The sequence below is a fragment of the Paraburkholderia unamae genome (assembly GCF_003268775.1).
Lineage (GTDB): Bacteria > Pseudomonadota > Gammaproteobacteria > Burkholderiales > Burkholderiaceae > Paraburkholderia > Paraburkholderia unamae.
This window is the reverse complement of the sequence record NZ_QLSU01000027.1, coordinates 1-56,780: the sequence shown is the minus strand read 5'-3', so window position 1 is coordinate 56,780 and position 56,780 is coordinate 1. Positions and strand designations below refer to the sequence as shown.

Sequence of the window (56,780 nt, the reverse complement as noted above, 5' to 3'; positions counted from 1 at the left end):
CCACACGCCCGGATAGCACAGCAGGATTTCGGTGATGTGTTGCGCGGCCGGGTCGCCGGTGAACGCCGCCTGAATGTCGCTCACGAGCAGCGCGCGAATGCCGGGCAACTGCCGCCCGAACTCGCGCGCGACTTCGAAGGCGCGCGTGCGCAGCGCGTCATCGCTCAGCTTTGCGCTTTCGGGCAGGAAGCGCAAAGCGCGGCGAATCTGCTCCCCGAGCAATCGCAAGGTGCTGTCGAGGGTATGACCGACGTAGTAGTCGATGCTCTCGTCGGTCAGGTCGGGCGCGCCGTAATGTGTGGGAAAGAGCGCGGCGCGCAGGCCGGCCACGATGTTGACGACCGCGTCGCGCGAAGGCAATTCGCGAATGCCGAGAGGATGGCGGGTGCGGTGCCGCTCTTCACGTGACGCACGCAGATCGGCGACGATCTGTTCGAGACCCCAATCGGGGGAAGCAGCATTGGACATGGTGATGCGGCAGCGGACGCACGGTCCGCGAAGGAATGGTTCGACCCCAGAGATTACCGCGTTTTGGGCGAGTTCGCCGAGGCGCCCGTGGTGCCGGCCCCGGCGTGGGATGCAGTTTTATGCAGGTTTGGGAGGGCGGAAAATCAGGCGGGCCCGGCGGGCCCGTCAAAGCGTGACCGTGCTCGCGTCGATCCATCGCACAGCCCAGTCGCGGGCATGGGCGATGGCGGCCCCTTCGTCGGCAAAGCGCAGATCGGCGGGGAAAAACCGGTTGGCGACGAGTTCACCATCGCTCGATCGCGAAATCACGACATAAGGTTGATACATCCCGTCACCGGCGCGCGCCGGGGCGCAATTCAGCAAGTAGCCGCGATGCGTAAATGCAGCGTCGAAGTGCATGTGTGTCACCCGCCCCTGACTGCCTCGTCCGTTTTTTGTGGCGCGTGCATTCAGGATCGCGCGGCAAAGCCGCAGCGTGGGCCCTCGCCCGGCCCATTAATCGAAAGCGCGCCAACTCGTTGAAAGAGGATCATACTCCTGGGAAAAAGGCCGATCCAAAGAAAAAAATGCAAAATCGCTGGAGGCGTTCTCCTGGCGAACCGGCTTGCTTTTCAACCCGATTCAAGGGTCGCGGCGCCGTACCGGAACGGCGCTTGCTGATTTATCGATACCTGGTCTTCCAAGGAGGAAGCATCATGAATCGTACCGAGGACATGCCCAAAGCCGGCGCAGGCGACGTCAGCGCGCCGCACGCCCGGCCGCGCAGCGCCGAACTCCACAACGACCGCACGCACGACAGTTCGGTCGACACCGATGGCAAGAACCGCGAGGCAGCGCGCCTCGCCGGCGACGGCTACATCAGCCCCGACGAGGTGACGACATCCAACGCGACGCTCGTGAACAGCGTGGCCGAAGCCAATGACGGACTGGCGGGCTTCGACAGCCGCACGAGCGGGCACAGGCTGCCGTTCGCGCTCCAGTCGGGCTTCGAGGCGGTCGACAAAGGCATGACCGCGCCCGAGGAGCCCTACGACTTCGAGAGCCAGTTCGCCGATGCGCGCGAGCCTGGCGTGCGGCGCAGCCCGGGGCGCCTCCACTTTGCGCTCAACCACATGCGCCCCACGCGCGTGATCGAGTTGCAGCGCAAGCCCTGAATCGCGTACGGCGCATCGGTGCGCGCGAAGCGAGGGACGGCATCCGGCGATGGGCGCGCAAGCGCCCTCGCCCTGCGCTCCGGCCGTTTTAGCACGGGTCCGCTTCCGATTATTCCGGCCAAATCATGTCAATCTGTCGGAATCAAACGGTATTCAGTCGAATGCCTATAAAAGCGAAATGAAAAGCCGCGTGGAAAATCGAAAGCCGATAAATCGACGGTCATATTCGCTGGCGTGCCGGGTGTTTTTTCCGCTTTTGAAATAGAGCGCGGCTTTATTACTGCTGGGTGACGCAGAACGAAATTGGCGCTCCCTCGACCTGCACTCCTGTTCAGGGTCTGCTGAACTTCTCTTCACTGTCGGTCAAATCTGACAGAAATAGCCCCAGCCAATCCATCGGATTGCGAACCTGGCGCTATCAAAGCGGGATTTAGTGATAAATTCTTACATCATAAGAAGCGAGGAGCGGATATCACAGGGTTTTGCCCCCGGATCTCGCCCAGCGCTGATGGAGAGTGTTGAACGTGCCTCTACATTTCATAGAGCAGATGTCGCCCGTGCTCGACGCGCCCGAAGAGGCCGCGTGGTTCGACGCGGTGACGAAGCTCGCCAGTTCGTGGGGATTCAGCCAGCTCATGCTGGCTATCCTGCCGCGCCCGGGCATGAGGCTCGAAGACGCGTTCATTCGCACGAACTATTCGGCCGCGTGGCGTCAGACGTACAACGACCACGGCATGGCCTACTTCGACCCAACCGTGACGCACTGCACAACGCGTTCGTCGCCGCTCATCTGGTCGCCGGAGTTGTTCGCGACCGAGCAGCAGCAGTCGATGTATGAGGAGGCCCGCGCGTACGGGTTGCGCGCCGGCATTACGTTGCCGATTCACGGGCCGCGCCAGGAAGTGGGCATGCTGTGCTTCGTCAACGACGCGAGCCCGAGCGACGGGTTCTGGGACGATGTGAACCGCGCGCTGCCGAATCTCGTTCTGCTGCGCGATCTGGTGCTCGACACGAGCCACCGGCATCTGACCGACCACGTCCAGTCGCTGATCCCGAAGCTCACGCCGCGCGAAAAGGAATGCCTCAAGTGGACCGCCCTCGGCAAGTCCACTTGGGAAATTTCTCACATCCTGAATTGCTCGGAAGCCGTCGTGAACTTCCACATGAAGAACATTCGCGGGAAGTTCGGCGTGAATTCACGGCGAGCGGCAGCCGTGATCGCAACCCAGATGGGTCTTATAGACCCGGGCTAAACACCATCGGTGCATCGGGACGGCGCAGCACGCGCTCGGCGCGGCCAAGATCCCCGTCCGAAATCGTCTTGTTGAAATACAGCCCGAGCAGGATCGACACCGGCGGCGGAATCTCCGCGCCCGACTCGAACCGGCTGCCGCGCGACTGCGTTACGCCAAAGCGCGCCCAGAAGCGGCGCTGGCTCTCCTTCTTCTTCTTCCGGTAAGCAATGATCAGGACGCGGTCGATGACCGAAGACAGATCCCCGGAAGACGAAATGGTACTCGCACCCGAGTGCCATTGATTTTCCATAAGTTCCATGATGACTCTCGCTGTCAGATATGCCTGATGAGTGACTGCCGCCGAAGTGATTCTCCTTAAGACACCCTCTCTGCGCACCTACCTATCTAGATAGGTGTTTTTTTATATTCATAACGCATAGCTTTCGAACCGTACTGCCGCGCTTCCACACAAATCGGGAGAGTTGTCATGCAAGCTGCGATACGGATCGGTCTGAGACAGGACTTCGACAACGAGGACATCAACGAGATGTACCGGCTACGCGCGCGGGTGTTCCGCGACCGCCTCGGCTGGGACATCCCCACCATTGCCGGCATGGAAATCGACGGTTACGACGCGCTCGGGCCCCATTACATGCTGATTCAGGACGGCGGCGGCCAGGTACGCGGCTGCTGGCGCCTGATGCCCACCGAAGGCCCGAACATGTTGCGCGACACCTTCCCGCAACTGCTCCAGGGCAAGGCCGCGCCCACGGCCCGCAACATCTGGGAGCTGAGCCGCTTCGCCATTGAGTCGGGCAACGACCAGTCGTTTGGCTTCGCCGACCTGACCTTGAGCGCGATGCGCGCCGTCGTGACGTACGCCGACCGCGCGGGCATCAACAGCTACGTGACGGTGACCACGACGCCGATGGAGCGCCTGCTGCGACGCACGGGCATCGAGATGACGCGCCTGGGTGCGCCGATGCGCATTGGCGTGGAGAACGCCGTCGCGCTGGAAATCGCGATGAGCCAGCAGACCCACACGGCGCTGTTCGGGCCCATGGCGCACGCGGCATGAAGGCGGCATGACGGCAGACTGAGGACGGCCCGAAGGCAGTCGAAGGAAGACAATCGCCGGCCGGGCGAACCATTGCGCGGCAGCCAGCCAGGCCTTAAGTTGTCTAACAAATTCAACCTAAAAAGGTGACTTGCCGGCCGCCGCCCCTTAGTCGGCCTTGGCTTCTTCCGCTTTTGGCTCGTCGCTTTTCGGCGTCGCGGCGCTGCGGCCGAAGCGAATATGGGAAATGCGCCCCACGCACAGCGCCGCCGCGAGCGCCGCGCAACCCGTCAGGCCGATGCCCAGGTGAATCGAGTCGACCAGCACGTGGCGCACCGCATCGATCAGCGCGGCGCCGTCCAGCCCCGCCGCCTTCATCTGCGCGACGAGGCCGTCGCGCAGCGCCGGGTCGATCAGCACGCGGGGGTCGGCGAGTTGGGGACGCCAGCGCTCCTGCAAAGGCGCGCCGAGCACCGCCAGCGCGTCGCCGACACCGGCGGCATAGCGATGGTTGACGATGGTCGCGACGATACTGGTGCCGAGCATGCCGCCCACCATGCGCGTGGATTGCAGCAAGGCGGTCGTGATGCCGAAGCGCTCGCGCCCGGCGATCTCCTGGCCGAATACATTGAGATTGTTCAGGATGAACCCGAGCCCGATGCCCACCGCCGACATCGCCAGTTCGAGCCACAGGTGGTCCGTGTTGCGGGACGCGAAGGCGAGGCCTGTCGAAGCCGCCACCAGCAGGCTAAAGCCCACCGTCAGAATCATCGTGGGCTTGCGCAGCCGGATCACGATACGCGTGTTGATGAGGCTGCCGAGCGCGATGCACGCCGCGATGGGCGTGGCGAGCAGGCCGGCCTCCTGGGGTGACAGCCCGAAGCCGCCCTGTAGCAGGAGCGGCGCGAAGAAGATCAGCGAAAACATCACGAAGCCGGACAGCGTCGAGAGCATAAACAGCGTGACGAGTTGCCGGTCGCGGAACAGATCGAGCGGGATCATCGGGTGCGTCGCGCGCCGCTCGCACACCAGCAGCGCGACGGCACCGACCAGCACGGCCCCGGCGAGCACCAGGTTGCCGGTGGTCAGGCCGTCCTTCGGCACCGCCTCGATGAAGGTCTGGAAGCCGCCCAGCACCAGCGCGACGAGTGCGGCGCCGGTCCAGTCGATGCGAACCTCGCCGGTCCGCGCGGGCTGGTAGCGCGGCAGGTGCGCCCAGATGAAATAAAGTGCAAGCGCGCCGACAGGCAAATTGACGAGAAAGGTCGAGCGCCAGCCGAAATGCTCGCTGAGCCAGCCGCCCAGCGACGGCCCCGCCGCCGTGCCGATGCCGTAGGCGGCGGCCATCACGACCTGCCAGCGCACGCGCGCGCGCGGGTCCGGAAAGAGATCGGGGATCGAGGCAAACGCCGTGCCCACCATCATGCCGCCGCCCACCCCTTGCAGCGCGCGCGCCACCGCGAGAAAGCGCATGTCGGTCGCGAGCCCGCAGAGCACGGAAGCCACCGTGAACACGATGACCGCGGCGATCACGAAGCGCTTGCGCCCGAAGTAGTCGCCAAGCCGGCCGAACACGGGCACCGTCACGACCGAGGCCAGCAGGTAGGCGCTGGCGATCCAGGCGTAAAACTCGAAGCCGTGCAGTTCGGCGACGATCGAAGGCAAGGCGGTGCTGACGACGGTCTGATCGAGCGCGACGAGCATGTTGACGAGGCCGATGCCGAGCATGGCCAGCAGCGCGTCGCGAAACGGCAGATTGGCGGAGGAAGGTTTCACGGGAGGGGGGCGACTGCGAGGGGCGAAAAAGACGCAACGATAGCGGGATGACGGTGTGGGCGCAACCAAACGAAAAAATCGGCGAAAACGCCGGCGAAAGTGCGGCTGAGAAGCCGGGCGCCGGAAAGGACTACGCGATATTCCGACGCAGCCCCTTGATCTTCCCTTCGACTCCTTCCATCTTTCATACAGTCCGACTGCATATTCACTCGCGATCCATTAAGCTTCTCGCCAGTCACATACATGCCGCACGCGGCCCGGCAAGACATAACCAGAGGCCGCGCGAATCTCGATCCCACTTGAAGAGGAGGTCTTATGTACAAACGCATCCTTGTCGCCGTCGACGGCAGTGCAACGTCGCGCCGCGCTTTCGCCGCCGCGCTCGATCTGGCGAAGGCAATGGGCTCGACGCTCCAGCCGTACTACGTGATCGAGAACACGCCCATGTACTTCGACGCGCCGGGCTACGATCCGTCGATCCTGCGCAACCAGATGATCGCGCAGGGCAACGAACTCGCCGAAGAGATGAACAAGGCGATGAGCGAGCGCGGCGTCCAGGGCGCCATGCTCACGGGCGAGGCCTCCTCGCTCGACGACGTCCCGACGCTCGTGCTCAACGCCGCGAAGTCCGAAGGCGCCGACCTGATCGTGATGGGCACGCACGGGCGCCGCGGCTTCCAGCGCCTCATCCTCGGCAGTGTCGCCGAACGCTGCGTACGGCAATCCGCCCTCCCCGTGCTGCTGATCCCCTCCGCAGCCGGCAATGCCGCAGAAAACAGCCCGGAGTAAGGCCTCGACGACACGCCATTTTTGCGTGTTATTGAAAAGTCGCTTGCGCTCCGTCAGACGCCGCGCAAGCGGCTTCTGACAAGGCTCAACACTCTTCATCTCGAAAGCGCGTCACTTTGCCACCAATTCGAGATTCGACCCCGGTAGACAATGCTTAGACACAGATCAAAGGAGCATTGTCGATGCTGAACCCTACTGTCGTTTCCCACTCCACCGTGCGCCGCAGCAGCCGTACGCCCGTGGCGACGCCGCGCACGACCACACGCTGTTCGGTCTGCGCCATGCGTCACCTGTGCATGCCGCAGGGCCTCACGCTCGACGATCTGCCCAAACTCGAAGCGCTGATCTGCTCCGCGCGCAGCGTGCGGCGCGGCGAGGCCGTGTACCGCGCCGGCGACCCGTTCGACAACCTCTACGTCGCGCGCTCGGGCTCGCTCAAGACCGTCATGGCGCACCGTGACGGCCGCGAGCAGGTCACCGGCCTGCGGCTCGCGGGCGACCCGCTCGGCCTCGACGGCATCAGCACCGGCGCTCACACGTGCAGCGCCATCGCGCTCGAAGACAGCTCGGTCTGCATCATTCCCTACTCGGCGCTCAAGCACATGTGCCGCGAAACCGGCGCCATGCAGGACCGGCTGCACCGCCTCATGAGCGAACAGCTCATTCGCGAGTCGTCGCAAATGATGGTGCTCGGTTCGCTCTCCGCCGACGAGCGCGTGGCCGCCTTCCTGCTCGACGTTTCCGAACGCAACGGCCAGCGCGGCTATTCACACGCGGAATTCAACCTGCGCATGACGCGTGAGGACATGGGCAGCTATCTTGGCATGACGCTCGAAACGGTAAGCCGTACCCTGTCAAGATTTCAAAAGCGCGGCCTGATCGACGCACAGGGCAAGCTGATCCGTATCATCGACCTCGAAGGTCTGCGCCACCTGTAATCCGGGCGCCCCCCGGCTGGCCGCCGGGTCCGCCCGCAGCAGCGCCCCCAGGCCCCACACAAGCCGCGCCTCGCCAGCGCGGCTTTTCCGTTGGCACAACTCCTGCGCAGGGATAGAGTTTCGTATTACGCCCTGGCAAGGAGAATCGCCGAAATGCCTCTCCCGCAACAACCCACGCTCGCCGCTCGCCTCGCCCAGGCGCGCGCCGCGAGCGACGCGCTTTTCGACGTCGTCAAGCCCGAGTTCCTGTACGAGCGGCCGATTCGCGAGCGTCACCGCATCGTGTTCTATATCGGCCATCTGGAGGCGTTCGACCGTAACCTCTTCGACAAGCGCCTGTTCGATCTGCCCTCGCCCGATCAGCGCCTCGACCAGTTGTTCGCATTCGGCATCGATCCCGTGGATGGCGGGTTGCCGACCGACATGCCCGCCGACTGGCCCGCGCTCGCGGAAGTCCACGGGTACGGACGCGAGGTGCGCGACCACATCGACGAGCGGCTCGCGGCCCTCGACCTGCCGCCCGACACGCCGAATCACGACACGGCGGGCCAATTGCTGAACGTCGCCATCGAGCATCGCCTGATGCACGTCGAGACGCTCGCCTACATGCTCCATCAGCTGCCGTTCGCGCAGAAGCGCGCGCCCGACGCGCCACGCATGCACGCCGATCACCTTTACGCCGTCGAGCCCGGCATGGTGCCGGTGCCCGCGGGCCGCACGGAACTCGGCATGACCGCCGAGCGCGGCGTGTTCGGCTGGGACAACGAATTCGGCGAGCAGCAGGTGGACGTGCCCGCGTTCGAGATTGACCGCTACATGGTCACGAACGGCGCGTTTCTCGAGTTCGTGGAGGACGGCGGCTACCGCAGGCGCGACCTCTGGAACGACGCCGACTGGGCATGGAAGGACAGCACACAGGTCGCGCACCCCGTTTTCTGGTCGCGCGACGCCGTGGGCTGGCGACTGCGCACGATGTTCGACGACATCCCGCTGCCGCTTGCCTGGCCCGTGTATGTGAGCCATGCCGAAGCGAGCGCCTTTGCGCGCTGGCGCGGCGCGAAACTGCCGAGCGAGGCGCAATGGCAGCGCGCGGCACACGGCGCGCTGCCGGGCCTGACCGACAACTTCGACTTCCGCGACTGGAACCCGGTGGCCGTGGACGCGACGCCGGACAGCGCCAGCACCTGGGGTGTCGAGGGACTGTACGGCAACGGCTGGGAATGGACTTCGACGCTTTTCGCACCGCTGCCGGGGTTCAAGGCCTTCCCGTTCTACGAAGGCTATTCGGCCAACTTTTTCGACGGCCAGCACTACGCAATGAAAGGCGGCTCGCCGCGCACGGCGCAATGCATGTTGCGGCCGACGTTTCGCAACTGGTTTCAACCGCGCTACCAGTATGTTTATGCGGGCTTTCGCTGCGTTCGGGATTGAGCGGATCAGGCGCGCGCCGGGCGGAGAACCCGGCGCGCGCGAGGCATCTCACGCCTCCAGCGTGGCGCGGGTAAACATTTCGACGTTGTCGATCAGGTTGTCCAGCCCGTCTCTCGCCGCTTCGACGTTGCCCGCGGCGATCGCGGTCGCGATGTCGGCGTGAAGCGACGCCGTTTGGGCGAGATTGGCGAAGCGCTGATAGTGCGCGTACCAGAAGCGGCGCGACAACCCGTACATCAGCTTCATGGTGGACGTGCCGTACTCGTTGTTGGCGCTATCGAGCAGGAGCTTGTTGAATTGCCGGTCGTAGGCGAGGAACTCCACGCCTTCGTTCGCCTTCCCGGCCGTCGTCATGAGGTCGGCCAGCAATCCGAACTGCGTTCGCTGGGCGGGCGTGGCATTCTTCGCCGCCGCGCCCACCAGCAAGCGCTCGACCTCGCGGCGCACTTCGAGCAGGCGCAACTGCTTGCGCACGTCGATTTCCGAGACCATGATGCCGAGCTTCGGCATGATGACGACGAGACCTTCGCGCGAAAGCTGCTGCAATGCTTCGCGCACCGGCGTGCGGCCGAGTCCGAGCAGCTTCGACAAGCCGTTCTCGGACACGATCTGCCCCGGACGCAGGCTCAACGTGGCAATCCGCTCCTCGATCTGCGAGTAAGCCTGATCGGCAAGCGTCTGCTCTGCCGAAGCATCGGGAGAAGGAAGCGGATTGGGTCCATTCATAGCTACATCCAGTCAATTACATTCGGCAGTGCTTGCTCATTCAAGCACGCTCAGCCTCGTTCGCCCAGCACGGCGCCCTTCGAAAGCGGCTGCACCAGTTGCCGGTACATCGCGAGCCAGCCCTTCTCGTGCGTGGGCGGGAGCGCAGGCAATCGGGCGATCCGTTCCTCAAGCTGCGCCTGCGGCAACTCCAGATCGATCGTTTTGCGGTTCAGGTCGATCACGATCGTGTCGCCGGCCTCGATCGCCGCGAGCGGGCCGCCTTCGGCCGCTTCGGGCATGACCTGACCGATCGTGATGCCGCTGTTCAACCCGGACAGTTCGCCGTCGGTCACGACCGCGACGTACTCGCCAAGCCCCGCACCCACCAGCGCCGCCATGAAGCTCGCGGCGAACACCGTGCCGGGGCCGCCCTTCGGACCGAGCATGCGCAGCACGACGACCGAGCCTCGTGCGATTTTACCTTGCTCGATCGCGTTGATCGCGTCGTTTTCGTTTTCGAACACGATTGCCGGGCCGATGAAGCGCCGCACGCTGGCCGGCACCGCCGAGAGCTTGACGACCGCGCCGTCGGGCGCGACGTTGCCGCGAATGACGACGAGGCCCGGCTCCGCGCGCATGGGTTGCGTGAGCGGCGCAATCACGCGCTCGTCCGGCGCGGGCCGGCCGGCAAGATTGTCGGCGAGCGTCTTGCCCGTGACGGTCAGCACCGACGTGTCGAGCACGCTGGCGAGTTGCGTCATCGCCCCCGCGCAACCGCCCGCCGCCGCGAAGTCCTCGATGCGGTCCGGGCCGTTCGGGCGCACCTGCGTGATCTGCGGAACGATATCGGCGGCAAGTTCGAATTCGCGGATGATGTCAACGTCGCATTCGCTCTCGATCGCCGCCGCGATCAGGTGGCGCATCACGTTGACCGATGCGCCGATCGCAACCGCCGTGCGCACGGCGTTGCGAAACGCGGCGGCCGTCATGATCTGGCGGGGCCGCAGATCCTGTTCGACGAGCGCCATGATCGCCTCGCCCGCGCGCGCCGCGTAGCCGTTGAGTTCGTCGCTGCCGGCGCGGATCGGCGCGTTGCCCGTGAGCGCCATGCCAAGCGCTTCGGCCATGCAATGCATGGAGTTGGCCGTGGCCAGGCCCGCGCACACGCCGGGGCCCTTGATCGCGTGGCACGTCATGTCGGTGAGCGTTTCGAGCGTGATCATGCGCGCCTTGTACGCGCCCACCGACTTGTAGACCTCCTCGATGTCCACGTGATGGTCGCCGCATTGCGAGCCGAGCTGAAAGCCGCACGTCACGATGAGCGAGGGCACGTTCAGGCGTCCCGCCGCCATCAACTGCGCGGGCGTGGTCTTGTCGCACGACGCGAGCAGCACCATGCCGTCGAGCTCGGCGCCTTCGACCTGCACTTCGACGTCGTTGACGAGCAGATCGCGCGTGGGCATCAGATAGCGGCCCTGCTTGCCCGCGCTCGTCACGAAGTCCGAGGGTGCTACCGTGCGGATTTCGAGCGGCACGCCGCCTGCGGCGCGCACGGCGTCCTGCACGACCTGCGAGACGCCGTCGAGATGCTGGTAGCAGACCGAAAGTTTGCTCGACGAATTGACGATCGCGATCTTCGGCTTGTCGAAGTCCTCTTCGGAGAGGCCCATGGCGAGCCACTGCGCGCGGCGCACGGCCCAGCGCGTGGTGCCCGGCGTGAATTGGCTGCGAAGTTTCGGCTTGTTCATCTGGAATCCTTAGTTATGACTCAAGTATCACTTAATTATCGAGTCGGGCGCCGTCGCGATTCAGTTGCAGGCGGACATCGGCGCCGTCGATACGGCGCACGTCGATACGTTCCTTCACCGCGAGCGTCGCGGCATGGCCAATGGCGTGGCCGTACGAAAAGCACTGGGCGGTCACGCGCGCCGAAGCCACCGCCTCGTGCTCGGCGGACAGGCAGCGTCCGGCCACGAGCAGGTTCTCGCCCGCCTCCGGCACGAAGCAGCCGAACGGAACCTCGTAGTAGTCGTTGAGCAGCCACTCCACGCGCGGCTTGCTGCCGCTATGCAGTTCGATGGGCCACGGCGATCGCGCGATGCCGTCGCGAAACTTGCTGCCCGCGAGAATATCCGCATTGCGCAGCGTGCTCACGCCCGCCGCCTGACGCGTTTGCCGCACGCCCACCTGCATGCCGGTATCGATCACGAAGCTCGCTTCGCAGCCGCTCAGATGTTCGCGGAAAAAGCGCGCATAGTCGCGCACCTGGCGGCGGCCTTCGAATTCCGCCTCGGTGAAATCGCGGTGAATCACGGGATTGAGCTCGCGGCCGTCGGCGCCCGTCACGCGCGTGCAGTTGCACAACAACTCGTTGGGCTGCGGCGTCGGGAACATCCAGATCTTGGCGCGCGGCAAGCGGTAGCCCGCTTCGTTCGCCTGCGCGATCTGCGCGGAAACGGCGGGCGGCATGATGGTGTCCTCGCCATGCGCGGCGAGAAATCTTGCGACGTCCACACCCCCGAGCCGGAAGATCATCGTCGGGTTCTGCACGCGGCCGTGGTCGCCGACAACGGTGCGCCACCCCGCCATCGTCACGAGATCGGCGTCGCCGCTCGCGTCGATCGTCACGGGCGCGAGCACGCGCACCTTGCCCTGCTTCGTATAGAGCTGCGCGCCGCGAATCGCTTCGCCCTCCTTGAGCACCTCCGTGACGAGCGCGTGGTAGATGACGGTGACGCCCGCCTCCCGCAGCATGCCGTCGGCGACTTCGCGCCATACCAGCGGGTCGTGCACGAGCGTCCACGTCTTGCCGTATTTGACCGGCGCGCCCAGGCCGTTGCGCGCATTCATCCGCGCGATGAAGTCATCGACGAAACCATGCACGACCTGATTCGGCCCCACCCCGGAATCGGTCGCCTCGTAAAGCCCGCAAACCGTGCCCGACAGTCCGGCCACGGCGCCGCCGCCGCAGAACCCGTAGCGCTCGGCAAGCACCACGCGCAAGCCCTGCCTCGCGGCGGTCACGGCCGCCGCGAGGCCCGCCGCACCGCCGCCCGCCACGAACACGTCGGCCTCCAGCGTTTCCATTGCGCGGTCGTCCACGACCGCGATTCCACCCTGATTCATGTCCCCTCCACGTCGAAATCCGTGGTTGACACTTTATATATACGGACGATACTCTGTCAACATACCGCTGACATACTAGAAAGATACAACGCCGGTTCAACCAGGAGACTCAGATGAAGCAACGCGTGGCCTACCGCTGGATCATCGCGATCGTTCTATTCGTCGCGTACAGCATCCAGTACCTCGATCGCGTGAAAAGCAGCGTGCTCAACCCCGCCATCGCCCACGACCTCGGGCTCAGCACGGCCGACATCGGTACGGGCGCATTCCTGATGCTGCTGTTCTACGGACCTTCGCAATACGTGTCGGGGCTGCTCACCGACCGCTTCGGCGCGAAGAAAATGCTGATCTTTTCGGTGATCGCATGGTCGGTCATGACGATGTTCATGGGCCTGATCCAGACGCGAGAGGAATACTTGTGGCGAATGGCCATCTTCGGCGTACTGGTCGGCACCGAATACGTGCCGTCCGCGCGCGTGCTGATGCGCTGGTTCAACAAGGAAGGCCGCGCCCGCGCGCAATCGCTGCTCGCATGGGCCTGGATTCTCACGCCCGCATGGGCGAGCGTGCTGGCCACGCAATTCGCCGCTCACGCCAATAGCTGGCGCATTGTGTTCTTCGTGACTGGAGCGCTGGGCGTCGTGCCGCTGCTCATGATCGTGCTGCTCGTGTTCGATCGCCCCGAGCAATACCGGCATGCGACCGAGGCCGATCTGGAGTACGCGTATCGCGACGAAATCGAGGCGGGCACCCTGAAACGCGGTCAATACGCGCAGGCGCAAAGCGTGATCCTCAAGAACGGCGGCGTTCGCTTTCTCGATCTGTTCAAGAACCAGACGTATGTGGCGGTGGTGTTCGTCGATATCGTCATGCAGATCACGCTTTATGGCGCGCTGACCTGGATTCCGCTTTATCTCTCCGACGCTTTCGGATTCAAGCTGCAAACCATGGGCTGGTGGAGCGGCCTTTATTTCGCGGCGGGCGCGATCGGCAGTTTCATTTCGTCGTATATGTCGGACAAGGTATTCAACGGCAACCGCAAGATCATGATTCTCGTGTGCTTTATCGGTCTTGCGCCGTTCGTCGTGATGCTCGGCACGCTCCAGCATGCGAGCCACGCGCTGCTCGCCGTTGCGCTCTGCGGCATGGGCTTCTTCGGCAATATGGCATGGGGGCCGTTCCTTGCGCTTCCCGCCGAGATTTTCTCGCCCGAGGTGTACGGCAAGGCAATGGGATTCGTGAACGGCGCCGGTTATTTCGTGGCGGCGTTCTCGGCCAAGATTTTCGCCGCGCTGGTTACCGTGGATGCACTCGGCCACAAGAACTACACGAACGGCTGGTACTTCATCGCGTTCTGCGTGGTTGCCGGCATTTTCGCGGCGAGCAGAATCAGGAGTCCGAATAACCCGGAATCCGGAGCGATCCGGCAGGCGACGCCTGGCTAGCCGAGCCATGGAAGGCGCCGTGCGCAAAGAGCACGGTGCCGGTTTCACGTGCCATGCCGGTATCCTCGAGTATACCTACGCACTTCGCGGTGCGTAATTGACCGTGGATAGCCAGCGTATACCATTCGTTTCAGGCCAATGGCTTCGAGCCCGAACTCGCAGCGAAACAGATCGACGGGCTCGATCATCACGGAGAATACCGAATGGCAGCAGGCACGAAAACGACACAGCCCAACCTGGACGTTCTATTTCGTCCTTATCGTCTGAATACACTCGATTTGCCGAACCGCGTGGTCATGGCGCCGATGACACGGTCCTTGTCGCCGGCCGGCGTGCCCACCGCCGAAACGGCCGCCTATTACCGCCGCCGCGCCGAGCACGGCGTGGGTCTCATCATCACGGAGGCCGCGGGCATCGGCCGCCCTGCCGCGCGCAACGAGCCGGACATGCCGCAGCTTCATGGTGAGGCGGCGCTGGCAAGCTGGAAAACGATCGTCGACGAGGTCCACGCGGCGGGCGGACGTATCGCGCCGCAACTGATACACGTGGGGCAGAAACGCTCGATGCTGGGTGCCGACTGGACGCCACCCGCGCCCTACGAGAGTCCTTCGGGTCTTGCCTTGACGGGCCAGCCGGCAGGCCGCCCGATGAGCGATGCCGAGGTGGCGGCGACCATCGACGCCTTCGCGCGCGCGGCGGCCGACGCCGAAAGAATCGGTTTCGACGGTATTGAATTGCACGGTGCGCACAACTACCTGATCAACCAGTTTTTCTCCGAAGATTTGAATCAGCGCAGCGACCACTATGGCGGTTCGACACTGCTCGATCGCTCGCGCTTTGCGATCGAGATCCTGCAAGCGATTCGCGCCGTGGTGAGCCCCGGCTTCCCCGTCATGCTTCGCCTGTCGCAATGGAAGCCCAAGGATTTCAATGCGCGCCTCGCGCCCACGCCTCAAGTGCTCGAAACGTGGCTCGGCGCGCTCGTCGATGCCGGTGCGGATGCGTTCCATCTCTCCCAACAGCGATTCTCGCAAGCGGCCTTCCCCGAGTTCGATGCGCAATTGAATCTGGCGGGCTGGGCGAAGAAGCTCACCGGCGTCACCGCCATCACGGTGGGCTCCGTTGGCCTGATCGGTGACGTCTACGAGTCGATGGCGGGCAAGAACGCGCAAGCGACTTCGCTGGACGACATGCTGGCGCGACTGGAACGCGACGAATTCGACCTGGTCGCAGTCGGCCGTCCGTTGCTTCAGGACCCTGCGTGGCTGGACAAGATTCGCAATAATCGCGTGGATACGATTGCCGATTTCACGCCCGCGGCCTTCGCCACGCTGAGCTAGTCGATCCCCCCCGAGCGGCGGCCCGACCCTCACCACAGGGTCGAACACGGCCGCCCTCGCGTCTGCCGGCCGTCGATCCCCCATCGACACGCGCCCATCCCTGCCTCTGAGAGGCCGCCCCCTGCCTTGCCCCCGTTTCTGGTAATGTCACGCACATGCAAACGATCCTATCCGTCGAGAATCTCTCGAAAGTCTATGCATCGGGATTCCGCGCGCTCACGCGCATCAACCTGGACATCCAGCGCGGCGAGATTTTCGCGCTGCTGGGCCCGAATGGCGCCGGCAAGACCACGCTGATCAGCATCATCTGCGGCATCGTCAACGCGAGCGAAGGCAGTGTGCGCGTGGCCGGTCACGATATCGTCACCGACTATCGCGCCGCGCGCTCGCTGATCGGCCTCGTGCCTCAGGAACTGACAACGGACGCGTTCGAAACGGTCTGGGCCACCGTCTCGTTCAGCCGCGGCCTGTTCGGGAAGCCCACCAACCCCGCCTATGTCGAACGCGTGCTGCGCGACCTCTCGCTGTGGGAGAAGCGCAACAACAAGATCATCACCTTGTCCGGCGGCATGAAGCGCCGCGTGCTGATCGCGAAGGCGCTCGCGCACGAACCGCAGGTCCTGTTTCTGGACGAGCCGACCGCGGGCGTGGACGTAGAGTTGCGCCGCGACATGTGGGAACTCGTGCGCGGGCTCAAGGCAAACGGGGTGACGATCATCCTGACGACGCACTACATCGACGAAGCGGAAGAAATGGCCGACCGCATCGGCGTCATCAACGCGGGCGAAATCATGCTCGTCGAGCACAAGGACGCGCTCATGCGCAAGCTCGGCCGCAAGCAGTTGACGTTGCAACTCGAAACGCCGTTGAGCGCGATTCCGGCGGCGCTCGACAACTGGCGCCTGGAACTGGCCGACGGCGGCGCCGAGCTGACCTACACCTACGACGCCGAAAACGAACGCAACGACATCATCGCGCTGCTCAAGAGCCTGAGCGAGGCCGGCATTGGCTTCAGCGACCTGCAAACGAAGCAGAGTTCGCTTGAGGACATCTTCGTGAGTCTCGTCAGCAAAGACCCGGCAGCCGCTGCGCGATCAGCCGCGCCGTCGGTCGCGGAAAACGGAAAGGACAGGTGAGCAACCGATGAACGTCTACGCAATTCGCGCCATCTACCGCTTCGAAATGGCGCGCACGCGGCGCACGCTGATGCAGAGCATCGTCGCGCCGGTGATCTCGACTTCGCTCTACTTCATCGTGTTCGGCTCCGCGATCGGTTCGCGCATCCAGGAGGTGAACGGCGTGAGCTACGGCGCGTTCATCGTGCCCGGCCTGATCATGCTGTCGCTGCTCTCGCAAAGCATCTCGAACGCGTCATTCGGCATCTACTTTCCGCGCTTCACGGGCACGATCTACGAACTGCTGTCGGCGCCCGTGTCCTACTTCGAAATCGTCATCAGCTATGTCGGCGCGGCGGCGACCAAGTCGGTGCTGCTCGGGGTCATCATCCTCGCGACGGCGGCGCTGTTCGTGCCGATCCAGATCCAGCATCCGTTATGGATGGTGCTGTTCCTGCTGCTCACGGCCATCACGTTCAGCCTGCTCGGCTTCATCATCGGCATCTGGGCGGACAACTTCGAGAAGCTGCAAATCGTGCCGCTCCTCATCATCACGCCGCTCACGTTCCTTGGCGGCAGCTTCTACTCGATCGACATGCTGCCGCCTGCGTGGCGCGTGATCACGCTGTTCAACCCGATCGTCTACCTCATCAGCGGTTTTCGCTGGAGCTTCTACGGGCTCGCAGACGTAAACGTCGGCGTGAGCCTCGGCATGACGGCCGCCTTTCTCGCCCTGTTCCTCGGCATCACCGCCTGGATCTTCAAGACCGGTTACCGCCTGAAGACCTGAAGCGGGCCTGAAGCGGGTCATAAGCCGCATGCCAGTCACTCGCGTCAGGCCTGCGGCTGCCCCAACGCACCGCCCTGGGTGCGCTCCAGGATCTGAAGCTTCTCGGCCATATCGGGCGCGCTGTGGCCTGCCGCGCGAAGCTCGCTCACGAGCCGATGAGCGGCAGCCCGGCAGTGCGCCAGCATCTCGTGCAAGCGCGGTTCCGCCTGCAAGCCGGCCACCGCCTTCTCCAGCTCGGCCGGCGATTCGCTCAGCAAGGCGGGAACGACTTCCTCCGGCGGTATCAGGGAGCCATGACTGAGCAGTTGAGCGGTCCAGTCGCATCCGTACAGCAGCGTGCGACGTTCGGCCCTTCGCGTTTCGTCCTGGTCGAGCGTGGCGAGGCTCTGCCGGCTGTTCTGGATCTCGCCGCGCCACGTCGCCAGGATATCGGCGCGCAGCGCCGCCATGGCGTCTCCGAGCGCGGCGTTCTGCCCGCCTGCCGCGAGTCGGCGTTCATCGAGCCTGTCCAGATGATCCCGATAGCCTTCGAGGTACGGCAGCCAGTTCAACGGCAGCTCCGGCTTTTCGAAGAACGCGCGGCTCACCTCGTTGAGTTCGTTGCGCACATCCTGAAGCGCCTGATTGTCGGCAAGGCGCGCTTCATGAACGTCGTGCGCCGTCACCATCTGCCGATGCAGCGGGAACAGCGGATTGTTGTAACGCCGCTGGAGATGGCGTTCGGCCGCGCCCGGCCGCACGCTCCATTTCCAGTTGGGCAGCGATTTCGCGTTGAATTCGACCGCCTCTATCATCGGCCGGAAAAGAGACAACGCCTCGTCCGTGGCGTGGCGAAAGCAGTCCGCCAGCTTGTAGTCATTGCCTTGCAGGGAGGCGTCTGCGCTGCCCGCGTAAGGTGAGTCGGGCCTGAACCTGAGCGTGCCTGTGGCCAGAAAGAATTCCATGGGCAGCTCCACCAGCAGGCCCTCCTGCCTGAAGGTGCGCTGTTCGGCCGAAATCGCCTCGACCGAGCGCGCCAGGCGGTTTTCCGTGTCGAGAAGCGCGTCGATGGCGTCGCCCGACGCGGGCTGGGCCGCATCGGCAAGCAGGCAGAATGTTTCGCGCGCCATGCGCGCGGCGATGGTGCCGTGCTTCTCGGCGAACAGCCAGAACCAGAGCGCGAGCTGGTAGCCCTTGACCCCGTTTTGGGCGATCGCTTCGACCTCGGGCGTGAAAGCAATGCCGGGTGCGGCCCAGTTTGCAAACGGCGCGGCTCCCACATTCTGATACATGGCGAGGAGTTGCCGTATCGATTCATGCGTATCGGTGGGCCAGTTGCGCGCCTCCTCGGGGCGCTTTTCCGTCTTCCAGAACCTCCAGTCCATTCTGTCCCTCGCAAGAGAGCAAGCGTAACGGCGCTACGCGCTGCGAGGGATACTTGCACACTCCGCCGAGGGCGTAAACCGGTGATCTCCACCCTTGCCCGCCGTGCCGCCCGCCGAAAGGCCGCGCGCGCGCCGCCGAAGCGTGCGCCGCGCGCGGCATTCTTGACTTCAAATCAAAACAATTTGACGAATAGACGAGTTTTTAATCAAAAGTAAAGGGCGCACACTCCGTCCCGTCTTCATCGAAGCCAGGACCGCAAACCATGCCCCTCGCCCTCCTCGCGCTCACCATCAGCGCGTTCGCCATCGGCACGACCGAGTTCGTGATCGTCGGCCTGATACCGACGATTTCGTCCGACCTCGGCATCAGCCTGCCCTCGGCAGGCCTCCTCGTGAGCCTTTACGCATTGAGCGTCGCAGTCGGCGCGCCCCTGCTCACCGCCCTGACCGGGCGCATGCCGCGCAAGCTCCTGCTCGCGGGACTGATGGCGCTTTTCACCATCGGCAACCTCGTCGCCTGGCGCGCGCCCAGTTACGAATCGTTGATCGTCGCGCGCATACTCACCGGTCTCGCCCACGGCGTGTTCTTCTCCGTAGGCACGATCATCGCAACGACGCTCGTGCCCAAGGACAAGGCCGCCAGCGCGATCGCCACCATGTTCAGCGGCATGACGGTCGCCTTCGTCGCGGGCATTCCGCTCGGCACCTTTATCGGCCAGCACTTCGGCTGGCGAGCCACGTTCTTCGTCGTCGCCCTGTTTGGCCTGATCGCGTTTCTCGGGGCCGTGGCCTTCGTGCCGCGCCACCTCGCGCATACGCGACCTGCCGGTCTGCTCAAGCAATTTCGCGTGCTCGCGGAGCCGCGTCTCGCGCTGGTCTATGCCATGACCGCGGTGGGCTACGGCGGCTCGCTCATCGCCTTCACGTTCATGGCGCCATTGCTCGAACAGATCACGGGGTTCACGCCTTCCGAGGTCAGCATCGTGCTCGTCGCCTATGGCGTGTCCGTCGCGGCCGGCAATGTGTGGGGCGGCAAGCTCGCCGACCGCGTGGGCCCGGTGAAGGCGCTCAAGCGCATCTTCCTGCTGCTCGCCGCCGTTCTGTTCGCGCTCACGTTCACGATCCACACCCCGTGGCTCGCCGTGATCACCATGCTGTGCTGGGGCGCGGTCGCGTTCGGCAACGTGCCGGGCTTGCAGGTGTATGTCGTCAAGCAGGCGCGTCATTTCGCCCCCGAATCCGCCGATGTCGCATCGGGCTTCAATATCGCCGCGTTCAACCTCGGCGTGGCGGGCGGCTCGTCGCTCGGCGGGCTGATCGTCGCGCATATCGGTCTCGGCCACACGCCCTGGATCGCCGCCGCCGTCACGCTCGGCGCCTTCGCCCTCACCGCGCTGAGCGGCCGTCTCGACCGCCGCGAAGGTCTGCCCGAGCGCACGGCAGAGCCCGTGGAAGCCGCGCACTGAACCGCTTCCTCCTCTTTCACAGAAACCTGTCAGCAGGAACCCATGAGCATGAACGCACCGACCCGACGCCCTCCGTTCGCGGGCAAGACCTTTGAAGTTCGTTACGACGGCCTCACGGCGATCAACGCCTATGCAGAAGACGGCATGCACATGCGCTACGAAATCGTCGAAGGCGATTTCACGGGCGCGAAAGGCGAAGTCGCTTATACCTGGCAGCACATCGCAGGCGAGACCTACGCAATTTCGTGGCAGGAAGCCAGCCGCGCAACCGTCGTGCACATCGACGACTTCGCGGCCGGTACGTCGCGATCGTTCTTTACCGCCCCTTCGCTCGACTTCTACCGTCTCGAAGGCAGCCTGCGCGCGCAACCCTGAACGCGAGCCGATCATGTCCACTTCCCTCGAAAAACTGACCGGCGGCGGCTTCAGCATCGGCATCGAACTGCCGCTCGACCACGACTGGTCGCCGGCCGGCGATGCAAAGCGCCAGCACGACGGACGCCGCCCCGGCGTGCCCGATCTGGCCGTGCACGCGGAGCTCGCGCAACTCGCGGATACGCTCGGCTTTCGCGCGCTCTGGGTCCGCGACGTGCCGCTCTATGATCCTTCGTTCGGCGACGCTGCTCAGGTGTTCGAAGCATTTTCCTATCTCGGCTACCTCACGGGGATCACACGCCACATTCTGCTCGGCACGGCGGCCGTGGTGTTGCCGCTGCGCGAGCCGCTCCTTACGCTGAAGTCGGCCGCCTCGATCCAGGAACTGAGCCGGGGCCGCCTGTTGCTTGGCGTCGCGACCGGCGATCGCCCGGTGGAATACCCGTTGTTCGGCCGCGACTTCGAATCCCGAGGCGCGAACTTTCGTGAGCAGATTGCGCTGCTGCGCAGCGGCGCGCGCGGCTATCTGCCCCCGGGCCTCGAAGTGCTACCGCAGCCGCGCACGCCGCTACCCCTCTTTGCGGCCGGTCTCGCACAACAAACGCCGCAATGGCTCGGCAGCAACATGGACGGATGCCTTGCGTATCCCGGCGCGCCCGCGGACCACCAGCGCCGCGCTGCCGCATGGCGGGCGGTTGCCGGCGCGAAGCCGTATGTCAGCTTCATCCATCTCGACCTCGCCGAAGATCCCGATGAACCGTTGCAGCGTCATCGTTTCGGCGCACGCACCGGGCGCCGCGCGCTCATCGACGAGCTCGATGCGCTGCGCAACGTGGGCGTCGATCACATCGCCCTGCATTTCCGGCGCAACCGCCGGCCGCTCGACGAAACGTTCGCCGAAATCGCGAGCGAGGTGCTTCCGCATTTCCATCAGACCACGACTGAACAATCGCCATAACGCTTCCGGTTGCGTTTCTTTCCATCACCCTCAGAGAGAAAACTCATGAGCACTATTCCCGCATTCGGCCTCGGCACGTTCCGCCTGCAAGGCCAGGTCGTCATCGATTCGGTGCGCAACGGTCTCGAAGTCGGCTACCGCGCCATCGACACCGCGCAGATCTACGACAACGAAGCCGAGGTGGGCGAAGCGATCGCCGCTTCCGGCGTCGCGCGCAAGGATCTCTTCCTCACCACCAAGATCTGGGTGGACAACTACGCCCGCGAAAGGCTGGTGCCGAGCCTCAAGGAGAGCCTCAAAAAGCTGCGCGCCGACGAAGTGGACCTCACGCTCATTCACTGGCCCGCGCCGAATAACGGCGTGTCGCTCGAAGAATTCATGAGCGCGCTCGCGGAGGCGAAGTCGCAAGGCCTCACGAAGCAGATCGGCGTGTCCAACTTCAATATCGAACTGACGAAGCAGGCCATCGCCGTGGTCGGCAAGGAGAATGTCGCGACCAACCAGATCGAACTGAGCCCGTATTTGCAGAGCCGCAAGCTCGTGAGCTACCTTCAGCAGGAAGGCATTCACGTGACGTCGTATATGACGCTTGCCTACGGCAAGGTGCTCGGCGACCCGGTCATTCGCGCCATCGCCGAACGTCGCAACGCCACGCCCGCCCAGGTCACGCTCGCGTGGGCGCTGCGCCTGGGCTATTCCGTCATTCCCTCTTCGACCAAGCGCGAAAATCTCGCCAGCAATCTGCTCGCGCAAACGCTGGAACTGGACGACGAAGAGCTGGCGCAGATCGCCGCGCTCGAACGCAACGGCCGCGAAGTGAGCCCTGAAGGTCTCGCCGCGCAGTGGGACTAAAACAAGTTCTATAAGTAAGCTATCCGAAATACATTTCGGAGCCCCAACTGAAGTCCCTCTCAAACACGGCCTGACATGTCAGGCCGTGTTTCGTCGCTCTCCTTTCACGTACATCGAGTCTCCTCGCTTGCGCGCCGACGCACGGCCGCCATACCGCGAGATTCGTGACTCAGGCGTACATATTCTTATGCCGCCACGCGGCTTTATACGCCGGGCTTCAAAACCGATACTGCGCACCATCCGGCCATTGCCGAACCATTCATCAAGCGCGCATCAACATGAAAGTCCTCCCGGAAAAAATCGTCTTGCCCAAGGCGCTCGCCCTGGCCGCCCTCCCGCTCGCGGCATGTCTGGCGCTGTCCGCCTGCCATCCGGACGAGCAGGCTCCGCCCGCACCGCCAAGCGTCGTGGTCAGCCGTCCCGTCGTTCAGAACGTGAAGGATGTCGATGTCTACGCCGGCCGCTTCGAAGCGATCGACACCGTTGACGTGCGCCCGCGGGTGAGCGGCTACCTGGAGAAAGTCGCGTTCCGCGACGGCGCGCTCGTCAACAAAGGGGATCTGCTGTTCGTGATCGATCCGCGTCCGTATCAGGCGTCGGTCACCGCAGCGCAAGGCGCGCTGGAGCGCGCGCGCTCGCAGCTCGCGCTGAGCCAGCAGGAGTTCGACCGCGCCAGCGTGCTGATCAAGACCGACACCATCGCGCAAAGCCTTTACGACCAGCGCCGGGAAGCGGTACGCAGCGCACAGGCCGAAGTCACGAGCGCACAAGGCGCACTGGAGCGCGCGCAACTCGACCTCTCGTTCACGCGTATCGTCGCGCCGATGTCCGGCCGCATCAGCCGCAAACGGGTAAGCGAGGGCAATCTCGTGAAGGGCGGTGACAGCGACGCCACCGTGCTCACGACCATTGTTTCGCAGGACCCGATCGACTTCTATTTCGACATCGACGAGCAAAGCTACCTGCGTTATACGCGCGAAGCCGCGAAGGGCCAGGGCAATGCCGTGTCCCTCGACGTCGGGATTGCGCTACCCGGCGAGACGCAGCCTTCCCTGCGCGGCCGGCTGGATTTCACCGACAACCGCCTCGACAACTCGACGGGGACGCTGCGCGAACGCGCGCGCATCGCGAACCCGGATAGCCGGCTCAACCCCGGGCAGTTCGGCCGCGTGTACCTATCAAGCAGCGCGGCGCACGCCGCCTTGCTCGTGCCGGACTCGGCCGTCGCAACCGACGCCACGCGGCGAGTTCTCTATCTGGTGGACGGCAACGACAAGGTGGCCGTGCGCCCTGTCGTCCCCGGACGCCTATTCGGCAACCTGCGTGAAGTCACCTCCGGGCTGCAAGCGGGCGACGAGATCATCGTCGACGGCTTCCAGCGCGTGCGTGTCAGCGACAAGGTCAAGCCTATCGCGCATCCCATCGAAGCACGCCAGGCACCCGTGGCCGCGAGCGGCGCGCAGGAGGATTCGCAATGAACCTCGGCCGTCTGTCCGTCCAGCAGCCCGTGCTCGCCATCGTGCTGTCGATCGTCATCACGATCGCGGGCGCGCTCGCGTATTTTTCTCTGGCGGTTTCCGAATATCCGGAGATCGCGCCGCCCACCGTCGTCATCCAGGCGAGCTATCCGGGCGCTTCCGCCGAGACCGTTTCCGATACCGTCTCGACGCCGATCGAACTCGAAGTCAACGGCGTGGAAGACATGCTCTACATGTACAGCCAGGCGACCTCGGATGGCGGCCTGAACATCACGGTGACGTTCAAGCCCGGCACCGACGTCGACAAGGCGCAGGTGCTCGTGCAGAACCGCGTGGCGCTCGCCACGCCGCGCCTGCCCGAAGCCGTGCAGCGCAGCGGCGTATCGGTGCGCAAGTCGTCGCCCACGCAGCTCGGCACCATCTTCATCTATTCGCCCGACAACAGCTACGACCCGCTCTATGTGTCGAACTACGCCATCCGCAACGTGGCGGACGCGCTCAAGCGCATCGACGGCGTAGGCGACATCAATCCGCTGGGCGCACGCGAATACTCCATGCGCATCTGGCTCGACCCGGAGCGCGCCGCGTCGTTCGACCTGAGCCCCGGTGACGTGATCGCGGCCGTGCGCGCGCAAAACACCCAGCTCGCAGGCGGCGTGGTCGCACAGGCGCCGATCACGAATCAGGCGTTCCAGCCCAACCTGATCTTCGAAGGCCGCCTCAAGCGTCCCGAAGATTTCAGCGACATCGTCATCAAGCAGGGGCAGGACGGCCGCCTCGTGCGCCTGAAAGACGTCGCGCGCGTCGAGGTCGGCGCACTCAACTACTCGACAGACAGCTACATGTTGCGTCATCCGACCGTCGCCTTGCAGGTGCTCCAGCAACCCGGCGCCAATGCGGTGGCGACGATGGCCGCCGTCGAAAAGAAAATGGCCGCGCTGGGCAAGGACTTCCCCAAGGGCATCGTCTACAACATCGGCTACAACCCGACTGCGTTCATCGGCGACAGCATTCACGAACTGGTCAAGACCATCTATGAAGCGGTGGTGCTCGTCGTGTTCGTCGTGCTGCTATTTCTCCAAGGCTGGCGTCCGTCGATCATTCCGATTCTGTCGATACCCGTCTCGCTCGTCGGCACATTCGCGGTCATGGCCCTGCTGGGTTATTCCATCAACAACCTCACGCTGTTCGGTCTCGTGCTGGCCGTGGGGATCGTCGTGGACAATGCGATCGTGGTGGTGGAGAACGTCGAGCGCCATCTCGCCTCGGGCTCCGGCCCGCGTGACGCCACGCTCGCCACGATGCGCGAGGTGGGAGGCGCGCTCTTTGCGATCACCCTGGTGCTGTGCGCGGTGTTCATTCCCACCTCGTTTATTCCGGGCATCTCCGGCCAGTTCTTCCGGCAATTCGGCGTCACGATCGCCGTATCGACCGCGATCTCGTTCTTCACGTCGATCACGCTCGCGCCCGCCCTCTCCGCGACGATCCTCAAGGCGCATGGCGGTACGCACGCATCCGCCCAAACCGGCGTACTCGCGCCCGTGACGCGCTATGTCCAGCGTTTCGCACACGGGTTCAACCGCTTGTTTCAGCGTCTTTCCGACGCTTACGGCGCACTCGTGCGGCGTATCGTCAACGTCATTCCCCTGATGTCGGTGCTCTACGTCGTGCTGATCGGCGCGACGGCCTGGCTGCTCGTCTCCAGCCCCAAGGGGTTCATTCCCGCGCAGGATCGCGGCTATCTGGTCGTGCTCGTCCACTTGCCCGATGGCGCGACGCTCGAACGCACGAGCGCGGTGGCCCGCAAGATCGAGGACATTGCGCTCTCCGTGCCCGGCGTGGCGCGCGTGCCGGTTTTCTCGGGCGTCAATGCGGCAACCGGCACGAACTCGGCGAACGACGCCGGCTTGTTTCCGGTGTTCGAGCCGTGGCCGGAGCGCAAGAAGCATGGCCTGACCATCGACAGGATTGCTGACGAAATGCGCAAGCGCCTCGCCTCCGTGACCGAAGCCTCGATCGTGGTCGCCATGCCCCCGCCCGTGCAAGGCCTTGGCAGCACGGGGGGCTTCGCCATGCGGCTGGAAGATCGCAACGGCCTCGGCACAGCGGCGCTCGCGAAGGCAACCGCCGATCTCGTGGCCGCGGCCAACAAGACACCCGGCATGGTGGGCGTCTATACGCCGTACTCGGCAACGAGTCCGCAGGTATTCGCCGCGCTCGACCGCGAGAAAGCGGAAATGCTCGGCGTATCGAGCCAGGAGATCAACGACGCCGTTAATCTGTACTTCGGCTCGGCCTATATCAACGACTTCAATATCGTCGGCCGCACCTATCGTGTCACCGCGCAAGCCGATCTGCCGTTTCGCGTCACCGCCGACGACTTCGCACGCCTGAAGGTTCGCAACCGCGACGGCGAGATGGTGCCGATCGGCAATGTGACGCGCATCAGCAACACGCTCGGCGTGGATCGCGTGCCGCGCTACAACCTCTATCCGGCCACCGAGATCAATGGCGACACGCTGCCGGGCCTCGGCTCGGGCTACGCGATCCAAACGATGGAAACGCTGGCGAAGCAGGTCCTGCCGCCGGGCATCGCCTTCGAATGGACCGATCTGTCGTATCAGCAGACCACCGCGGGCAACGCCGGACTGCTGGTGTTCCCGCTGTGCGTGCTGCTCGTCTATCTCGTGCTGGCTGCGCAGTACGGTAGCTGGAGCCTGCCCGTCTCGATCCTGCTGATCGTGCCGATGTGCCTGCTCGCGGCCTCGCTCGGCGTGAAGGCACTAGGCCAGGACGTGAACATCCTCACGCAGATCGGCTTCATCGTCCTCATCGGACTCGCCGCGAAAAACGCGATCCTGATCGTGGAGGTGGCCAGACAACTCGAAGCCGAAGGCAAGGAACTGATCGAAGCCGTGGTCGAAGCGTGCGTGCAGCGTCTGCGCCCGATTGTGATGACGTCGCTTGCCTTCATTCTTGGTGTGCTGCCGCTTGTCATTTCCGAAGGCGCGGGCGCCGAAATGCGCCAGGCCGTGGGCGCGGCGGTTTTCTTCGGCATGATCGGCGTGACGACGTTTGGCCTGCTCTTTACCCCCGTGTTCTATGTCATGGTCCGCCGCTTCGCGACCCGCAAATCGCGCAGCGCAGAGGTGGCAGTGGAGATTACCCAATGAACGTCCGCCGGCTCCTTGCCGCTCTCATCACCGTCACGGCCGTGGGCAGCCTCGCCGCGTGCTCGAACGCGCCGGTCGCGGCCGTCACGCCGCCACCGCTCGCCACGGCCTATGCAAACGAAGCGCTCGCACCCAGCGGCCCCATTCCCGATCTCACCGACTGGTGGCGCGGTTTTCACGATCCGATCCTCGACCGGCTGGTCGACACCGCGCTCGCCAACAACCTGGATCTGCAAGCGGCCGTCGCACGCATCGACGCTGCGCGCGCGGTCCAGGCCGGCACGGCCTCGCAGTGGTTTCCGTCGCTCGATCTGAACGCGGGCGCATCGCGCCAGCGGTTTTCGGCATCCCAGGCATTCCCGACCGACACGCCGACGACCGGCAATGCATTCGGGCTCAACGCCACCCTTGCCTGGGAGCCCGATCTGTTCGGACGCGTGCGCCAGGGTGTATCGGCGGCAAACGCCGATGTCGTATCGGCCGGCAACGAGGCCCTGGCCGTGCGTATCGCGACCATCGAAGAAACCGTGCTGACCTACGTGAACGTGCGCGGACTCGAACAGCGCATCGACATCGTTCAGGAAAATGCGCTGAGCCAGCGCAATACCGAACAATCCACGCGCCGCATGTTCGATGCGGGCGTGGTTCCGGCCGCCGACGTCGACCGGGCCACGGCGCAGACCGAAACGACGCTCGCCGAGTTGCCCGCACTGGAGCTACAGCGGCAAACAGCGATCCATCGGCTGTCGATCATCACCGCCTCCACGCCGCAGGACATCTACGCGCAACTCGATCCGCCCGCGCCGATGCCCGCGTGGACGCCGCCCGTATCCGGCGTCGGCACACCGGCGGACGTGCTGAGCCGCCGCCCGGACGTGCGCGCCGCCCAGGCGCGCGTCGTTGCCGCTTATGCGCGTATCGGCGTGGCCGAGGCGGATCTGAAGCCGCAACTCCAGTTGCTCGGCGTGATCGGCTTGGCAATCGACGGCTTCTCGGGCGTCACGTTCGCCCGTTCGATTGCCTGGATGGCGGGCGCCAGCGCGAGCGCGCCGATCCTCGACGGCGGGCTGCGCCACAGCGTCGTCGCATTGCGCCGCGCGCAAGCGCAACAGGCGCTCGATGCGTACCGCGCAACCGTGCTTGCTGCCGTGACCGATGTCGAAACGTCGATGGCCGCGACCGACCGGGACCAGAGCCGTGCACAACGCCTGGCGCGCGCGACATCGAGCGCGCGCGCCGCCTATGAGCAGATCAACCGTTCGTGGCGCAGCGGCGAGTCGGCCTTTATCGACACGCTCGACGCACAACGCTCCGTGCTTCTCGCCGAAGACGCCATGGTGCAGGCGCAAACCGAAACGTTGCGCAGCCAGGTGAGGCTGGTCAGCGCGCTCGGTCAGTGATCGGCCCGCAACGCTCGAGCAATTGAAAATACAAACGAAAGCGCCGCATTCGTTGATCGCGAATGCGGCGCTACATAGATTGCGGGTGAATGGTTTCAGCAAATATCGTCCGCTTGTTTCAATTGCGCGCTGACGTAATCGAGGAAACTCAGGATACGCAGCGACAAGGTCGTATTCCGGTAGTACACCGCATGAATCGGCTGAAGAAATTCCACGGTCTCCCCGGCGAGCACCTCCACGAGATCGCCGTTGCGGCGATGCGCACCGGTCATGAAGTCGGCGAGGCAAACGATGCCTGCGCCATTCGTTGCGAGTGCGAGCAAAGTCTCGCCGCTCGAAGCCTGCAACGCAGGCCGAATGCGCAAGGAGTCGCCATGCGCCGAACGCAACGGCCACTGATTCAGGACTTCCGGCTGCGAAAATCCCAACAACGTATGCGATTCGAGGTCGTCAACGGTCTTCGGCGTGCCTTTCTTCGCGAGGTAAGCCGGGCTCGCGAGGATACGCAGGCGACTGCTGCCGAGCCTGCGCGCATGCAGCGTGGAATCGCGCAACTCGCCAATGCGCACCGCGATGTCCGTGCGATGCTCCAGCAAGTCGATAATCTCGTCGCTCGTATGCAGTTCGAGATCGATGTCCGGCCACGTTTCGTGAAAGCCCGGCATGAGCGGCACGATAACGTGCTGCATGAAGGGTGCTGCGGCATTCACCCGCAATTTTCCGGCGAGCGCGTCGCGCTTCAGCACGATCTGCTCTTCGGCAAGCTCCACGGAAGCGATAATGCCTCGGGCGTGTTCGAGAAACACCCGTCCTTCTTCGGTCAATTCGAGCCGGCGAGTCGTCCGCCGGATCAGCGTCGTATCGAGCTTCTCTTCCAGGCGGCGCAGCACACGGCTCATCACCGAGGTCGGTTGAGCGAGCCGGTCCGCAGCGCCGGTGAGCGAGCCCACGTCCGCTATCGTTACGAACGCCATCATCTCGTCAAGGGTAGTCTTCATACGTATCGGCGGTGATTCATGATTGCCGCCTACGATAGAACGGATTCGCCCCGCTGATAAGCTCACGCCGCCGGGAATCATTTTCGATTCAAATTCAAGAATCGGGCCGTTGCGCTAGCCACGCGAGGAAAGATTCCTTTTAGGGCTGATGTGACTCCACTCGGGCCTGGCCCGGCTTTTCAGGAAGTCGACAAGCGCGCGCGTCTTTGCCGGAAGCAGCGTTCGATTGGGGTACAGCAACCACGCTGCGCCATCGAAGTCGCTCGGCGTCGCCGCGTGATCCGGCAACAGGTCGACCAGCCGGCCGGCCGCGAGGTCGATTGCAGCCAGCCAGGCCGGCAGCAGCGCGGGCCCCGTGCCCGCAAGCGCAAGCTCGCGTTGCGCGAGCCCATTGGAAACGCATACGCGGGGTTTGACGTTCACGTGCACGACGTTCCCGGCGCTGTCGCGCAGCAACCAGTCTGCCTGCGGATTGGGTAGTCCGAAAAGCACGCACGGGTGGCGACTCAAATCGGCAGGCGAGCGAATGGGGCCGTGACTGGCGAGGTAATGCGGGCTGGCGCAAACCTTGTACGCCGAGTCGAACCACTTCACGCGCACGAAGTTCCGGTCCATGCGCGGACTCAACCGCAATGCCAGATCGATGCGCTCGGCCACGATGTCGAGGTTCGCATCCGCGAGAATCAGCTCCAGTTGAATATTCGGCCAGGATTCGAGGAATTCGGGCAACAGCGGCACGAGGCAAGCTTGCCCGAACGCGACCGACGCCGTGACTCTCAGCGTGCCGCCCACGTTCGTGCCGAGTTCCTTGATCCGGTCTCCCGCCGCGTCGATGGCATCGAGAAGGTCGGACACCTGGGTCAGATACGCGGCACCCGCTTCGGTGAGCGTGACATGCCGCGTCGTGCGATGAAAGAGGCGCACGCCCAGCTCGCTCTCCACCGTTCGCACCACACGCGAGATCGACGACGGGTCCATGTTGCGCTGTTTGGCGACGCCCGAGAAATTGCCGTGCCGGGCGATCTCAAGAAGGATGCGAAGATGGTCGTGGTTCATTGATGCAGGATTTACACAATGACTGTGATCGCGATGCGATGAATGGCACCGCACTCCGACGTTACGATCCTTCCCAAGCTACTCAGCCCTGGCGGCCACGCGGAACATGAGAAACATACCGTACGCGCGGCCACATGAACGATCGAACTGATGGAGTCTACAATGAATGCAAACGCATCGAGCATCGCGCTCGTCACCGGCGCTTCGCGCGGCATCGGCCGTGCGGCATCGTATGAACTGGCGCGGTTGGGATATTTCGTCGTTGTGCACTACAACGCGAATCATGACGCCGCCGAACACACGCTTGCCGGTATCCGCGAACGCGGTTCGGACGGTTTCGCGGTCGCGGCGGACCTGAGCAGGATGGAGGGCATCGACGCCCTGTTCGACGCCGTGGATAAGGGTCTTGCCCAGCGCGGCAAACCGGTGCGGCTCGATGTGCTGGTGAACAACGCCGGTGTGGCGGACGGCGCCACGCTGGCCGACACCACGCCCGATCTGTTCGACCGGCAGTTCACGCTGAACGTCAAGGCCGCATTCTTCACGGCGCAACAGGCCGTCAAGCGCATGGCGGCCGGCGGCCGCATCGTCAATCTGTCGAGCGTGCTGTCGAGCCGCGTGTTCGAGGCAGGGGGCAACTTCAACGCCTTGTCAGCGTATTCCGCCTCGAAAGGCGCAATCGACACGCTCACGCGCCACTGGGCGGTCGAACTCGGTCCGCGCGGCATTCTGGTCAACGCCGTGGCGCCCGGCGCGGTCGACACCGATATGAACGCCGACTGGCTGCGCACCGATGGCGGTCAGGCCGCCATGCGCGCGGCGAGCCCGCTGGGACGCGTCGGCACGGCGAACGACGTCGCGAACGTCATCGCCTTTCTCGCGAGTCCCGCTGCGCAGTGGACCACCGGACAGGTCATCGACGCGAGCGGCGGCTATCGTCTCTGAGTCCGGAAGGCCGGAGTGAGCGTGACCCGGCCACCGCGAAAGCGGGAGCCGGGTCACGCGCCATGACGCGTGCAACGACGATCAGGCGCGCTGCGCGAGCTCCACATGCCCGTCGAAGAGACGGTTGATCTTCCAGGGGTTCGCCGTTTTCAGGGCTTCGGGCAGCAGCGCCTCAGGCATATCCTGGTAGCTCACCGGCCGCAGAAAGCGGCGGATCGCGAGGCTGCCCACCGACGTCGAACGCCCGTCGGCCGTCGAAGGATACGGGCCGCCGTGAACCATCGCGTGCGCGACTTCAACGCCTGTACCGAAGCCGTTGACGAGAACGCGCCCCACGCGACGCTCCAGCGCGGGCAGGAAGCTGCGCACCGCCGCGTAGTCCGCTTCGTCGATCTGCAAAGCCGCCGTCAGTTGCCCTTCCAGCGACTCGATCAGCGCGAGCATCGTTGAAAGATCCGGACAACGAACGATCAGCGAGGCCGCGCCGAAAATTTCCTCCTGCAACGCCGTGTTCTCGCGGAACGCGGCAGCACTCGTCGAAAAGAGCGCGCCCTGCCCGTCGTTCGCACCGGCCGCGGGTTGTGCGCGCGCCACCGTTTGCACCTGCGCATGTTCTTCGAACTTCGCGACGGCCGCGTCGAACGCGCGATGAATGCCCGGCGTGAGCATCGTCGCAGCCGGCATGCGCGCCAGCGCTTCCGACGCAGCCGCCACGAAACGATCGAGCGCTGGGCCTTCCACCGCGAGGATCAAACCGGGGTTCGTGCAAAACTGGCCCGCGCCCAGCGTCAACGACTGCACGAACGCCTGGGCGATCGTTTCGGCGCGCTGCTCCAGCGCATGAGGAAACAGCAGCACCGGATTAATGCTGCTCATTTCGGCATAAACCGGCACCGGCTCGGGGCGTGCTGCGGCAATGGCCATCAATTCCGTTCCCGCGTGACGCGAGCCGGTAAAACCCACCGCCTTGATGCGAGGATCGCGCACGAGCCCCTGGCCGATTTCTCGACCGCTGCCGAACAGCAGCGAGAACGTTCCCTCGGGCATGCCGCAGTCCTTCACGGCCTTGCGCACCGCCATGCCGACCAGCTCCGACGTGCCGGGATGGGCCGCGTGCGCCTTGACGATCACAGGACATCCCGCAGCGAGCGCAGACGCGGTATCGCCCCCCGCCACCGAAAAGGCCAGTGGGAAATTGCTGGCGCCGAACACCACGACCGGCCCGAGCCCGATATGCCGCAAACGCAAATCGACGCGCGGCATCGGCTTGCGCTCGGGCTGTGCCGGATCGAGACGCACTTCGAGAAAGTCGCCCGCCCGCACGACGCCGGCGAACATGCGCAACTGCCCGACCGTGCGGGCGCGCTCGCCCTCGATTCTCGCGCGCGGCAATCCGGACTCCGCCACGCAGCGATCGATGAGCGCATCGCCAATGGCAAGGATGTTGGCCGCGATCGTTTCCAGAAACTCGGCCCGGACTTCGAGACTCGTTTCGCGGAAGCGGTCGAAAGCCGACCACGCCAGTGCGCACGCTGCGTCGACGTCCGCCATCGTGGCGCCGCCGAAGCCGGGTTCCAGACGTTCGCCGCTCGCGGCGTCGAGCGCATACGACACCCCGTTCGTCCCGCGCCGCACGCTCTCGCCAATCAACAAATTCCCTGCGATGTTCATTTCCAATTCCTCAATGGGATAAATCGCGCGCCCGGATTCCGACGCCGATATTCACGCGAGTAAAACCGCTTCGCTGCGATTTCAACGTCGCAGCACCTTCACGCCATGATTTCAAACCGCTCGCCGAGCGTCAACGTTTTCGACATGACAGCTATTCATAGCCCTATAAGAAGCTCTCAATTTCAACGCCTCGCGGCGATTTTTATACTGGCCTTTTAATTCTGGCCGACGTGCGGCCGGCTCAATCGGAAAGTACACGTTCATGTTTTATGAAATGCGGACCTATACGGTTCAACCCGGAAAGTTGAAAGAATATCTTCAGCACTTCGAAACGGAAGGTTTGCCGATCATCTCGCGCCACGCGAAGCTGATTGGCTGGTGGTACACGGAAATCGGCGCACTGAATCAGGTCGTGCATATCTGGGCCTGGGAGAGTCTCGACGAACGCGTCAAGCGCCGCGCCGCCCTCCTCGAAGACCGGGACTGGCTCGACAGATTCATTGCCAGGGCAACGCCGCTGCTCATCGACCAGGAGTCCAGGATCATGCTGCCGGCCGCCTTTTCGCCCATTCGCTAAGCATCGCCTCACAGGCAGACGCGATCGCGCATGACTCTCGTACCTGAATCGCGCCTGCCACAACAACCAGGAGACAACCATGTGTGTGCCAAACCCCAAGGGAAACCCGGACGTCAAGCAACTGCTCGAAGGCCTGCCCACGAATTGGGGCAAGTGGGGGCCGGACGACGAGGTCGGCGCGCTGAACTATCTACAGTCGGCGGAGATCCTGCGCGGCATCGCCGCCGTGCGCCAAGGAAAAACTTTCACGTTGCAGGTGGATATCGGTCACGCGAAGGGTGAACCGCTCTTTCCCGGCCGGCGGCCGTCGATGCGCATGAACGTGCTGGACAAAGGCCACTATCTCGCGGGCAAGGCGCATTTCGACGGCAACGTCGAATACGCCGACGACGTGATCTTCATGCACGTGCAGGGATCGACGCAATGCGACGCCCTGGGGCATGTCTGGTACGACGACCAGCTCTGGAACGGCTACGACGCGATGAGCACCGTGGGCGGTCTGGATCGCGCGAGCATCCTGCCGATCGCCGAGCGCGGCATTGCGGGCCGCGCAGTGCTGATCGACATGGCGCGTTACCGCAACAAGCCCGTGCTCGACAAAGGGGAGACGTTCGACCATCGCGATCTGCTCAACGCCGCACGCTCGCAGGGCGTGACGATCGAGCCGCGCGACATCCTTGTGATCCGCACCGGCTGGATAGGCTCGTTCTACGAACGCGATGCGGACGAGTTCTACCAGGACTATATCGAACCGGGCCTCACATTCAGCCGCGAACTCGTCCAGTGGTTTCGCGAGATGGAAATCCCCTGTCTCGTGACCGACACGATGGGCAACGAAGTCACCGTCGATCCTGTCTCGGGCGTCATGATTCCCCTGCATAACGCGCTCATGCGCAACCTGGGCGTCGTCTTCACCGAGGTCGTGCTGCTGGACGAGCTTGCAAAAGACTGCGAGCGCGACGGCCAGTGGCAATTTCTCTATACCGCCGCACCGCTGAAGATCGTTGGCGGGACCGGCGCACCGGTCAATCCGCTCGTCATCAAGTAACGCGTAAAGCCGTTCGCGCACGCCGGGGTGACCCGGCATGCGCGAACGTTGTGACCACCCGCTATGACACGGGCAGCCCGTGCATCAGAAGGTGCCGGGGTAAGCGCCGCCGTCCAGCAACAGGTTCTGGCCCGTGAAATAGCCCGCCTGCGCGCTGCAAAGAAACGCGCAGAACGACCCGAACTCCTCAGGAGTCCCGAATCGCCCCGCAGGCACGATCTGGCGCTTCGCTTCCAGCGCCGTGTCATAGCTTTGGCCATGAGCGTCGGCCGCCGCACGCGTCGACTGGCGCAGCCGGTCGGTTTCGAACAGCCCCGGCAGCAGATTGTTGATGGTCACGTTTGCCTGCGCAATACGCTTTTGCCGCGAGAGCCCCGCGATAAAGCCGGTCAAGCCGGAACGCGCGCCGTTCGACAAACCCAGCACGTCGATCGGCGCTTTCACCGCACCCGAAGTGATGTTGACGATGCGCCCGAAGCCGCGCTCGGCCATGGCATCCACCGTCGCCTTGATCAGTTCGATCGGCGTGAGCATGTTCGCATCCACCGCGGCCACCCAATCCTCGCGCGACCAGTTGCGGAAATCGCCGGGCGGCGGCCCGCCCGCGTTGTTCACGAGAATATCGATGTGCGGCGCGGCCGCCAGGGCGGCGGCGCGCCCCTCGCTCGTCGTGATGTCGCCCGCCACGGCCTTGACCGTGACAGCGGGATTGAGCGCTCGCAACGCTTGCGCGGTCGCCTCTAGCGCCTCACTGCCGCGCGCCGTGATGACGACGTTCACGCCCTCGGCAACCAGCGCTTGCGCGCAGCCCTTTCCCAGCCCCTTGCTCGCCGCGCACACCAGCGCCCAGCGTCCCTTGATATTCAGATCCATCCAGCTTGCTCCTTGAGTCAAACGATTGCTGTTTCAGCGCAGACCGGCGGCGCACGATGAATGCCGCCCGGCGTCATGCCATGGCCACGTTGAAAGAGATTGTGCAGGCCGATTTCGCCGATCGTGCGCACGCCCGACAACGCCATGCTGACGTCGAGTTCGCTTTGCAGTATTTGCAGCATGCGCGTGACGCCGGCCTCGCCCATCGCGCCCAGTGCGTACATGAAAGCCCGGCCCACCATGGTGCCTTTCGCGCCCAGCGCAAGGGCTTTCATGACGTCCTGCCCGGTGCGAATGCCGCCGTCCACCCAGACTTCGACCTGGTCGCCCACCGCATCGACGATGGCCGGCAGTGCATCGATACTGGATGGCGCGCCGTCGAGTTGCCGTCCGCCATGATTGCTCACGACGATGGCATCCGCGCCGATCGACGCGGCCATGCGCGCATCTTCCGCGCTCAGGATTCCTTTGAGGACGAGCTTGCGGTCCCACGCGCGCCGGATGGCGGCGAGATCGTCCCAGCAAAGCGTCGGGTCGAACTGTTGCGCCACCCATTTGCTGATGGCAATAACGTCTTCGCCGCCTTTGATATGGCCGGCCAGATTGCCGAACGTCTTCGCACCGCGCAGCGCCCGTAGCATCCAGCCCGGCTTCGAAGCGAAATCGAGCAGATTGGACGGCGTGAGGCGCGGCGGCACGGTCATGCCGTTCTTCAGATCCTTGTGCCGCTGGCCATTGATTTGCAGGTCGAGCGTGACGACGAGCGCGGAGCACCCGGCCAGCTTCGCGCGCTCGATGAGCGACGCATTGAAGCCGCGGTCGCGCATCACATAAAGCTGAAACCAGAACGGCGCGCCGGTGTGCCGCGCGACGTCCTCGATCGAGCAGATGCTGACCGTCGACAACGTGAACGGCACGCCAAAGCGCTTCGCGGCAAGCGCACCGAGCATCTCGCCATTCGGCCATTGCATGCCGGCGAGGCCTGTGGGCGCAATGGCCACCGGCATCGCCACGGGCTGGCCGATCATCGTGCTCGACGTGCTGCGCCCTTCCACGTTCACGGCCACGCGCTGCTGCAACTTCAGATTATCGAACGCGCGGCTATTCTCGCGGTAAGTCGATTCGGAATACGAACCGCTATCGACATAATCGTAAAACGCCTTTGGCACGCGCTTCTTCGCCATCAGACGCAAATCTTCAACACACGTAATGACTGACATTCGATCCTTGCATCCTGACTGTTAATCGGGCTCGACCCGGCGCATTCACTCGGCCGGCTGCACCGTTGCGAGTTCCGCGCCTTGCTCGTGCCGCTGCGCGACGCTCACGGGTCGCCGCACCAGAATGATGTAGGCAACCGCGGAGAGCACGGCGACCGCGGCGCTCACGATCAGCGCGTTCACGAACGAATGCGTGCGGTCCACGACGAGGCCCGTGACGATCGGCGCCGCCGATCCGGCCAGGAAGCCGCCGAAGTTCTGAATCCCGCCGAGCGAGGCGACGGCCTGACGGGGTGCGGCCACGCTCACGAGCGACCATGCGCCGCCGGATGCCATGTTGAGGAAGAACATCGCAATCGAGATATACACAATCGCCATCCAGGCCGAAGGCGTCAGCGCGGCAGGCACCGTGGCCGCGGCGGCGCCCACAAGACCCACGCAGATCGGCCACTTGCGACTCGTGATCGGCGCCATCCCCCTGCGGTACAGCCAGTCGGCGATATAGCCGCTGCCCACCATGCCGAGCGTGCCCACGAAATACGGAATCGCCACCACCCAGCCCGCGCGCGCGATGCTCATGCCCCGCTCGTGCTCCAGGTAGGCGGGCAGCCACGTGAGATACAACCAGACCATGTAGATCACGCCCATGAAGCCGAACAGCATGCCCCAAGTCGTACGTTGTCCGAAAAGATTGCGCCACTGCGCGCCGTTGAGCGGTGCGGCATTGGGTTCCTCTTGCGAACCTTCGGCAAGATGCGCGAGTTCCTCGGGCGTGAGATCGACTTCGCTGCGGTTGCGATACACCACGTACCAGCCGAGCGCCACCAGCACGCCGAACACGCCGGTGACCACGAACATCTCGCGCCAGCTCAGGGCCAGCATAAGCCCGGTGAGGATAGGTGGCGCAATGGCGGGACCGATCGTCGTGGAGGCCACGAAAATCCCCGTTGGCGCGCCGCGATCGCGCAGCGCGAACCATTCGCCAATGACCTTCGCCCCGGCGGGAAACTGCGGCGCCTCACCAATGCCAAGACACACTCGCGCGAAGAAAAACTGCTGGATACCGTGCACGAAGCCCGTGCAAAGCTGTGCGACCGACCAGAGCAACATGCCCACGCCGAGCATGAACCGCGCGCCTAGCCGATCGAGCAACACCCCGACCGGCAGTTGCGCGAATGCATAGGACATCGAAAAGGCCGACAGCAGCAGGCCCATTTGCGCAGCCGTCAGACCCATTTCGCCGCTGATCGTACTGTTGGCGACCGACAGCGCGCTGCGGTCCAGATAGTTGATACAGCCCGCAAGCGTCAAAAAGAAAATAGAAATGCGCTGGATTCGACGCAGCTTCCTGCTCGCCTGCATGGTGAGTGTCTCCGGTTGGTCTTGTAGGGCGCCGTCTGTGCGGCGTTCATTGCGGCATTTTTCGCGGTATTGATCGCGTCAATCCACTGCATTGCGTCACAGCGACGCTTGCAGCATGGCGTGGTAATCGGCTTCGGACGCCTCGCGTGGATTGGTCTTGTGGCTGTGGTCCTTGAGCGCGCCCTTGATGATGTCCGGGAACATTTCAGGCGTCACGCCCAGTTGCGCGAGGCCCGTCGGCAAGCCAAGCCGTTGCGTCATCGTTCGCACCGAGGGCGCGACCTCCGCCCCGCTGCCCAGCCCCATTGCCGTGGCGAGACGGTTGAGCTTGTCCTCGTCGCGCACCGAAGGCGCGGCCTCGTTGAATGCGAGCACGGCAGGCAGAAAAATCGCATTGAGCGTGCCATGATGCAGGCGCGGATTGATGCCGCCGAGCGAATGGCTCAGGCTATGCACGCAACCCAAACCCTTCTGGAACGCAAGCGCGCCCTGCATCGATGCGCTCATCATGTTCAACCGCGCCGCGCGGTCGCCCGGCTCGCGCGTCGCGCGTTCGATATGACGCCAGGCGCGCCACAGACCGTCGAGCGCAATGCCGTCCGCGGGCGGATTGAACGCGGGCGCGAGGAACGTCTCGATGCAATGCGCGATGGCGTCCATGCCCGTCGCGGCCGTCAACGCGGGCGGCAGTCCCAGCGTCAGGTCCGGGTCGCAGATCGCCACGCGCGGCACCACGAACGGCGAGATCACGCCCACCTTGCGGCCGTCGTCGAGAATCAGAATGGCGCCACGGCCCACTTCGCTGCCGGTGCCCGCCGTCGTGGGCACGGCGATCACCGGCGCGGTTCTGGCCGTGATGTTCGCCACCCCGCCTTCGATCACGGCAAAGCGTTGCAGCGGCCCCTCATGCGTCGCGCAAACGGCGACGCCCTTGGCCAGATCGATCGACGAACCGCCGCCCACGGCGACGATGCCGTCACAATCGCCTGCCCGGTAGGCCGCCACAGCTTCGCGCACCGCGGCCTCATTCGGGTTCGGCGGCGTGCCGTCATAGATCGTTGCGGGCGCAACGGCACCCAGTGCGTCGAGCACCGTATCGATGATGCCCGCCGCGCGCACGCCCTTGTCCGTAACGATCAGCGGCCGTCGAATGCCAACCCGTTCGCATTCGCTTTTGAGCAAACGGATGGCGCCATAGTCGAACTGAATCTGCGTGATGTAGTTGATGAGAGACATGGGAATGAGCTTCAGTTATAGTGGGTGCGGGCACTGAGGCGCCGGACGAGTCGGCGCCGGATATCGCCTCTTTCAGCCAGTATAGGGAGATGCCCATTGCGCGGTAATTGAGAACATTTGATACAGATATAACTTTCCCTCAACCCCATGACACCCCCGCTCAATTCCATCATCTCCCGCCTGCACCTGAAGCAACTGCGCCTGTTGATCGCCCTCGGCGATCACGGCTCGCTGCTCAAGGCCGCGCAGCAGGTCGCGCTCACGCAGCCCGGCGCAAGCAAGGCCTTGCAGGAAATCGAAACGACGTTTGGCACCTCCCTGTTCAATCGCACCAACCGTGGGCTCGAGCCCAATGAAGCTGGCCGCTGCGTGATCCGCTACGCGCGGCTGATCCACACGGATCTGTCGCATCTGCGCGAGGAGATGGTCGGGATCATGCGCGGCCAGGGGGGACGTGTGGCCGTCGGGGTCATCATGGGAGCGGTGCCGCTCCTGACCGACGCGATCAGCTCGCTGATCGTCCGGAACCCGGAAATCTCGGTGGAAATCGTCGAGGACACGAGTACGGCGCTGCTCAGCCAGATCGACGAAGGCAGGCTCGATCTCGCGATCTGCCGCACGACGGTCAGTCAAACGCCGCAGCATTACGAGTCCGCAAAGCTTCAGGAAGAAACGCTCGCCGTCGTCGCCAACGTGCACCATCCACTGCGTCGCGCGAAGCGCGTCACGCTCCAGGACCTGGCGGAATACCGCTGGGTGGTGTATCGGGCGAACATGCCCATGCGGCTATTGCTGGAACGCGAGTTCCGTGAAGCCGAAATCCGCTTTCCCATGCACCTGCTCGAAACCACCTCCGCGTTCGCCACGCTCGCGCTGCTGCAAGGCAATCCGTCGTTCGTCGCGCTTGTCTCGATCGACGTGGCGCAGTTTTTCGCGCGTCACGAGATGACGTGCATCCTGCCGCTGCACCTGGGTTCGCGCAGCGAGCCCTATGAACTGGTCACGCGAAAAGGTTCGCAACTCTCGCCCGGTGCGAGACAGTTGATCGAGGAATTGACCCGCGAAGAGGAAGCCCGGAACTGAACTTGCGCGAGCCCGGCTGACGCATGACCGCCGCCGGCCGGGCTCGAACGCATCCCGGCTCAGGCGCGGCCCTTGTCGGCAAACGAGGCGGCCAGAGCCTGCAAGCCGTCCCGATAGATGCCTTCGAATAGGCGCGATGCTTCCTCGTCGCTCACGCCCTGCGGCGTGAATTCGCCGCTCCAGTCAACCTGCGCTGCCCTGCCCCCCTCGATCTCGCGCACTTGCAACGTAGAGCGATAGCCGGTCACGGGAAACGGCGCTTCGAGGATCGAGTAGGTATAGCTGCGCGCACGGTGATCGAACGCTTCCAGACGCTCGACGATCACGTCGCCGCCCGGATTGGCGAGACGCCGCACACGGCCGCCTTCACTCAATTCGCTCGACGGAATATAGGGTAGCCAGTCCGGCAGCGAGTTGAAGCCGCCGATCAGCCCCCACACCACGTCGGGCGAAACGGGAATGCGAATGGATGCATTGGCCTGAGCCATCTCGATCTCCTTATGCGTTGGCCGGCAGCGGTGCGTTCGGGGCCACGAGGCCCTGCTCGCGCAGCTCGCGCCAGAAGTCCGCCGGAATCGCTTCCTTGACGGCGGCGTGGTCTTCGGCAATGCGCTCCGGCTTGCTCGCACCGGGGATCACCGCGGCCACCACCGGGTTGGCGAGCACGAACTGCAACGCGGCAGCCTTCACGCTCACGTTGTGTCGCGCGGCAACGGCCTTGATGCGCTCGACCTTCGCGAGAATTTCGGGCGACGCCTTCTGGTATTCGAAGTTCGCACCGCCCGCGAGCACGCCCGAGCTGTACGGACCGCCGGCGACGATCTCCACGTTTTTCGCGGCGGCGGCAGGCATCAGGCGCTGCAATGCGCGCTCGTGATCGAGCAGCGAATAGCGGCCTGCGAGCAGGAAGCCGTCCGGCTTCGTTTCCGAGAGATCGAGCAGCAGTTCGCACGGCTCGACGCGGTTCACGCCCAGGCCCCACGCCTTGATGACGCCTTCGTCGCGCAAGCGGTCGAGCACACGGAACGCACCCTTGCGCGCCGTTTCGAACACGGAAAGCCACTCGTCTCCGTAGAAGTCCTGAGCGACATCGTGCACCCAGACGATATCGAGGCGGTCCATCTTCAGGCGCTTGAGGCTGTCCTCGATCGAACGCAGCGTCGCGTCGGCCGAATAGTCGTTGATAATTTTATTAGGACGACCAAATGCGAACACGCCGCCTTTTTCGCCCAGGTCACGTGCGCCGGCGTCCTCGATTTCATCGAGAATCACGCGGCCCACTTTCGTGCTCAGCACGTATTCATCGCGCCGATAGTCGGCGAGTGCTTCGCCAAGACGCATTTCGGACAGACCGGCGCCGTACAACGGGGCCGTATCGAAATAACGCACACCCTGGTCCCACGCAGCCTTCACGGTCGCCAGCGCTTCGGCTTCGGGGATGTTACGGAACATGTTGCCAAGCGGCGCGGCGCCAAAACCCAGCTGAGTGCCAGCGGGCAATTTATCCTTGATACTCATCGACTTGCTCCTTTGGTTGAGTCGGTAGCGAAAGTCTAGGGTGGCAACTTAAGTCTGTCCAAGACATAATGTGACAAACTTGAGTCCCGATAGGTCTTATATGCTCGACATCCGCCAGTTGCACTATTTCGTGGCCGTCGCCGAAGAAGAACATGTCGGCCGGGCCGCCGAACGGCTTCATATTTCACAGTCGCCGCTGAGCCGCCAGATCGCCCAACTCGAGGAAAGCCTCGGGCTGACGCTGTTCGAGCGTTCGCAGCAGCGTATTCGTCTGACAAGGGACGGGCGCACGTTTCTCGCGGAAACGCAGGCGTTTCTCACGCACGCGAAGCGCCTGGAATCGCTTGCGCGGCGTCTGGGCCGCGGCGACGAAGGCGGGCTGTGCATCGGCTATCTGGAGAACGCGATGCACTCCGGCGTGCTGCCCGGCGCGCTGCGCCAACTGCGCGCCGAAAAGCCCGATGTGCACATCGCGCTCTACAGCCACGGGTCCACGGACCAGCTGACGGGCCTGCGCCAGCGCAGCCTCGACATCGCGCTCGTTTGCGAGCCGCCGCAGGCCGACGATCCGGAACTCGAAGCCGCGCTGGTGCTCGACGATCCCATGCTGCTCGCGATTCCCGAGGACCATCCGCTCGCCCACGCGCAGCACTTCACGCCCGAAGACCTGGCGGCGCAGAAGTGGATTGCGGTGATGCACGAAGAAGGTGTCCTGCGCCACGACAATTTCATCGCGGCCTGCGCGAAGGCCGGCTTCACGCCCGATATCGCGATGGAGGCGACCGAGCCGCTCGCGGCCCTGGGGCTCGTCGCGGCGGGCCTCGGGCTCACCATGGTCCAGCAAAGCCTGCGACGCCAGGCGCCGGCCGGCGTGGTGCTGCACGAGCTCTCGTGGTTCAGCTATCGCACGCCGCTATGGGCCGCGTGGCACCGGGTCAACCTGAGGCCGCTGGTGGGACATTTCCGGCAGACGCTGTTGCAGTCGAGCCTTGCGCTGCACACTGCGGGCGGCAACTGATACCCGTGATCTTCCACGCACATCGACTCACACCCACACACACCCGCGGCTGCACCCGAATCAAGCCTTTCCCTTCAGGAAAGCACGCTTGAAGCTTGCTCAATTTTCGCGCTGGCGAAAATCTCCCACACTTGCCATCACGCCCCGTCCGCCTGCCCGGCGCGGGGCGCATCCGAAGCGCGACCCATCGCGCGGCACACAGAACATACCCAAGGGTATGGGAGACTGGAGACAGCATGAACACGCAATCCCTGGACCTCGGCGGCACGCCGGACGAGGCCGCGCGCCAGCGGGCCGCCGACGCCGCGCACCGAAACCCGCACGACGTCACCCTCGGCAACTTCATGGACGACATGCCCGTGGGCGCGTTGCACCGGTTCGTGGTGTGGGTCGTCGGCATCGGCCTCTTCTTCGACATGTACGAGATCTTCCTCGTCAGCTCGATAGGCGCCGCCCTGCAAAACGAATACGGGCTCGACGCGCACAGCCTCGCGTTCAAGCTCCTGCTCGCGTCGGCTTTCGTCGGCATGTTCTTCGGTTCGCTCTTCCTCGGCAGTCTCGCCGACCGCATCGGGCGGCGGCGCGCCTTCCTGCTCACACTCGTCTGGTATAGCGCGTTCTCGCTGCTCGCGGCGTTCTCGGTGAACGCCACCATGCTCGTGATCTGCCGCTTTCTCACCGGCGTGGGCGTTGGCGCGATCTACCCCGTGGCCGACAGTTTCCTTTCGGAAATCCTGCCGAAAGACCGGCGCGGGCGACTCGCCGCATGGGCTTACACCACCTCGTATGTCGCGGTGCCGCTCGTCGGCTTTCTCGCGGTGTGGCTCAATCCGCTGCACCTGGGCGGCATTGCGGGATGGCGCATCATTCTCGCCATCGGCAGCCTTGGCGCGGTGTTCGTGCTGGCCGTTCAGCATCGCCTGCCCGAGAGCCCGCGCTGGCTGCTCGCGCAAGGCCGCGCCGAAGAGGCCTATGCCTCGCTGAGCCGCTTCGCTCAGAGCGCGGGCGCCCACATGCCGCAGCGTTTCGCCGAGCCCCGCGAGCCCCAGCGCCCACTGCGCCTGGTCGATCGCATCGCCCTGCTGCGCCGTGCGCCCTATGACAAGCGTTATCTCATGCTGGTCGTCTTCCACCTGTTCCAGGGCTTCGGCTACTACGGCTTCGGCACGCTCGCAGGCGTGGTCGTGAAAAGCCGCGGCATCGACGTGACGGGCAGCACGCTCTTCGTCGCGCTCTCGTTCCTCGGCTATCCGATCGGCTCGCTGCTCTCGATTCCGCTCCTCAACTGGATCGAGCGCCGCACGCTCGTGATCGCCTCGCTGGTCTCGATCGCGATTTTCGGCCTGGGCTTCGCATATTCGAATCAGGCCGCGCTGATCGTCGGCTTTGGCGTGCTCACCACCTGCGCCTCGAATGTCTTCAGCAATGCTTATCATGTCTATCAGGCGGAAATCTTCCCGGCCAGCGTGCGTTCCACGGCAATCGGCAGCACCTATTCGCTGTCTCGCATCGTCAGTAGCGCGCTGCCTTTCGTGCTCCTGCCGGTGCTCACCCAGCACGGCCCGCTCGCGATGTTCGGGGTGATTTCGGGCGCGCTCGCCATCGTCGCCGTGACCTTGCGCGCGCTCGGGCCGCTCACCACGCGGCGCAGCCAGGACGAAATCAATCCGGTCTGATGCGTCGCGCCACGTGTTGACTGCCGGGGCAGCGGCCGCGATATGCGGCCGCCGCCCCTTTGTTTATGGGTTCGCGCGCGCCGACATGTAATCGAACAGGCTCACGATATCCGAGCTTGGCGCACTGTCCGCCTTCATGCCCACCCAGAGCGTGCGCGTCGCCCACGCGTCCGCGAGCTTCACCTTGACGACGCCCGCCTTGCCGCGCTCGTCGCTCACCGCGTCGCGCGGCAGCACGCCAATGCCGAGCCCCGCTTCGATCATGCGGAACACGCCGTCGAAGTTCGAGGCCTGAATGCGCAGCTTGAGCGAGCGTTCGATGGCAAACGCCGCGTCGGTCATGCGCGCGAGCAGCGAACTGCCGTCGCTCAAGCCCACGTAGTCTTCGTCGAGCGTATCCGCGAACCGGATGATGTCGAGTTGCGCGAAGCGATGACCGCGCGGCACGAGCAGCACGAGTTCATCGCGACGATAGAGCCGCCGCTCGATGCCGGGCGCGGGCACGTTGTCGGCGAACACGCCGAGATCGGCCTTGCCCGCGCCGAGCGCCTCGACGATCTCGTGGCTCAAGCGTTCTTCGAGGCTCACCTTGATGCCCGGATGCTCGTTGAGAAAGCGCGCGAGATCGACGGGCAGGAACTGCACGATTGCCGAGGTGTTGGCCCACATGCGCACGTGGCCGCGCACACCGGCGGCGTAGTCGCTCATCTCTGTCGCCATGCGGTTCACCTGATCGACCACGCGCGTGGCGTGTTCGAGCAGCGCGTGCCCCGCCGGGGTGAGATCCACGCCGCGCGCGCGACGGATGAACAAGGCGCAGTCGGTCACGCTTTCCAGTTCGGCAATGCGCTTGCTGACCGCCGGAAGCGTGAGTTGCCCGTGTTCGGCCGCCTTGGTGAGGCTGCCGTGCTCGGCGACGAGCAGAAAGACTCGCAGCGACTGCAAATCGAAATGAAGGGGATTGACCATGATGGATGGGCGAGATGCGAAGCCGGTGCGAGAACCGATTGTGCGGCATCGCAGGCCGTGGGGGAAGTGCGCGGGGCATGAAGAAGCGGACGTGCTGCAATGCACGTCCGCGTGCCGGCCAGCGTGGCCGGTTGGTTCACCGCCGTACCGGCGCCCCCCGGTTCGACGGCGAAACCGCTGTGACCGAACCTAGATCAGCTCGGAAATCTCGATGAGGTTGAGATCCGGGTCACGCACGTACACCGAGCGTATCTTCTGCGTTGCGCCCGTGCGCTCAACCGGCCCTTCGACGATCGGCCAGTTCTGCTGCGCGAGATGCGCGATCACGGCGTCGAGCGGCACCGCCGCGATGAAGCACAGGTCGAGCGCGCCCGGCACCGGCACGTGCGCCTTCGGCTCGAACTCCGCGCCGCGCACATGCAGGTTGATCTTCTGGTTGCCGAAGCGAAACGCGAGGCGCCCCGCGCCGAAGGTCTCTAGTTGCATCTGCAACACTTCCGTGTAGAAGTGCTTCGTCGCCTCGGGGTCCACGCAGGTCAGCACCAGATGGTCGAGGTGATCGATCAAAGCCATGCTTCGCTCCTTGTCATGAGTGCGCCCGTTGTCCGGGCGGGTTTTGCGTTCTTTATCGCGCTTGTTCGGGAACCGGATGCAGGTCCAGGCGGCGGCCGGCCTTGAGAATCTGGCTGGGCACATCGTGGCCGATCAAGCCCGGCAGCAGTGTCGCGGCGTCGAGCACGGCGGCGAGATTGACGCCCGTATCGTAGCCGTCCAGTTCGAGCATGTGCACGAGCTCCTCGGTGCACACGTTGCCCGTGGCACCCGGCGCATAGGGGCAGCCGCCCAGGCCGCCGAGCGAGGCGTCGAAGCGCACGATACCCGCATCGAGCGCCGCGAGCGTGTTCGCGAGCGCCATGCCGCGCGTATTGTGGAAATGCAGCGTGAGTTCGAGCGCGCCGAACGCCTGCGCCGCCCTCTCGCTCAGCATGCGAACCTGTGCGGGATGCGCCATGCCGGTCGTGTCGCACAGCGTGACGCCCTGCACGCCCAATTCCGCGAAGCGCCGCATCCAGCCAAGCACGTCCTCCACCGGCACGTCGCCTTCCATCGGGCAGCCCATTGCTGTGGAGAGCGAAACATTGATCGCCACGCCCGTGCCACGCACCGCATCGATCACGTCGCGCAACTGCGCGAACGACTGCTCGCGCGCCATACGCAGGTTGGCGCGATTGTGGCTCTCGCTCACCGACATCACGAGGTTCACTTCGTCCACGTTGCACGAAAGCGCGCGTTCCGCGCCGCGCACATTGGGCACGAGTACCGTATAGACGACGCCGGGCACGCGCTCGATGCCGTGCATCACCGCTTCCGCGTCGCGCAGCGCGGGAATCGCCTTGGGCGACGTGAACGATGTCACCTCGATCTTCGCGTAGCCGCATGCGCTCAGGCGGTCGATCAGCGCGATCTTGTCGTCGGTGTCGATAAAGGCGGCTTCGTTCTGGAAGCCGTCGCGCGTCGCGACTTCGTTGAGATACAAGCGCTTCGCCTTCGAGTTTTCCTGATTTCCGATCGTCATCTTCCCGTTCTCCATTCAGATCACGCCGCGTGCGCGCCATGCTTCACGCGTTGCGGCGTCCACGCCTATCGATTCCAGCACCGTGTCGGTATGCTCGCCGAGCGTGGGTGCGCTGCGCTCGATCGTGCCGGGCGTGCCGCACAGTTTCGGCACCACGCCGGGCACCTGCACCGGCGTGCCGTCGGGCAAGCTGTCTTCCACGATCATGCCGCGCGCGTGGTAATGCGGATCGGCCGCGATATCCGCCACATCGTAGATGCGCCCCGCCGGAATGCGCGCTTCGTTGAGCGCCGCAAGCACTTCGTCGAGCGTGTGGCGCGCGGTCCATTCGCCGATGGCGAGGTCGATGCGCGCCACCTGCGCGACCCGCCCGTCGTTTTGCGCGAGCGCGGGATCGCAGCCCAGGTCCGCGCGCCCGATCAACTCCATCAGGCGGCGGAAGATGCTGTCGCCATTGCCCGCGATCAGCGCGTACTTGCCGTCGCTGCACCGGTAGGCGTTGCTCGGCGCGATGCCGGGCAGGCTGCTGCCCGCGGGCTGGCGCACCGCGCCGAACACGGAATACTCGGGCAGGAGGCTTTCCATCATGTTGAACACGGACTCGTAGAGCGCGACATCCACCACCTGCCCCTTGCCGCCTTGCTGCTCGCGATGGCGCAGCGCCAGCAGCACGCCAATCACGCCGTGCAGCGCCGAAAGCGAGTCGCCAATCGAAATGCCCACGCGTACCGGCGTGCGCTCCGGCTCGCCGCTCAGGTGGCGCAGGCCGCCCATCGCCTCCGCGACCACGCCGAAGCCCGGCCGGTCGCGATACGGTCCCGACTGCCCGTAGCCCGAGACGCGCAGCATGATGAGGCCGGGGTTGATCGCGCTGAGTTCGTCCCAGCCGAGGCCCCAGCCTTCGAGCGTACCGGGGCGGAAATTCTCGATCAGCACATCCGTTTCCGATACGAGACGGCGGATCACGTCCTGCCCTTCGGGCGTGCGCAGATCGAGCGTGACGGATTCCTTGTTGCGCGACTGCGCGGCCCACCAGACCGAGGTGCCGTCGTGCAGCAGGCGCCACTTGCGCAGCGGATCGCCCACGCCCGGCGGCTCCACCTTGATGACGCTCGCGCCGAATTCGGCGAGCATGCGGCCTGCAAACGGGCCCGCGATGAGCTGTCCGAGCTCCAGAACGCGGATTCCTTCGAGTGGTCGTGGCATGGCGGTGTCTCCTCAGACTGCGACTATGGACGACATCATGGACCCGCCTGCCCCCTTTGATAATCGATGCTTGCTCAAGCTGGCTTGAGCAAATGGAAAGGGTCCGGCCGCGCGCGGTGTTTCGCATCCGGCTTCAGGCCAGCCGATATTTCCTCATCGGAAAGTCAGTTGGCGCATTGGGCAAGCCATCGGCACGCGCCGTGAGGGACAATGAGCGGACCGTCCCTCAAATGCTCTCGCTACGCACCATGCACGTTGTCTTTCTCGACCGCGCGACGCTCGCGCCCCAAACGCAGCTTCGCCCTCTGCCTTTCGAGCACACCCTGGAAACGTTCGAGCGCACCGCGCCCAACGAGGTCGCCGAGCGCATCCGCAACGCCGATATCGTCATCGCGAACAAGGCGCGTCTCAGCGCCGAGGCGCTGGCCGGCGCCACACGCCTGCGCATGATCGCCGTCGCCGCCACGGGCACCAACAACGTCGATCTGCACGCCTGCGCGGCGCGCGGCATTGTCGTGAGCAACGTGCGCGACTACGCCGGCCACAGCGTGCCGGAGCATACGTTCGCATTGATCTTCGCGCTGCGGCGCAGCCTGCTCGCCTATCGCGAGGCCGTGCGCGCGGGCCGCTGGCTCGAATCGGGACAGTTCTGTTTCTTCGATTTTCCGATCCGCAATCTGGCCGGCTCGACGCTCGGCATCATCGGCGACGGTGCGCTCGGGCAAGCCGTCGCGCACATGGCGCGGGCGCTGGGGCTGCGCGTGCTGTTCGCGGCGCGCAAAACGCGCAACGACGCGCAGGCGGGCTATGTGCCGCTCGACACGCTGCTGGAAGAAAGCGACATCATCACGCTGCATTGCCCGCTCACGCCGGAAACACAGCATCTGATCGACGCACAAGCGTTTGCGCGCATGAAGCGCCGGCCCTTGCTGATCAATACGGCGCGCGGCGGACTCGTGGACGAGGCGGCACTGGCTGATGCGTTGCAATCGGGCGCGATTTCGGGTGCGGGGTTCGATGTCGTGACGCAGGAACCGCTGCCTGCCGATCATCCGTTCCAGGCCATCCTCTCGCACCCGGCGTTCATCCTCACGCCTCACGTTGCGTGGGCGAGCGACGAAGCCATGCAGGCGTTAGCGGACCAGCTGGTGGAGAACATCGCGGCCTTTCATGAGGGAAATCCGCGAAATATCGTGAATGCGCGTTGAGCGCGGGCGCGGCAGCCGCATCAGGGCCGCCCGCGCCTGAACCATCAAGCCAGCTCGGGCTGTTTGGCGTGCCACTCGTCGACGTTTTGCTTCGCCGTCTGCTCGACCATGCTAAGCGCCATCAGCACGTCAATCTTCAGTTTGGGAATCGCAAGCTCGACGCAAGGCAGCTTCGCCGCTTCAGCGTGTGCTTCGACTCCTTCCAACACCGCGCGGCACAGCCACTGGGTGTCGGTCGCGTCTGCTTTCGCATCGACAGTGACTCGAAAGCCACGATACTCGATCGCCATACAATCTCCCGAAACCTGACAAAACGTAATTTCCGATCCGCCGGCCGGTACCCCTGCCGACGATGAGGGGGCGACTATATCACCACTTGCGAACGCGTTCAGCGAGGTCCGCGTGAAGTACATAACGAAGTGTTTCCAAGGCGACGCGCCCGCATTCACGCCCCGTTTTTAGCGGACGATCCTGCGGGCGCGGCGGCGCGAAGATCCGTTCGGACTTCCGACGATCAACTGGCGAGCGTCGCGCGCAGCGGCGATTGGCGCGTCATGCGCCAGCCGACGATCGCGAGCGAAACGCCGGAAATAACCGCTGCAAGCGAAACGTAATACGCGGGGGCGAGCGTGTCGCCCGTCACGTGAATCAGCAGCTCGGCAATGGTGGGCGCGAAGCCGCCGAACAGCGTCACGCCAAGGCTATACGCGATCGAGAGCCCCGCCGAGCGCACGCGCACGGGAAAGATCTCCGACATCAACGCGGGCATGGGGCCCGAATACGCGGCCTTGAATATGCCGGCCGCGCCTTGCAGCACGAGCAGCCAGCCCAGCGTGGGATGACGCTGCAACAGCGAGAACATTGGATACGTAAGCGCGGCGAGCAGGATCGACGTGGTCAGCATGATGCGCACCCGGCCGATGCGGTCCGAGAGCGCGCCCATCACCGGCGAAAGCGCGAACTGCAAACCGCCGTTGAGCACCACCACGCCGAACGAGGTGGCCGCGGCCATATGAAGCTGCTTGACCGCATACATCGGCATGTAGAGCTGGAGGATGTACACGCCAACGGTGGATTGCGCGACGATGCCGACCGCGAGCAGCAGGTTGACCCACTCGCGCGTGAGACGCGGCGCATTCGTTGCGTGCGCATCGGTTGCCGGGCGTTCCTGCCGGTTCGCGAGGAACTCGGGCGTCTCGTCCAGATGCGAGCGGATATACCAGCCCACGGGCCCGAGCACGAGCCCGAAGAAGAACGGCACGCGCCAGCCCCACGCCTGCAACTGCGCGGGCGGCAGCCACCCCGCGAGGAGCGCGCCGAACGAGGCCGCGAGAATCGCGGCCGCGCCCTGGCTCGCGAACTGCCAGCTTGCGTAATAGCCGCGTTTCGTCGGGCTGTGCTCCACCATGAACGCCGTCGCGCTGCCGAATTCGCCGCCCACCGCAAAGCCCTGCACGAGCCGCGCCACCAGGATCAGCAACGGCGCTGCGAGGCCAATGGACGCATACGGCGGCATGACCGCCATTGCCAGCGTGCCGGCCATCATGAGCGCGATGGCGAGCGTGAGCGCCGCCTTGCGCCCCTTGCGGTCGCCGTACATGCCGAGCACGATCGCGCCGAGCGGGCGCATCAGGAACGAAATGCCGAAGGTGCCGACGGCAAGCAGCGTGGAGAGCCACTCGTCGTGCACGGGAAAGAACTGCTTCGCGATGATCGGCGCGAAGTAGCCGTACACGAGGAAGTCGAACCATTCGAGCGCGTTACCGATCGACGAGGAAAACACGATGCGGCGGACCATGCCGCGGCTAAGCGGCGCACGCGCCGGCGCGGATCCGGTTTCCATGTCAGTCTCCTTCATTTTTTATTTGGTCTACTCATTGATTCTCATGCGCGGTGGGCGGCGCTTGACTGCATGCGCCGCCCTGCGACGGGAATCCGGTGGCTAGAACCCGGCGGCGAGGCCGTCGCGCCGCGTGTCGCTCGCGGCCACATAGCCGCGCTCGGGATCGTTGCGATCGAGCTTCCAGATGTACTGGCCCGAGCCGAAATCCATGTACGGATCGTCGATGCCCTTGATCTCGTGGCCGAGGCCTTGCAGCGCGTGCGCCGTTTGCGCGTCGAAGGTCGATTCGATGTCGAGCGTGAAATCGCGGTTGACCTTCCAGCGCGGCGCGTCGCACGCGGCCTGCGGCTGCTGGCCGTAATCGAGCATGCGCACGATGGATTGCAGATGCCCTTGCGGCTGCATGTCGCCGCCCATCACGCCGAAGCTCATCACCGCTTCCTGGCGGCCGTCCACCTGCTGCGTGAGGAAGGCCGGAATGATGGTATGGAACGGACGCTTGCCGCCTGCCACGGCATTCGGCGAAACCGGGTCCATCGAGAAGCCGCAGCCGCGGTTCTGGAGCGCGATGCCCGCGCCCGGCACCACCACGCCCGAGCCGAAGCCCATGTAGTTCGACTGGATGAAGCTCACCATCATGCCGCGTTCGTCCACGGCGGAAAGATAGATGGTGCCGCCCGAGCGCGGCATGCCGAAGTCGAACTGCGTGGCGCGCTTCGGGTCGATGAGCTTCGCACGCTCTTTCAGGTAGGCGCTGTCGAGCATCTGCTCGGGCGTGACTTCCATCGAACGCGGATCGGCCACGTAGCGGTAGACGTCGGCGAATGCGAGCTTCATCGCCTCGATCTGGAGATGCTGCGATTCGAGGCTGTCGAGCGCGAGCGAGCCCATGTCGAACTGCTCGAGAATGCCGAGCGCGATAAGCGCGGCGATGCCCTGCCCGTTCGGCGGAATCTCGTGAACCGTGTAGCCGCGATAGTCCTTGCCGATCGGCTCGACCCACTCGGGGCGATAGTTGCGCAGGTCGTCGAGCGTGAGCGCCGCGCCGCCTTCGCGCGCAAACGCGGCGATGCGCTCGGCGATCTCGCCTTCGTAGTAGTCGCGCGGGCCGCGTTGCGCGAGCTGGCGCAGCGTGGCGGCGTGACCCGGAAAGCACACGCGCTCGCTCACTTCAGGGGCGCGGCCGCGCGGCATGAACGTCTCGGCAAAGCCCGGCTGGTTGTGCAACTCGGGAATCGCCGCCTGCCACTTGCGCGCAACGATGGTGGCCACCGCATGGCCGCGCTCGGCGATTTCGATGGCCGGCGCCATCAGGTCCGCGAACGGCAACGAGCCGAACTTCGTGTGCAGCGCTTCCCAGCCGGCGATCACGCCGGGCACCGTCACCGTGTCCCAGCCGCGCTTGGGCTGCTTCGCGAGACCGTTTTCCTCGCCGTATTTGCGGCGGAAGTAATCGACGCTCCATGCAGCCGGCGCGTTGCCCGAGGCGTTCAGGCCGTGCAGCTTCGCGCCGTCCCAGACGAGCGCGAAGCAGTCGCTGCCGAGGCCGTTCGACACCGGCTCGACCACCGTGATGGCCGCCGCCGCCGCGATCGCCGCGTCGATGGCGTTGCCGCCTTGCCAGAGCATGCGCAACCCCGCCTGTGCGGCGAGCGGATGCGAAGTCGAAACGATGTTGCGGGCGAACACCGGCAGGCGCGGTGTGGAATACGGGTTTTGCCAGTTGAAGCGCGTCATGGAAGTTCGGATTCCGATGGGGAAAAGTGGCGCGGCCGCCCGTGGCGCCGCGCGCGGTTCATGCCAGTGTTTCGATTATCTTGAAGGATCACGCAAAAAAATATTAATATTTTATTCTCGATACTTAAGTTTCTTTTACATGTTGACCCTACGCATGTTGCGCACCCTCCAGGCCGTCGCTCGCAGCGGTTCGTTCGCCACGGCGGCCGAGAAAACGGCGCTCACCCAGGCGGCCGTGAGCGTCCAGATGCGCGGGCTCGAAGAAGCGCTCGGGCGCCAGTTGTTCGACCGGCGGGCACGCCAGGTGGCACTCACCCGCGAGGGCCGCGAGATCTGCGGGAAAGTCGAACACATTCTCGCGTTGATCGACGCACTGCCCGCGAGCACAGCGGACACGATGCGCGGCTCGATCATCATCGGCGCCGTGGTGTCGGTGATCGGCGCGCTTTCGCTCGCCGTCGCGCACCTCAAGACCGGCCACCCCGAACTCGAAGTGCGCCTCACTTCGGCCCGTTCGAACGAACTGGCGCGCATGGTGGAGGACGGCGACGTCGATCTGGCCGTGGTGGTGGGCAGCGCGGATGGTTCGTTACACGAAACACTTTCGTGGACGCCGCTCTACGAAGAACCGCTCATGCTCGTCACGAGCCGCGCCACAGCCGGCGACGACGCGCGCCGCATCTTGCGCGAGCGCGGCTTTCTGCGCTTCGACCGGCGCGTGCCGACCGGCGTCGTGATTGACCGCGCGCTGGCCGAGCTTGGCATCGAGCCGCTCGAATACCTGGAGCTGAACTCCATCGAAACGATCGTCTCACTGGTGCGCAACGATGTAGGCGTGAGCGTGCTGCCCGTGCTGCAAGGCGGCAACTGGAAAAACGATCCCAATTTGCGCCTCGTGCCGCTGCCGGGGCGGCCCTTCTTGCGCACGGTGGGCATGATCCAGCGGAAAGCGCATAAGCCGACCTTGCTCACACAAACGATTGCAGACATGTTGCGGCGTTGATGGCGCGCGTGGCGGCGCGGTGACAGAACAAACCGATGCGGCGTTATGTCCGCGAAATTCCGGGCTTCCCCGTGATCAGGCACATGGCGGCCGCCACACCGTGGGACTAGAGCGCCCCTCGGGTTGACCGATCTCACTCCGAAAGTAAAATGAAAGCATTGAAACAAGAGCAAACGCGGCTACCCGCCTCTTAACGCCCAACAGAAAACGTTCGCGCTCTTACCGGAGCGCGAGAATTACTAAGCAATGCGAAGTTATTGATCGGAGAGAAAATCATGCAAGCCAGAACCCGCACCCTCGCCATCGTCGGCATCGTGATCAGCGCCCTCGTCGCGGGCCAGGTATTCGCCCAAACCAGCGCCCAAGCCAGCGCGCAGACCAACGCACCGGCAAGCCAGCAAGCGCAGCCCGTCACCACGACCACGCATAGCGACCCGATCGTTCAGAAGCGCATGGAAATTCGCGATGCCAACCGGCAACAACGCGCGCGCACGGCCGAAGCGCGGCAGACCTTCAATCAGGAAGCGCGCGAAGCCAGAACCGAGCGCAACCAGTCGGCACAAGATTCCCGCGCCCGCGCACAGACCGCGCTCGACGCGCAGTAAGCCCACGCCATGACGCGTTCGCCCCCGCAGCCGCACGCATGCGTGGTGCACGCCACGCCAATCGCGTAAGCTACCGACGTTGCACGCTCACTCGCGAAGCCTCGCGCTTCGCGCCTCGAAGCGCAATCGTTACGGGAAAGCGAACGCTCCATGCAAAGATCGCCCATCGCGCCGGCCGCGAACGGACTGCGAAGACTGTGTGTCGCGGCATTGCCGCTATGCGTGATGGCATTAGCCGCGTGCCAGCGATTGCCGCCGCCCGGCGTGCGTACAGAATCCACCGCACTCTCACCGGCCGAGGCCCGCACGACGCCACTGGGCGTCGCCGTGACGGCCGAACTCGCCACTCATCCCGACTTCACCGGCATCGATCCGCTCTCGGACCCGCTGGAAGCGTTCGCTACACGTGTAGCGCTCGTGCGCAGCGCACAACGTACGCTGGACGTGCAGTACTACATCTGGCGCAACGACCTCACCGGCACCCTGCTGCTCGAAGAATTGCGCGAGGCGGCCGACCGCGGCGTGCGCGTGCGGCTGCTGCTCGACGACAACGGCATTCCCTCCTCGCTCGACACCACGCTCGCGGCGCTCAACACGCACCCGAACTTCGAGGTGCGTCTGTTCAATCCGTTCGTCACGCGCAAGCCCAAGGCGATCGGCTTTCTGACCGACTTCTCGCGCCTGAACCGGCGCATGCATAACAAGTCGCTCACGGCGGACGGCGTGGCGACCATTCTTGGCGGCCGCAATATCGGCGACGAGTATTTCGGCGCCACCGACGGCGTCGTATTTGCCGATCTCGACGTGCTCGCCATCGGCCCCGCCGCGACCGACGTCGCGCACGATTTCGACCGTTACTGGGCGAGCGCCTCGTCGTGGCCGGTGACGGATATCCTGCCCTCCGAGTCGCCCTCGGGCATGGCCACGCTCGATCGCGCGGCGCTTGCGGCGCGCCAGGACCCCGCCGCCGCAAGCTATATCCAGTCGCTGCGCAAGACCACCGACGTGCGCCGCCTGCTCGACGGCACGTTGCAACTCGAATGGGCGAAAACGCGGCTCGTCAGCGACGATCCCGCGAAGGCGCTCGGCACGGCGCCGGAGCACACGCTCATCCTCAGCCAGTTGCACGAGATACTCGGCGACCCGCATCGAGAACTGGACCTCGTTTCGCCGTACTTCGTGCCAGGCGAGACGGGCACGCAATACTTCACGCGCCTCGCCGCCCAGGGCGTGACCGTGCGTGTGCTCACCAACTCGCTGGAAGCGACCGACGTGTCCGCCGTGCACTCGGGCTACGCGCGGCGGCGCAAGGCGCTGCTCGAAGGCGGCGTCGAACTGTTCGAATTGCGCCGTGCCGCGGGCGCGAACAAGGAAACAGGCAAAGGCCCCTTCGGCAGTTCGGGGTCGAGTCTCCATGCGAAAACGTTCGCCGTGGATGCCGAGCGCGTGTTCGTGGGCTCGGTGAACTTTGACCCGCGTTCCGCGAAGCTCAATACCGAACTCGGGCTCGTGATCGAAAGCCCCGTGCTAGCCAGCCAGATCGAATCGGCGTTCTGGACGCGCGTGCCGCAGCTCGCCTGGCAAGCGCATCTCGACGCCGACGGCAAGCTCTACTGGACCCGCCTCTCCGACGGCACGCTCGTGCGCTACGACACCGAACCCAATACAACGTGGAATGAGCGGCTAGGCGTGTGGTTCTTCTCGATCTTGCCTATCGAGTGGCTGCTGTAGCGTAGCGGGACGGCATGGCGGCCTGGGGAACGTCGTTTTCCGCGTGCCCCACGCGATTCAGGCCGCCGCTTCGTTCATCGCCGTCACAGCATCGAGCGCGCCGCCCACCATGCGCCGCACCACCGGCTCCACCTGCTGCGCGAGCGCGGGCACATAGTCGAACGGCGCGGTCTCGCTCATGTA

The 56,780-nt window shown here is 64.6% G+C and carries 51 protein-coding genes (1 of these 51 running past the window's edge); 27 read left to right on the top strand and 24 right to left on the bottom strand.

Translation table 11 applies throughout. The features are described from left to right. A protein-coding gene (gene epsC / locus C7401_RS33095) for a serine O-acetyltransferase EpsC (protein ID WP_112175907.1) crosses the window boundary here: on the bottom strand, positions 1–468 show its 5' portion. Its footprint begins 456 nt before the window's first position; only the first 468 of its 924 coding nucleotides appear in the window; the start codon lies at positions 466–468; its stop codon lies beyond the left edge, outside the window. Positions 469–633: 165 nt separating this feature from the next. Beyond that, positions 634–867: a hypothetical protein gene (locus C7401_RS33090; RefSeq protein ID WP_112175905.1), complete on the bottom strand. Its 234-nt coding sequence runs from the start codon at positions 865–867 to the stop codon at positions 634–636. Positions 868–1,163: 296 nt separating this feature from the next. Between C7401_RS33090 and C7401_RS33085 the strand changes: the two genes are divergently transcribed. Next, the gene (locus tag C7401_RS33085; protein WP_112175903.1) at positions 1,164–1,622 is read left to right on the top strand and encodes a DUF3005 domain-containing protein; all 459 of its coding nucleotides are present in this window, start codon (positions 1,164–1,166) and stop codon (positions 1,620–1,622) included. A gap of 548 nt (positions 1,623–2,170) precedes the next feature. Next, positions 2,171–2,875 carry a helix-turn-helix transcriptional regulator gene (locus C7401_RS33080; RefSeq protein ID WP_112175901.1) on the top strand — a complete coding sequence of 235 codons (705 nt, stop codon included), beginning with the start codon at positions 2,171–2,173 and terminating at the stop codon, positions 2,873–2,875. Here C7401_RS33080 and C7401_RS33075 read toward each other — a convergent pair. Continuing rightward, positions 2,859–3,176, bottom strand: a complete 318-nt coding sequence (locus tag C7401_RS33075) for a helix-turn-helix domain-containing protein (RefSeq protein WP_165842086.1) — start codon at positions 3,174–3,176, stop codon at positions 2,859–2,861. The two genes, C7401_RS33080 and C7401_RS33075, sit on opposite strands and share 17 nt — an antisense overlap. Before the next feature lie 168 nt (positions 3,177–3,344). On the opposite strand from C7401_RS33075, the gene C7401_RS33070 reads away from it, so the two are divergent. After that, positions 3,345–3,935, top strand: a complete 591-nt coding sequence (locus tag C7401_RS33070) for an acyl-homoserine-lactone synthase (protein ID WP_112175899.1) — start codon at positions 3,345–3,347, stop codon at positions 3,933–3,935. Positions 3,936–4,082: 147 nt separating this feature from the next. Here the strand turns inward: C7401_RS33070 and C7401_RS33065 are convergent, their stop codons facing one another. Continuing rightward, positions 4,083–5,642 carry an MFS transporter gene (locus C7401_RS33065; protein ID WP_112176014.1) on the bottom strand — a complete coding sequence of 520 codons (1,560 nt, stop codon included), beginning with the start codon at positions 5,640–5,642 and terminating at the stop codon, positions 4,083–4,085. 363 nt (positions 5,643–6,005) lie between these two features. Here C7401_RS33065 and C7401_RS33060 point away from each other — a divergent pair, with 363 nt between their 5' ends. From C7401_RS33060 to C7401_RS33050, 3 genes are all read left to right on the top strand, one after another. Then, complete coding sequence (locus tag C7401_RS33060) at positions 6,006–6,479, top strand: universal stress protein (protein ID WP_112175897.1); 474 nt, start codon at positions 6,006–6,008, stop codon at positions 6,477–6,479. Positions 6,480–6,661: 182 nt separating this feature from the next. Then, the gene (locus tag C7401_RS33055; RefSeq protein WP_112175896.1) at positions 6,662–7,417 is read left to right on the top strand and encodes a helix-turn-helix domain-containing protein; all 756 of its coding nucleotides are present in this window, start codon (positions 6,662–6,664) and stop codon (positions 7,415–7,417) included. 153 nt (positions 7,418–7,570) lie between these two features. Further along, entirely contained in the window at positions 7,571–8,848 is a 1,278-nt protein-coding gene (locus tag C7401_RS33050) for an SUMF1/EgtB/PvdO family nonheme iron enzyme (RefSeq protein WP_112175894.1), read from the top strand. 48 nt (positions 8,849–8,896) lie between these two features. On the opposite strand, the gene C7401_RS33045 is transcribed toward C7401_RS33050, so the two are convergent. The 3 genes from C7401_RS33045 to C7401_RS33035 are packed head-to-tail and all read right to left on the bottom strand — an operon-like array spanning position 8,897 to position 12,682. Beyond that, the gene (locus C7401_RS33045) at positions 8,897–9,574 is read right to left on the bottom strand and encodes a GntR family transcriptional regulator (RefSeq protein WP_112175892.1); all 678 of its coding nucleotides are present in this window, start codon (positions 9,572–9,574) and stop codon (positions 8,897–8,899) included. A gap of 50 nt (positions 9,575–9,624) precedes the next feature. Next, a complete protein-coding gene (ilvD, locus tag C7401_RS33040) occupies positions 9,625–11,304 on the bottom strand; it encodes a dihydroxy-acid dehydratase (protein ID WP_181565758.1) in 1,680 nt (559 codons plus the stop codon). A gap of 31 nt (positions 11,305–11,335) precedes the next feature. Further along, positions 11,336–12,682, bottom strand: coding sequence for an FAD-dependent oxidoreductase (locus C7401_RS33035; RefSeq protein WP_112175891.1), 1,347 nt, complete (start codon positions 12,680–12,682; stop codon positions 11,336–11,338). A gap of 113 nt (positions 12,683–12,795) precedes the next feature. Here C7401_RS33035 and C7401_RS33030 point away from each other — a divergent pair, with 113 nt between their 5' ends. From C7401_RS33030 to C7401_RS33015, 4 genes are all read left to right on the top strand, one after another. Then, complete coding sequence (locus tag C7401_RS33030) at positions 12,796–14,127, top strand: MFS transporter (protein ID WP_112175889.1); 1,332 nt, start codon at positions 12,796–12,798, stop codon at positions 14,125–14,127. A 203-nt stretch (positions 14,128–14,330) separates the two neighbouring features. After that, a complete protein-coding gene (locus tag C7401_RS33025; RefSeq protein WP_112175887.1) occupies positions 14,331–15,467 on the top strand; it encodes an NADH:flavin oxidoreductase in 1,137 nt (378 codons plus the stop codon). 155 nt (positions 15,468–15,622) lie between these two features. Next, the gene (locus tag C7401_RS33020) at positions 15,623–16,603 is read left to right on the top strand and encodes an ABC transporter ATP-binding protein (protein ID WP_112175885.1); all 981 of its coding nucleotides are present in this window, start codon (positions 15,623–15,625) and stop codon (positions 16,601–16,603) included. A gap of 7 nt (positions 16,604–16,610) precedes the next feature. After that, entirely contained in the window at positions 16,611–17,372 is a 762-nt protein-coding gene (locus C7401_RS33015; protein WP_112175883.1) for an ABC transporter permease, read from the top strand. 44 nt (positions 17,373–17,416) lie between these two features. Here the strand turns inward: C7401_RS33015 and C7401_RS33010 are convergent, their stop codons facing one another. Next, positions 17,417–18,736: a tryptophan leader peptide gene (locus tag C7401_RS33010; protein ID WP_112175881.1), complete on the bottom strand. Its 1,320-nt coding sequence runs from the start codon at positions 18,734–18,736 to the stop codon at positions 17,417–17,419. A gap of 263 nt (positions 18,737–18,999) precedes the next feature. On the opposite strand from C7401_RS33010, the gene C7401_RS33005 reads away from it, so the two are divergent. The 7 genes from C7401_RS33005 to C7401_RS32975 all read left to right on the top strand — a co-directional run bounded on the left by C7401_RS33005 (position 19,000) and on the right by C7401_RS32975 (position 28,438). Beyond that, a complete protein-coding gene (locus C7401_RS33005; protein ID WP_112175879.1) occupies positions 19,000–20,202 on the top strand; it encodes an MFS transporter in 1,203 nt (400 codons plus the stop codon). A 48-nt stretch (positions 20,203–20,250) separates the two neighbouring features. Further along, a complete protein-coding gene (locus C7401_RS33000) occupies positions 20,251–20,577 on the top strand; it encodes a MoaF-related domain-containing protein (protein WP_112175877.1) in 327 nt (108 codons plus the stop codon). A gap of 13 nt (positions 20,578–20,590) precedes the next feature. Beyond that, complete coding sequence (locus tag C7401_RS32995) at positions 20,591–21,535, top strand: TIGR03571 family LLM class oxidoreductase (RefSeq protein ID WP_112175876.1); 945 nt, start codon at positions 20,591–20,593, stop codon at positions 21,533–21,535. 45 nt (positions 21,536–21,580) lie between these two features. Beyond that, positions 21,581–22,387: a 2,5-didehydrogluconate reductase DkgB gene (dkgB, locus tag C7401_RS32990; RefSeq protein ID WP_112175875.1), complete on the top strand. Its 807-nt coding sequence runs from the start codon at positions 21,581–21,583 to the stop codon at positions 22,385–22,387. 278 nt (positions 22,388–22,665) lie between these two features. Further along, on the top strand, positions 22,666–23,865 hold the full coding sequence (locus C7401_RS32985) for an efflux RND transporter periplasmic adaptor subunit (protein ID WP_112175873.1): 1,200 nt from the start codon (positions 22,666–22,668) through the stop codon (positions 23,863–23,865). Then, the gene (locus C7401_RS32980) at positions 23,862–27,038 is read left to right on the top strand and encodes an efflux RND transporter permease subunit (RefSeq protein WP_112175871.1); all 3,177 of its coding nucleotides are present in this window, start codon (positions 23,862–23,864) and stop codon (positions 27,036–27,038) included. The genes C7401_RS32985 and C7401_RS32980 overlap by 4 nt, the downstream gene beginning before the upstream one ends. Then, positions 27,035–28,438, top strand: a complete 1,404-nt coding sequence (locus C7401_RS32975) for an efflux transporter outer membrane subunit (RefSeq protein WP_112175869.1) — start codon at positions 27,035–27,037, stop codon at positions 28,436–28,438. The genes C7401_RS32980 and C7401_RS32975 overlap by 4 nt, the downstream gene beginning before the upstream one ends. Before the next feature lie 95 nt (positions 28,439–28,533). Here C7401_RS32975 and C7401_RS32970 read toward each other — a convergent pair whose 3' ends face one another. Beyond that, positions 28,534–29,436, bottom strand: a complete 903-nt coding sequence (locus C7401_RS32970) for a LysR substrate-binding domain-containing protein (protein ID WP_112175867.1) — start codon at positions 29,434–29,436, stop codon at positions 28,534–28,536. A 114-nt stretch (positions 29,437–29,550) separates the two neighbouring features. Beyond that, positions 29,551–30,492, bottom strand: a complete 942-nt coding sequence (locus tag C7401_RS32965; protein ID WP_112175865.1) for a LysR family transcriptional regulator — start codon at positions 30,490–30,492, stop codon at positions 29,551–29,553. A gap of 162 nt (positions 30,493–30,654) precedes the next feature. Here C7401_RS32965 and C7401_RS32960 point away from each other — a divergent pair, with 162 nt between their 5' ends. Beyond that, complete coding sequence (locus C7401_RS32960) at positions 30,655–31,437, top strand: SDR family oxidoreductase (protein ID WP_112175863.1); 783 nt, start codon at positions 30,655–30,657, stop codon at positions 31,435–31,437. Between the two features lie 81 nt (positions 31,438–31,518). Here the strand turns inward: C7401_RS32960 and C7401_RS32955 are convergent, their stop codons facing one another. After that, positions 31,519–33,108 carry an aldehyde dehydrogenase (NADP(+)) gene (locus C7401_RS32955; RefSeq protein WP_112175861.1) on the bottom strand — a complete coding sequence of 530 codons (1,590 nt, stop codon included), beginning with the start codon at positions 33,106–33,108 and terminating at the stop codon, positions 31,519–31,521. A 262-nt stretch (positions 33,109–33,370) separates the two neighbouring features. Between C7401_RS32955 and C7401_RS32950 the strand changes: the two genes are divergently transcribed. Both C7401_RS32950 and C7401_RS32945 read left to right on the top strand, forming a co-directional pair. Beyond that, positions 33,371–33,685 carry an NIPSNAP family protein gene (locus tag C7401_RS32950; protein ID WP_112175860.1) on the top strand — a complete coding sequence of 105 codons (315 nt, stop codon included), beginning with the start codon at positions 33,371–33,373 and terminating at the stop codon, positions 33,683–33,685. A gap of 79 nt (positions 33,686–33,764) precedes the next feature. Further along, positions 33,765–34,733, top strand: a complete 969-nt coding sequence (locus tag C7401_RS32945) for a cyclase family protein (RefSeq protein ID WP_112175858.1) — start codon at positions 33,765–33,767, stop codon at positions 34,731–34,733. Between the two features lie 84 nt (positions 34,734–34,817). On the opposite strand, the gene C7401_RS32940 is transcribed toward C7401_RS32945, so the two are convergent. The 4 genes from C7401_RS32940 to gbd form a co-directional block, all read right to left on the bottom strand. Further along, entirely contained in the window at positions 34,818–35,606 is a 789-nt protein-coding gene (locus C7401_RS32940) for an SDR family oxidoreductase (protein WP_112175856.1), read from the bottom strand. Between the two features lie 17 nt (positions 35,607–35,623). After that, the gene (locus tag C7401_RS32935) at positions 35,624–36,826 is read right to left on the bottom strand and encodes an alpha-hydroxy acid oxidase (protein ID WP_258397329.1); all 1,203 of its coding nucleotides are present in this window, start codon (positions 36,824–36,826) and stop codon (positions 35,624–35,626) included. A 45-nt stretch (positions 36,827–36,871) separates the two neighbouring features. Beyond that, positions 36,872–38,188 (bottom strand): MFS transporter, encoded by a 1,317-nt coding sequence (locus C7401_RS32930; RefSeq protein WP_112175854.1) that lies wholly within the window; start codon positions 38,186–38,188, stop codon positions 36,872–36,874. A gap of 96 nt (positions 38,189–38,284) precedes the next feature. Then, positions 38,285–39,424 (bottom strand): 4-hydroxybutyrate dehydrogenase, encoded by a 1,140-nt coding sequence (gbd, locus tag C7401_RS32925; RefSeq protein WP_112175852.1) that lies wholly within the window; start codon positions 39,422–39,424, stop codon positions 38,285–38,287. 147 nt (positions 39,425–39,571) lie between these two features. On the opposite strand from gbd, the gene C7401_RS32920 reads away from it, so the two are divergent. Continuing rightward, on the top strand, positions 39,572–40,507 hold the full coding sequence (locus tag C7401_RS32920; protein WP_112175851.1) for a LysR family transcriptional regulator: 936 nt from the start codon (positions 39,572–39,574) through the stop codon (positions 40,505–40,507). A 59-nt stretch (positions 40,508–40,566) separates the two neighbouring features. On the opposite strand, the gene C7401_RS32915 is transcribed toward C7401_RS32920, so the two are convergent. Next, the gene (locus tag C7401_RS32915) at positions 40,567–40,995 is read right to left on the bottom strand and encodes an SRPBCC family protein (RefSeq protein WP_112175849.1); all 429 of its coding nucleotides are present in this window, start codon (positions 40,993–40,995) and stop codon (positions 40,567–40,569) included. A gap of 10 nt (positions 40,996–41,005) precedes the next feature. Next, positions 41,006–42,025, bottom strand: a complete 1,020-nt coding sequence (locus C7401_RS32910; RefSeq protein ID WP_112175847.1) for an aldo/keto reductase — start codon at positions 42,023–42,025, stop codon at positions 41,006–41,008. Between the two features lie 100 nt (positions 42,026–42,125). Here C7401_RS32910 and C7401_RS32905 point away from each other — a divergent pair, with 100 nt between their 5' ends. Continuing rightward, entirely contained in the window at positions 42,126–43,043 is a 918-nt protein-coding gene (locus C7401_RS32905; protein WP_112175845.1) for a LysR family transcriptional regulator, read from the top strand. A 236-nt stretch (positions 43,044–43,279) separates the two neighbouring features. Continuing rightward, positions 43,280–44,719, top strand: coding sequence for an MFS transporter (locus tag C7401_RS32900; RefSeq protein ID WP_112175843.1), 1,440 nt, complete (start codon positions 43,280–43,282; stop codon positions 44,717–44,719). Positions 44,720–44,782: 63 nt separating this feature from the next. On the opposite strand, the gene C7401_RS32895 is transcribed toward C7401_RS32900, so the two are convergent. The 4 genes from C7401_RS32895 to C7401_RS32880 form a co-directional block, all read right to left on the bottom strand. Continuing rightward, the gene (locus C7401_RS32895; RefSeq protein ID WP_112175841.1) at positions 44,783–45,688 is read right to left on the bottom strand and encodes a LysR family transcriptional regulator; all 906 of its coding nucleotides are present in this window, start codon (positions 45,686–45,688) and stop codon (positions 44,783–44,785) included. Between the two features lie 189 nt (positions 45,689–45,877). Then, a complete protein-coding gene (locus tag C7401_RS32890; RefSeq protein WP_112175839.1) occupies positions 45,878–46,261 on the bottom strand; it encodes a VOC family protein in 384 nt (127 codons plus the stop codon). Positions 46,262–46,313: 52 nt separating this feature from the next. Next, positions 46,314–47,264 (bottom strand): hydroxymethylglutaryl-CoA lyase, encoded by a 951-nt coding sequence (locus C7401_RS32885; RefSeq protein WP_112176010.1) that lies wholly within the window; start codon positions 47,262–47,264, stop codon positions 46,314–46,316. Between the two features lie 15 nt (positions 47,265–47,279). After that, positions 47,280–48,470, bottom strand: a complete 1,191-nt coding sequence (locus C7401_RS32880; RefSeq protein ID WP_112175837.1) for a CaiB/BaiF CoA transferase family protein — start codon at positions 48,468–48,470, stop codon at positions 47,280–47,282. A 230-nt stretch (positions 48,471–48,700) separates the two neighbouring features. Here C7401_RS32880 and C7401_RS32875 point away from each other — a divergent pair, with 230 nt between their 5' ends. After that, on the top strand, positions 48,701–49,678 hold the full coding sequence (locus tag C7401_RS32875) for a D-2-hydroxyacid dehydrogenase (RefSeq protein ID WP_258397328.1): 978 nt from the start codon (positions 48,701–48,703) through the stop codon (positions 49,676–49,678). Positions 49,679–49,722: 44 nt separating this feature from the next. Here the strand turns inward: C7401_RS32875 and C7401_RS32870 are convergent, their stop codons facing one another. From C7401_RS32870 to C7401_RS32860, 3 genes are all read right to left on the bottom strand, one after another. Then, complete coding sequence (locus C7401_RS32870; RefSeq protein ID WP_112175835.1) at positions 49,723–49,968, bottom strand: hypothetical protein; 246 nt, start codon at positions 49,966–49,968, stop codon at positions 49,723–49,725. A 224-nt stretch (positions 49,969–50,192) separates the two neighbouring features. Then, positions 50,193–51,521 (bottom strand): MFS transporter, encoded by a 1,329-nt coding sequence (locus C7401_RS32865; protein ID WP_112175833.1) that lies wholly within the window; start codon positions 51,519–51,521, stop codon positions 50,193–50,195. A 99-nt stretch (positions 51,522–51,620) separates the two neighbouring features. Further along, positions 51,621–53,258 carry a gamma-glutamyltransferase family protein gene (locus C7401_RS32860; protein WP_112175831.1) on the bottom strand — a complete coding sequence of 546 codons (1,638 nt, stop codon included), beginning with the start codon at positions 53,256–53,258 and terminating at the stop codon, positions 51,621–51,623. A 139-nt stretch (positions 53,259–53,397) separates the two neighbouring features. On the opposite strand from C7401_RS32860, the gene C7401_RS32855 reads away from it, so the two are divergent. The 3 genes from C7401_RS32855 (at position 53,398) to C7401_RS32845 (ending at position 56,597) form a co-directional block, all read left to right on the top strand. Then, positions 53,398–54,261 carry a LysR substrate-binding domain-containing protein gene (locus C7401_RS32855; RefSeq protein ID WP_112175829.1) on the top strand — a complete coding sequence of 288 codons (864 nt, stop codon included), beginning with the start codon at positions 53,398–53,400 and terminating at the stop codon, positions 54,259–54,261. Positions 54,262–54,536: 275 nt separating this feature from the next. Further along, positions 54,537–54,866 (top strand): hypothetical protein, encoded by a 330-nt coding sequence (locus C7401_RS45155; RefSeq protein ID WP_181565757.1) that lies wholly within the window; start codon positions 54,537–54,539, stop codon positions 54,864–54,866. 225 nt (positions 54,867–55,091) lie between these two features. Then, a complete protein-coding gene (locus C7401_RS32845) occupies positions 55,092–56,597 on the top strand; it encodes a phospholipase D family protein (protein WP_220092882.1) in 1,506 nt (501 codons plus the stop codon). The last annotated feature ends 183 nt before the right edge of the window (positions 56,598–56,780 follow it).

Bases quoted from the DNA above. Each gene is read 5' to 3' on its own strand.
- C7401_RS33090 (WP_112175905.1), bottom strand. From the start codon at position 867: ATGCACTTCGACGCTGCATTTACGCATCGCGGCTACTTGCTGAATTGC.
- C7401_RS33085 (WP_112175903.1), top strand. From the start codon at position 1,164: ATGAATCGTACCGAGGACATGCCCAAAGCCGGCGCAGGCGACGTCAGC.
- C7401_RS33080 (WP_112175901.1), top strand. From the start codon at position 2,171: ATGTCGCCCGTGCTCGACGCGCCCGAAGAGGCCGCGTGGTTCGACGCG.
- C7401_RS33075 (WP_165842086.1), bottom strand. From the start codon at position 3,176: ATGGAACTTATGGAAAATCAATGGCACTCGGGTGCGAGTACCATTTCG.
- C7401_RS33070 (WP_112175899.1), top strand. From the start codon at position 3,345: ATGCAAGCTGCGATACGGATCGGTCTGAGACAGGACTTCGACAACGAG.
- C7401_RS33065 (WP_112176014.1), bottom strand. From the start codon at position 5,642: ATGCTCGGCATCGGCCTCGTCAACATGCTCGTCGCGCTCGATCAGACC.
- C7401_RS33060 (WP_112175897.1), top strand. From the start codon at position 6,006: ATGTACAAACGCATCCTTGTCGCCGTCGACGGCAGTGCAACGTCGCGC.
- C7401_RS33055 (WP_112175896.1), top strand. From the start codon at position 6,662: ATGCTGAACCCTACTGTCGTTTCCCACTCCACCGTGCGCCGCAGCAGC.
- C7401_RS33050 (WP_112175894.1), top strand. From the start codon at position 7,571: ATGCCTCTCCCGCAACAACCCACGCTCGCCGCTCGCCTCGCCCAGGCG.
- C7401_RS33045 (WP_112175892.1), bottom strand. From the start codon at position 9,574: ATGAATGGACCCAATCCGCTTCCTTCTCCCGATGCTTCGGCAGAGCAG.
- ilvD (WP_181565758.1), bottom strand. From the start codon at position 11,304: ATGAACAAGCCGAAACTTCGCAGCCAATTCACGCCGGGCACCACGCGC.
- C7401_RS33035 (WP_112175891.1), bottom strand. From the start codon at position 12,682: ATGAATCAGGGTGGAATCGCGGTCGTGGACGACCGCGCAATGGAAACG.
- C7401_RS33030 (WP_112175889.1), top strand. From the start codon at position 12,796: ATGAAGCAACGCGTGGCCTACCGCTGGATCATCGCGATCGTTCTATTC.
- C7401_RS33025 (WP_112175887.1), top strand. From the start codon at position 14,331: ATGGCAGCAGGCACGAAAACGACACAGCCCAACCTGGACGTTCTATTT.
- C7401_RS33020 (WP_112175885.1), top strand. From the start codon at position 15,623: ATGCAAACGATCCTATCCGTCGAGAATCTCTCGAAAGTCTATGCATCG.
- C7401_RS33015 (WP_112175883.1), top strand. From the start codon at position 16,611: ATGAACGTCTACGCAATTCGCGCCATCTACCGCTTCGAAATGGCGCGC.
- C7401_RS33010 (WP_112175881.1), bottom strand. From the start codon at position 18,736: ATGGACTGGAGGTTCTGGAAGACGGAAAAGCGCCCCGAGGAGGCGCGC.
- C7401_RS33005 (WP_112175879.1), top strand. From the start codon at position 19,000: ATGCCCCTCGCCCTCCTCGCGCTCACCATCAGCGCGTTCGCCATCGGC.
- C7401_RS33000 (WP_112175877.1), top strand. From the start codon at position 20,251: ATGAACGCACCGACCCGACGCCCTCCGTTCGCGGGCAAGACCTTTGAA.
- C7401_RS32995 (WP_112175876.1), top strand. From the start codon at position 20,591: ATGTCCACTTCCCTCGAAAAACTGACCGGCGGCGGCTTCAGCATCGGC.
- dkgB (WP_112175875.1), top strand. From the start codon at position 21,581: ATGAGCACTATTCCCGCATTCGGCCTCGGCACGTTCCGCCTGCAAGGC.
- C7401_RS32985 (WP_112175873.1), top strand. From the start codon at position 22,666: ATGAAAGTCCTCCCGGAAAAAATCGTCTTGCCCAAGGCGCTCGCCCTG.
- C7401_RS32980 (WP_112175871.1), top strand. From the start codon at position 23,862: ATGAACCTCGGCCGTCTGTCCGTCCAGCAGCCCGTGCTCGCCATCGTG.
- C7401_RS32975 (WP_112175869.1), top strand. From the start codon at position 27,035: ATGAACGTCCGCCGGCTCCTTGCCGCTCTCATCACCGTCACGGCCGTG.
- C7401_RS32970 (WP_112175867.1), bottom strand. From the start codon at position 29,436: ATGAAGACTACCCTTGACGAGATGATGGCGTTCGTAACGATAGCGGAC.
- C7401_RS32965 (WP_112175865.1), bottom strand. From the start codon at position 30,492: ATGAACCACGACCATCTTCGCATCCTTCTTGAGATCGCCCGGCACGGC.
- C7401_RS32960 (WP_112175863.1), top strand. From the start codon at position 30,655: ATGAATGCAAACGCATCGAGCATCGCGCTCGTCACCGGCGCTTCGCGC.
- C7401_RS32955 (WP_112175861.1), bottom strand. From the start codon at position 33,108: ATGAACATCGCAGGGAATTTGTTGATTGGCGAGAGCGTGCGGCGCGGG.
- C7401_RS32950 (WP_112175860.1), top strand. From the start codon at position 33,371: ATGTTTTATGAAATGCGGACCTATACGGTTCAACCCGGAAAGTTGAAA.
- C7401_RS32945 (WP_112175858.1), top strand. From the start codon at position 33,765: ATGTGTGTGCCAAACCCCAAGGGAAACCCGGACGTCAAGCAACTGCTC.
- C7401_RS32940 (WP_112175856.1), bottom strand. From the start codon at position 35,606: ATGGATCTGAATATCAAGGGACGCTGGGCGCTGGTGTGCGCGGCGAGC.
- C7401_RS32935 (WP_258397329.1), bottom strand. From the start codon at position 36,826: ATGTCAGTCATTACGTGTGTTGAAGATTTGCGTCTGATGGCGAAGAAG.
- C7401_RS32930 (WP_112175854.1), bottom strand. From the start codon at position 38,188: ATGCAGGCGAGCAGGAAGCTGCGTCGAATCCAGCGCATTTCTATTTTC.
- gbd (WP_112175852.1), bottom strand. From the start codon at position 39,424: ATGTCTCTCATCAACTACATCACGCAGATTCAGTTCGACTATGGCGCC.
- C7401_RS32920 (WP_112175851.1), top strand. From the start codon at position 39,572: ATGACACCCCCGCTCAATTCCATCATCTCCCGCCTGCACCTGAAGCAA.
- C7401_RS32915 (WP_112175849.1), bottom strand. From the start codon at position 40,995: ATGGCTCAGGCCAATGCATCCATTCGCATTCCCGTTTCGCCCGACGTG.
- C7401_RS32910 (WP_112175847.1), bottom strand. From the start codon at position 42,025: ATGAGTATCAAGGATAAATTGCCCGCTGGCACTCAGCTGGGTTTTGGC.
- C7401_RS32905 (WP_112175845.1), top strand. From the start codon at position 42,126: ATGCTCGACATCCGCCAGTTGCACTATTTCGTGGCCGTCGCCGAAGAA.
- C7401_RS32900 (WP_112175843.1), top strand. From the start codon at position 43,280: ATGAACACGCAATCCCTGGACCTCGGCGGCACGCCGGACGAGGCCGCG.
- C7401_RS32895 (WP_112175841.1), bottom strand. From the start codon at position 45,688: ATGGTCAATCCCCTTCATTTCGATTTGCAGTCGCTGCGAGTCTTTCTG.
- C7401_RS32890 (WP_112175839.1), bottom strand. From the start codon at position 46,261: ATGGCTTTGATCGATCACCTCGACCATCTGGTGCTGACCTGCGTGGAC.
- C7401_RS32885 (WP_112176010.1), bottom strand. From the start codon at position 47,264: ATGACGATCGGAAATCAGGAAAACTCGAAGGCGAAGCGCTTGTATCTC.
- C7401_RS32880 (WP_112175837.1), bottom strand. From the start codon at position 48,470: ATGCCACGACCACTCGAAGGAATCCGCGTTCTGGAGCTCGGACAGCTC.
- C7401_RS32875 (WP_258397328.1), top strand. From the start codon at position 48,701: ATGCTCTCGCTACGCACCATGCACGTTGTCTTTCTCGACCGCGCGACG.
- C7401_RS32870 (WP_112175835.1), bottom strand. From the start codon at position 49,968: ATGGCGATCGAGTATCGTGGCTTTCGAGTCACTGTCGATGCGAAAGCA.
- C7401_RS32865 (WP_112175833.1), bottom strand. From the start codon at position 51,521: ATGGAAACCGGATCCGCGCCGGCGCGTGCGCCGCTTAGCCGCGGCATG.
- C7401_RS32860 (WP_112175831.1), bottom strand. From the start codon at position 53,258: ATGACGCGCTTCAACTGGCAAAACCCGTATTCCACACCGCGCCTGCCG.
- C7401_RS32855 (WP_112175829.1), top strand. From the start codon at position 53,398: ATGTTGACCCTACGCATGTTGCGCACCCTCCAGGCCGTCGCTCGCAGC.
- C7401_RS45155 (WP_181565757.1), top strand. From the start codon at position 54,537: ATGCAAGCCAGAACCCGCACCCTCGCCATCGTCGGCATCGTGATCAGC.
- C7401_RS32845 (WP_220092882.1), top strand. From the start codon at position 55,092: ATGGCATTAGCCGCGTGCCAGCGATTGCCGCCGCCCGGCGTGCGTACA.